Genomic DNA, 43,501 nt, shown 5'->3' with positions numbered 1-43,501 from the left:
AAGCCGAAGCCGAAGCCGAAGCTGTGCCTGTGCCTGTGCCTGTGCCTGTGCCTGTGGCTGTGGCTGTGGCTGTGGCTGTGGCTGTGGCTGTGACTGTGGCCAGTACCTCGCCCTGCGCACGCAGGGGCGATGGCGTTGCGGACGGGCGCGCGGCCAGTTCGGGAGGCTCGCTGGAGCCCGCCACCTTGCCGGCATGCGCCGAGTCCGCCGAGCCCGTGCCCAGCCGCGGCAACAGGCTGGTCGCCGCGATCGCCATCGCGAAGATGGACACGACGAACAGCAGGTTCAGCACCACGTTGATCAGGGCGTCGACATAGCCCGGCCAGAAGTCCGGGGCATCGCGGGACGAATCAGCGTGCATGGTCAGTCTCCTTGTCGGTGGCGAAGGACGCGAGCGAGACGACGACCACGCGACCGGGAACGTCCCGAGCGGCGGCGGCGGCGGGCAGGACGCGCGGCCGGATGCGGTCCCCCGCAATGCCGGCTGCCATCAACGCGTTGCGCACAGCCATGACCCGCACGAAAGCCGCCCGAGCGCTGCCTGGTGTTCGCGCATCCGTCGTGGCATCGACCGTCAGCGGCCTCTCGCCCAGATCGGCCACCGCGGCGCGCAACGCCGATTGGGTGGCCTCGTCCAGTTGATAAGCCTGGCTGTCGAAGCTGAGCGCGATGCGCCAGGCCGGTGTCGACGCCTCACCCGTGCGTGCCGCGGGTCGGCGGCCCGTGCCGGCGCCCGCGTCAGCCCCAGCACCAGCGCCGGGGTCGGGGTCGGGGTCGGCATCGGCGTCGGGCCCCGCGCCTGAAACGGAGGCGGTGGCCCCGCGAAGCTGGGCCTCGAGGACCGATGCGCCAGGGGCGCCGCCCCGGCCGCCGAGGCCGATCCGGCGATCGCCACCGGTGAGCGACGACGTCACCGCCGACGGCTCCTGCCGCGGACGCAGGCCGTCGGCGATCACCGCGGCCCGCTCCATCACTTCGCCCGTGTGCCCGCCCAGGACGAACAGGTTGGCACCGAGAAACCCGATCAGCAGCAGCAGGGTGATCGCGAGCGCCGCCGTGGCGCCGACGTAGCCGGGCCAGACGTTGGGAGCGGAAGAGGAGGTCTTCATGGCGGCCTCACAGCACGATGCCTTGCGCGATCAGCGCGTTGACGTCGGTGGTCGGCAGCGAGACCCCGGTGAGGAAGATCTGCTGCGTGACCCGGCCCGCGCCGGCACCGTCGATGTCGATGGTGATCAGCGTGCCGATCGCCCCCACGTCCGAGCCGGCGGCGCCGGCCGGCGCCTGGACCCGGTCCAGGATGCGGATCCAGGGCGAGAGATCGGTCTCCGAGCCGGTGCGCCCTTCCAGCAGGCTGAGGATCTGCAGACGGTCCCGATCACCCTCGGTGGTGCCGAAGTCGCGGATGACGTCGACCGCGCCCGACGGGCCGGCATCGTGGCGTTGCCAGACGAAGGTGTCGTTGTCCAGATCGTCGGGCCGGCGCGCCGAGCCACCTCGGCCATACAGCACGTCGTTGCCCGTGCCGCCGATGATCGTGTCGTCGCCCAGACCGCCCATGATCACGTCGTTGCCGGCGCCGCCATCGATGAAGTCGTCGCCCGCGCCCATGCGTTGCGTGAACATGCGGTTCTCGGCGTTCGCGTCGCCCGGCCCGTCCAGCACGGCGGCGCGGGCCGCGTCGATGGCGGTCTTCGCGGTACCGGTGTTGTCGAAGCGGTTCAGCGAGGGGTTGGCCGCGCCCTCGAACTCAGCGCTGTAGTCCGACCCGCTGCCGACCCCCGCGCCCCCGCCGCCGCTGCCGCGGCCGCTGGTCCAGATGCCCGAGAGGCCCGCCTTGACGCCGCCCAGGTTGGTGGCGTCGCCAGTGACCGTGCGGCCGTCGCCCAGTGGGCGCCCGCCCGCACCGGCCCCGACACCGCCCGTTCCCGGCGACCCATTGCCGCCGAACGTGTTGCCGCCGCCACCGCCGCCGCCGCCGTAGCCGCCCGCGCCACCGGCCGCGAGGCCGGTGTCGCCATCGAAGCCGTCGCCGAAGATCACGTCGTCCCCGTCGCCACCATGGAGGATGTCGTCCCCCGCTCCGGCGCTGCCCCCCGCGCCAGTGCCTCCGCCCGCACGGGCGCCGCCACCGCCGCCCGAGCCGTCCCCGAAGATCAGGTCCGCCTGGGCGGTGCCGAGGATCAGGTCGTCACTGCCGCCACCTGCGCCGCCCGAGCCGCCTGGCGCGCCCGACAGCGGCGTGGTCGAGCCGCCGTTGCCCGAGCCGTCCCCGAAGATCACCACCCCCTGCGTGTGCTGGACGGCGAGGTTGAGATAGCGGGTTTCCGTCGCCGCGGTGGCGCTCGGGTGGGCGATCGTGAACTCGGCGTCGGCGAAGGCGCCGCTCGCCTGCAGGGCCGCGGCGGACTGGTTGTAGCGCAGCGTGATGTGACCATCCAGCAGCTCCCGCAAGGTGAAGGCCTCGGCGTCCGCCAGGATCTGGCCGTCCCGGTAGACCGCCAGGTTCACCATCTGCGCGAAGGTGATGGTCACGTCCGCGGGGCTGGCGAAGTCGCCGATGCCCAGGTGGGCCGCGGTCAGACGTTCCCCATAGAGCGAACCGTTGGACAGCAGGCTGTCGTCCGGATCGGAGTCGTTCATCGAGCGAGCTTCCAACTGGAGCACCTGGGGTGCCAGGATGGGGGGGAGGCCCTCGACCACGCGCAGGTCGAAGGTCGTGGACGATCCGAGATTGCCCGCGGTATCTCGCGAGAGCGCGATGAACCTCGGCGAGCCCGGGGAGACGGCGATGTCGAGCGTCGCCAGTCCGGTGGCGTCGAAGACGCCGGTGCCCCGCAGTTCGCTGGCTTCCGTCGTGCCGTTGCCGTTCGCGTCCTCGTACAGCCAGTAGGTCGATCCGGCCTCGCCTCGCAGCTGCAGCTGGATGTCCCGCGCGGCGGTGATGCCGTCGCCCTTGACGCCGGTGTCGCTCGTGGACACGAGCTCGATGCCCGGCGCGACCGGGGCGGTGGCATCGACCGTGAGCGCCATGGCCGAGGACGATTCGCCCTTGCGGCCGTAGGCGTCGATCTGGTAGCCGAGCAGTTGGTGCGCGCCCTCGGCCAGCGTGACCGACACCGTCTGGCTGGTCTCGCCGGCGCGCGGGGGGACGGTGGTCAGGCGCTCGCCCTCGTCCTCGATGCCGTTGCCGTTCCGGTCGTCGAAGAGCACGACGCGCGCATCGGCCTGACCCGAGACCACGATCCGGACGGCCGTGCGCTGGGTCAGTCCGTCGGTGGCGCTGTCGCCGGTGTCGTCCTCGCCGAGCAGGCTGAGCTTGGGCGCGGTGACCGGCTGCGCGGCGATCGCGATCGTGCCGGGGGTCGCGCTGGCCTGGTTGCCCGCCGCGTCGGTCGCGACCGCGCCGATGGCGATCTTGCCGTCGCTCAAGGTCAGTCCGGTCTGCACCGTCTGCCGCGCCTCGGTCTGGCGATAGCGCGCCAGCACGCGGTCGGACGCGTCGTAGCGACCGTTGCCGTTGTCGTCGACGAACAGCGTGACGTCGCTGCCGACCTCGGCGCTCACCTGCAGCGTCGGGCTGCTCTCCAGCGCCAGCGGCGTGCCGTCGCTCGCGGTGGCCCGCAGGCCCGCGAGTCGCACTTGCGGCGTGTCGGTCGTGTTGTCGACCAGCAGGTCCTTGAGGCTAGAGGTCGGGCCGGTGCGTTCATCGCTGTCGGACTGGAACACGCCCAAGGCATGACGGCCCGGATCCAGCGCGACCGAGATCACGCCGGTGGTCCTGCCGTTGCGGATCACCGTCGAGCCGATCTCCTCCCCGAGGTCGACCACGCCGTTGCCATTCAGGTCCTCGAACAGGTGGACGGTGCGCCCCGCCTGGCCGGTGACCTCCAGCCGCAGGGTCGTCTTTTGCGTGACGCGATCCGCCGCGTCGCGGCCGGTGTCGTCCGCGCCGACCAGCGACCAGTCAGCGGCGCCAATGGGGACGCCGATGGTGATGCCGGCGCTCCCTTCCGACGTCGGCAGGTCCTGCGATGCCGCGGTGCCGGCCGCGGTGGCGAATCCGCCACCGTTCGTCGACTTGATGCCCGTCACCCGGATCTCGCCAGGCGCCGCGAAGTCTTCCTTCGCCACCGCGTACTCGAAGACCAGCGCGCCGTCGGACGTCGTGCCGACGAAGCGGGCCAGCACGCTGCGCTCGCCGAGCTGCAGGTCGAGCGTGGTGTCTCCCACCACGCACAGGCGCGCGTCGGCGGCCAGCACGACACGGACCTTGTCGCCGGCCCCCAGCGCGTCCTGCTTCGCCGCGCCCTGCGCGTCGACCGCGCTGAGGCTGACGTCGGTCAGGCGAGGTGCGGCGCTCGGGGCAAGCCCGAAGGCCTTGTTCATGAAGGCGAGCGTGGTGGCCGAGCGGTCGTTGGCGGACAAGGCGTTGAAGGCTTGCGTCAGCCGATCCGCGAGCACCGCGCCGTCGTCCGCCGTCGCTTTCCAGGTCGGAGCGCTCCCCGACCGGTCGATGAAGGGCGCCAGCAGGGCCAGCGCGCCACTGTCGCCGGGCGAGCCCGCGACGGTGTCCAGGCCTGACAGCAGCGCCAGCACACGACCGTAGTCGTTGGCCGAGGTCTTGCCTCCGTTGGCGTCGATGGTGGCCTGAGGAGTCAGCTGGGTCAGGTCCGTGTCGCCCAGCCCGAGCAGCTTGGCGAGCGCGACGTTGGCGCTGGTCAGCGCGGCGGGAGCCGGCAACTTGCCGTCGGCCAGGTTCAGGCCTTGCACGACGAGCTCGGTGAGCGGGGTGATGTTCGCCTTGAGCAGGGTCTCGCTGTCGCGCGAGACGACGGCGCGCCACTGGGTGCCGAGGTTGACCGGCGCGCCGGTGGCCTCGTCGCGGTAGTCGGGCGCCGTGCCGTCGCTGTTGACGGAGACCAGCAGGGCGCCACGGTAGGCGCCCGGCATCCCGGTGATCTGGTAGCGGCCGTTGCCGTCCACCAGGCCCGAGCCGAGCAGCCGGCCGGCGTCGTCGCGCACTTCCACGCGCAGGTCGTTGCCCGTCACCACCGGCCCGCCGGTGATCGAGCCGAACAGGGTGAAGGCCGCCGGCGGCTCCGTCGCCGGGGCCGGGGCCGGTGCGGGGGCTGGCGCGGGCGTCGGGGTCGTCGTCCCGCTGGACGACGCCGGCGAGACCGAGGCCGCGCTGCCGCCCGAGCCCTTGCCGGCGGCGGCGATCGCGACACCACCGAATGCGCCCGCCAGCGAGGCCCAGGGCGTCCATTGCTCGGCCCAGGACTTGGTGGCCGGCGCGGCCGCGGCGTGCGCGCCGGTCGGCGCCGCCGATTCAGCGCCCGTCGCCGAGTCGGCGACACCGGCTCGGGCGGTCGAGCCCTTCAACCACAGCGGATCGTCCTGGCGGGCGGGCGTGCTGACCGCCACCGACGACAGGTCGCCGATCTCCATGCGGCCGGCCTGGCGGAGCAGGGCGCTGCCGGCGACCTCGCTGTCGTCGAACTGCAGGACGAAGGCCGGATCGGTCATCGAGCGGATCGCGCCGTCGGGCACCACGGCGGTCTCGCCGGTGTCCATCGTGAGGACCAGATCGGTATCCAGGACGCGGATCTCGCGGACCTTGGACAGCTGGGCCGAGATCTTGGTGGCGGAGGGGCGCTTGCCGGTCGGTGCGGCGGACGCGGGCACGGACGGGGTGGAGGTGGACGAACTCATGACGGATCCAGGGATGAAAGAGAAGAGGGAGGCGACGGTCGACCGGGCGGTGCGAAGCGCGCCGCCGGCTCGGATCAGGCGCGGGCGGGCAGACCGGCGTCCAGGAGGACGGTGCGCAGTCGGCCGGAGATGTCGTCGAACGCGTCGCGGCAGTCCTGCAGCGATTGCTGGAGCGCGGCGTCGCGGTGATCACGGCGCGCGGCGGCAGCCTGGTCGGCTTCCTGGGACAGCACGCCCAGTTCGACCAGGCGTTGGCTCGCCTGCTGCTGGGACTGCAGGGCATGGACCAGCTCGCGCGAACCGGATTCCTGCAGGCTGCAGAGCCGGGCCATCAGCTCGCGCAGTTGCGCGCCCTGATCCAGGAAGACCGGCGCGCGATCGAGGGCGGCGGCCACGATCGCCGCCAGACGCGCGATCGAGGACTCGAGCTGGGCGATGGGCGCGAGCGCCTCGTCCAGCGCGCGGGCCTGGGCGTCGCGCAGCAGCTCGATGCCGCCCAGGACGGCCTGCCAGCGGGCGTGCTCGGCCTCGGACTCGCCGGGCAGGCGAGGCAGGGCCAGGGCGCCGCGGGCATCGCGGTCGAAGGCATCGATCAGCACGTCGTGGATCTGGCCCGCGACGCGATGACGGGTCTTCTGCACGGCCACCAGCGTCAGCCCCAGCAGCAGCGAGCCCAGCAGACCGTAGAGCGAGGCGATGAAGGCGGTGCCCATGCTTTTCATCGGCGCCTGCAGCTTGACCATCATCCCGCCCAGCATCGCGGCGGGGTCCGAGCCGCTGCCCGCGGTCATCCCGGTGAACAGCTGCGCCAGTTCGTTCAGGGCGCCGAGCAGGCCGATGAAGGTGCCGACCAGGCCCAGGCCCACGAGCGCGCCGGCGATGAAGCCAGGGAAAGCCAGGCGCTCGCCGTAGGTCCGTTCGCCGGCATGCAGGCGGCGCTCCAGCTCGCGACGGTCGTCGTCCGAGGAGCGACGGTCGCGCTTGGCGACCAGCGCATAGGCGTCGAGGAAGGGTGAACCGCGGTGGACGGCGCGCAGGGCGGACTCGAACGCCGGCGTGTCGAGGCGATCCCAGGCCTGGGCGCTGCGCTCGTCGCGATGGAGCTGGAACAGCACCGCCCACGCGCCGAGCACCGCGATGAGCAGGGTGCCGAAGATGACGTAGACGAGAGCCGGGTGCGGCGTGGACTGTATGGAATCGACGACGGCGCGGCCGAAGAAGAGCGCGCCACCGGCGGTGGTGAGGAGGACAGGGCAGGCGGCCAGGATCCAGTCGCGGGCCGGCGTGAATCGGTGTCGGAGTTGCATGGTCGTGAGGCGGTTGTGCTCGATGAGGCCGCGATTCTGGAAGTCCGTCTCCGCGCCTTGAATTGCCTCTTCTGACCAACCCATCTGCTTCAACTAGCAAGATCGAAGCGGTCTCTGACCTCTACGCGACAGCGCACCTCGCGGACCCTGTTGCACCATCGAGTCGCTCAACTGCCAACAAATGCATGATGCGGATCTTTGAACGACTGGAAGAACTCGAATCGCTGATCGGCCAGGAGATCGGCGTGTCCGACTGGATTGCCGTGGAGCAGCCCCGCATCCAGGCCTTCGCGGATGCGACCGAGGATCAGCAATGGATCCACACCGACCCCGCGCGCGCCGCGGCGGGGCCGTTCGGCGCGACGATCGCGCACGGCTTCCTGACCTTGAGCCTGCTGCCGCGCTTCTATCAAACGGCCTTCCGGGTCGAGGAAGTCCGCATGGGCCTGAACTACGGCCTGGACCGGGTGCGTTTCCCGGCGCCGGTGCCGGTGGGCAGCAAGCTGCGGGGGCGTTTCGTGCTCAGGAAACTGGAGGCCATCGACGGCGGCGTCCAGATGATGGTGGAGGTCACCGTCGAGCGAGAGGGCGGCAGCAAGCCGGTCTGCGTCGCCGAATCGCTGACGCGTCAGATGCGCTGAACACGCGCGGCGTGTCCGGTGTCTTGGGCGGATCCGGTCGGCAGACCCGGTCCGCGCGCCGATGCCTTGTCCCTGTTTCACCGTTCAGCCCGCCGCCAAGGCGGACCCAACGGTGAAGGTCTCTGTGCGATTCGCGCGACGTCGTATCCGTGCGGCCATCGCGCGGTGGTGTCATTTTCATCATTCGGCTTACCGGATTTATCGGCTGCAACACTCGGTAGAAGGCGGTCACGAGGGGATACCCGTGTGTGCGAAATTCCGTTGTAAAGATCGCTAATAGAACTTTCCAACGGTAGCGATGCCACCGTAAGGGGGAGTGCCGGTGCCGGGTCGCCCGCCTATGATCGGCGCCTTCCCTCTGGAGACTTGCCGAGGGACGCATCTGGAGGCGGTCCGACAGGGGCCGCCGGAAGTCCGAACAAACGAAGGAGACACACGCGTGAGGGTTTTGCTGATCGATGATCACCCCTTGATCCTGGCCGCGTTGCAGACCGTCATTCAGGGTCTGGGCGACGACGTGCAGGTGCTGGGTGCCGACAGCGCGGCTCAGGCGCGTGACACGCTGAAGTCGCGTCAGGATTTCGATCTGGTGCTGCTGGATCTGAACCTGGGCGATGCCAGCGGGTTCGACGTGCTGGAAGAGTTCCGTGCCCAATATCCGTCCCTGCCCGTGGTGGTCATCTCGGCCTCCGACCGCGCCAGCGACGTCATCCGCGCGATCGACCAGGGCGCGATGGGCTTCATCCCCAAGCGCACCAGCAATGAAGTGCTGGCGCAGGCCCTGAAGCTGGTGATGTCGGGCGGCATCTACGTGCCGCCGATGTCGCTGGGCTCGGAGCCCCCGATGGAGTCGCAGCCCATTCCGCTGTCGGACGGCCCGGGCCACTCGGTCGGGACCAAGCTGCAGCAGGTGCATGCGCTGGCCAGCCAGGCGGGCTACCAGACCACCGCCGGCCTCGAGAGCCTGCAGCTGACGCCCCGCCAGACCGACGTGCTCGCGCTGCTGCTGCAGGGCAAGCCCAACAAGATCATCGCCCGCGAGCTGGGCGTCTCGGTCGAGACCATCAAGGACCACGTGGCCGCCGTGCTGAAGGCGCTGGGCGTGAGCTCCCGGACCCAGGCCGTGCTGGCCGTGGGCCAGATGGTGCAACGGCAACCGAACGCCGCGTTCACAACCTTCCGCTGATCGCCGCGCGGGCCCGGCGCCCGGTCGAACGAAACGACCTCCCGAGTGGAGGTCGTTCTGCTTTTGGGGGGCGCCTGCGGAGGCTGGGGCGGTGATCCGGCGGCCGCGCGAGGGTCAGCTCGGGGAGTAGGCCAGCCGCACGTAGATCGGCGCGAAGGCTTCGGCCTGGGTGATCTCCACCAGGCGTTCGCGCGACAGCTCCAGCATCGCGATGAAGGACACCACGAGCACCTGCGGTCCGCGGTCCAGCTCGAACAGGTCCTCGAACTCCACGAAACGCTGACCCTGCAGCTTGCGCAGCAGGTGGCTCATGTACTCGCGCACCGACAGCTGCTCGCGCGAGATCTTGTGGTGCTGGTTGAGCTTGGCCCGGCGCATCAGATCGGCCCAGGCGGCGCGCAGGTCGTCGACGTGGACGTCCGGCAGGCGAGGGGCCAGCGATTGCTCGATGTGGATCTGCACCCGCAGGAAGTCGCGGCCCAGCACCGGCATCTGATCGAGCCTGACGGCAGCCTGCTTCATCTGCTCGTACTCGAGCAGACGTCGGACCAGCTCGGCGCGCGGGTCCTCGGGTTCCGCGCCGTCCTCGGACTTCTTGGGCGGCAGCAGCATCCGCGACTTGATCTCGATCAGCATCGCCGCCATCAGCAGGTACTCGCTCGCGAGTTCGAGGTTGTGCTTGCGCAGCTGCTCGACGTAGCTGAGGTACTGGCGCGTGACGTCGGCCAGCGGGATGTCGAGGATGTTGAAGTTCTGCTTGCGGATCAGGTACAGCAGCAGGTCCAGCGGCCCCTGGAAGGCGTCCAGGAAGACCTCCAGCGCATCCGGCGGGATGTACAGGTCCTGCGGGAGCGCGAACAGCGGCTCCCCGTACAGCCGCGCCACCGCGACGTTGTCGACGGTTTCGGGCGTGGAAGCGCCGCCGCCCTGATCCGCCGGGGTCTCCGGCAGCGTCAGGGCGGTGTCTGGCTTGTCGTCGGCGTTGCTCATCGCTCCGCGGCGACGCGCGTCGTCACTCGGACTTCGTCTGGTAGACGTAGGCCTGCTGCGGCACGCGGGCGTCGTTGTAGCCGGCTTGCGCCTGGCGGTCCTGCTCGCGGTCCCACAGCAAGGCGCGGCCGGCGCGCTGCTCGGCTTCCAGCGTGGGCTTCTTGGCCTTCAGCTCGTCGATGAAGTTGGTGATCTCGGACTTGTAGGGCTTCCAGAACAGCGGCATGGTCGTCTCGTGATGTCGTGAAGACAGGATTCGTTCAAAACTGGGGCGGATTCTAGGCGGTCGCCTCGGCCGCCCCCGTGGGGGCTCGTGATCAGCGCACGCGCATGCCCGGCTGCGCGCCGGGGAAGGGTTCCAGCACGAAGATGCCGGGGTGGGCCTTCTCGTCCGCGTGGCTGGCGGCCAGCACCATGCCCTCGGACACGCCGAACTTCATCTTGCGCGGCGCCAGGTTGGCCACCATCACCGTCAGCTTGCCTTCCAGCTGCTCGGGCTGATAGGCGCTGCGGATGCCGCTGAACACGTTGCGCAGCCGGCCTTCGCCAGCGTCCAGCGTCAGGCGCAGCAGCTTGTCGGAGCCTTCCACCAGTTCGGCCTTCACGATCTTGGCGATGCGCAGGTCGACCTTGGAGAAGTCGTCGATCTTGATTTCCGGAGCGAGCTCCTCGCCGCCGGGGATGACCTTGGGCGGGGCGGGCGGCTCGAACAGCGCCTCCAGCAGCTTGGGATCGACGCGCTGCATCAGGTGCTCGTAGCCGCCGATCTTGTGGCCGCCCAGCGCGCGGTCCGCGTCGTCGAAGCTCATCGGGGCGACCTGCAGGAAGGTCTCAACCTGGGCCACCAGCGCGGGGAGCACCGGCTTCAGGTAGATGGACAGCAGGCGGAAGGCCTCAATGCAGACGGTGCACACATCCTGCAGCACCTGATCCTTGCCCTCGAGCTTGGCCAGCTCCCAGGGCTTGTTCTGGTCGACGTACTCGTTGACGCGGTCGGCCAGCAACATGATCTCGCGCAGCGCCTTGCCGAACTCGCGGGTCTCGTAGAGCTCGACGATCGTCGCCTTGTGGGCGCGCAGCGCGTCCAGCAGCGTCCGGCCCTCGACGCCGACGTCCGACGACAGCTGGCCGCCGAAGCGCTTGGCCAGGAAGCCCGCGGCGCGGCTGGCGATGTTGATGTACTTGCCGACCAGGTCGGAATTGACGCGGGCGACGAAGTCGTCCGGGTTGAAATCCACGTCCTCGACCTTGCCGTTGAGCTTGGCGGCCAGGTAGTAGCGCAGCCACTCGGGGTTCATGCCCAGGGCCAGGTACTTCATCGGATCCAGGCCGGTGCCGCGGCTCTTGGACATCTTCTCGCCGCCGTTGACGGTCAGGAAGCCGTGCACGAACACGTGGTTGGGCGTCTTGCGGCCGCTGAACTGCAGCATCGCGGGCCAGAACAGCGTGTGGAAGTAGGTGATGTCCTTGCCGATGAAATGGATCTGCTCGGTGGACGGGTCCTTCACGAACGCGTCGAAGTCACGGCCGGTCTTGCCGAAGTAGTTCTTCAGCGAGGCCAGATAGCCGATGGGGGCGTCCAGCCAGACGTAGAAGTACTTGCCCGGCGCGTCGGGGATCTCGATGCCGAAGTAGGGGGCGTCACGGCTGATGTCCCAGTCGCCCAGGCCGCCGTTGCCGTCCTCGTCCTTGGTGAACCACTCCTTGATCTTGTTGAGCACCTCGGGTTGCAGCCGGCCGGGCGTCTGCGTCCATTGCTCGAGGAACTCCACGCAGCGCGGATCGGACAGCTTGAAGAAGTAGTGCTCGGAGCTCTTCATCACCGGCGTGGCGCCGGTCAGCACGGAGAAGGGGTTCTTCAGCTCGGTGGGCGTGTAGACCGCGCCGCAGACCTCGCAGGAATCGCCGTACTGATCCTTGGCGCCGCACTTCGGGCACTCGCCCTTGATGAAGCGGTCGGGCAGGAACATCGACTTCTGCGGATCGAAGAACTGCTCGATGGTCTTGACCGAGATCAGCTCGTTCGCGCGCAGCGCGCGGTAGATCTCCTTGGACAGCTCGTGGTTCTCGGCGCCGTCGGTCGAGTGCCAGTTGTCGAAGCTGATGTGGAAGCCGTCCAGGTACTGCTTGCGGCCCGACGCGATGTCGGACACGAACTGCTGCGGTGTCTTCCCGGCCTTCTCGGCCGCGATCATGATCGGGGCGCCGTGGGCGTCGTCGGCGCAGACGAAATGCACTTCGCTGCCCATCATCCGCTGGAAGCGCACCCAGATGTCGGCCTGGGTGTACTCCATGATGTGGCCAATGTGGAAGTTCGCATTGGCGTACGGGAGGGCGGTGGTGACGAAGAGCTTGCGTGTCATGGCGCGATAAGAGCCTGGCGAAAGGCTGCCGGTGCGTGCAGCGGTCCCGCGGCGCCGGCGTCCCGCGCGGGGACCCCGGCGACGGCGGAGGAACCGGCGATTTTAGGCGTCAGACGGACGCGCCGTTGGCGTTCTGCGCCCGGGGCGCGTCGACGGGCGCCGCGACCTGCAGCCGCGCGGCGTAGCGCTGGGCCAGCCAGGAGCACAGGATCAGCTGCAGCTGGTGATAGAACATGATGGGCAGCACGATCACGCCCACCGCCGGATGGGCCCCGAACAGCAGCTTGGCCATGGGCACGCCCGAGGCCAGCGTCTTCTTGGAGCCGCAGAACACCGCGGCGATCTCGTCCTCCACCGACAGCCCCATCGCGCGCGCCGCCAGGCGGCTCAGCACGATGACCACGGCCAGGAAGAAGGCGGCGCCCAGGGCGGCCTTGATCAGCAGCTCGGCGCCGTGGTCGCGCCACAGGCCCGAGGCGACCGAGTCGCTGAAGGCCGACAGCACCAGCAGCACGATGACCCAGCGGTCCACCAGCGCGATGCGCGCCTTGTGCCGCGCGTAGAAGCCCGCCAGCCAGGGGCGCAGCAACTGGCCGGCCACCAGGGGCAGGAGCAGCAGCTCGGTCAGCTTCCAGACCGCCTCGCCGAAGGGCAGGGTGGCGCCGTTGGCGCCCGACATCAGCGCCACCAGCGCCGGCGTCAGGACGATGCCGAGCAGGCTGGACGCGCTGGCGTTGAAGATCGCGGCCGGCACGTTGCCCTTGGCCAGCACCGTCATCGCGACGGAGGAGGAGATGGTGGAGGGCAGCGCGCACAGGTAGGCGAAGCCCAGCGCCAGGTCCTGCGGCAGCCAGCGTCCGAACAGCGCGGTGAAGCCCCACCACAGCAGCGGGAAGAGCACGAAGGTGCTGAGCTGCACCAGCACGTGGACGCGCCACTTGAGCGCGCCATCCTTGAGCGCCGCGGCGGACAGGCCCAGGCCGGTCAGGAAGAACACCAGCGCCACGCCCCAGTTGCTCACCGCCTGCAGTTGAAGCAGGCCGCCGCTGCGGCCCAGCTCCGGCCAGACGCTGGCCAGGCAGACCGCGCCGACCAGCGCCAGCAGAAACCATTCCTTCCGGATCCTGGAGAGCACGCCCATCGTTTCGCCTTTCGTGCGATCGACCAGGAGGCTCGCGCCGCCCGGTGGCGGGCCCGCCCCGCGCGTCGCGATCAAATGAGGGACTCTAGCGGGATCACCCCTTGCCCACCTGTCCCACGGCTTGCGGTCAGGGCATTGCTGCCGTCTTGCGAACGCTCTCCGCCCCCGGATGTCGGATTCGTGACCTTCGCCGGTGCATTCATGACGGCATTCGCCCCGGCGGCGCCCCCTCCGCACACCGGTCCGTGACCGGACTTGTAACGGTTCCGCCCCCTGTCGCGGGTCTCCGACACCCCCGGGAGGGCGTGAAAGGCGGGGGCCGACCTCGTCCGCCGGTTCAAGGGTGGGCGCTAAATCCTTGATTTCAAAGACCCTTGGAAACCATCCACAGAGGCTGTGGATAACTGTGTGGGAAACCTGCCCACGACCGCTCTAAGCCCTTGATTGCGCGACCCCTGAAGTTCCGTGCCACTTTTCCGGGCAAGGAAAATCTCGCCATACGAATCAATCACTTAGCGCGGTCTCGGGAAAACCAGCAGCTGCGATGCAGCATGTCGGGGCGGGGCAGGGGGAGATCGGCCCGATGGGGATAAGTCAAGCCCCGGATCCACGATTTTTAGGTTGACAGCGCGGGCCTGACCCTGGAAGAGGCGACCCGCTGGCGGACTCTCGCCTCCCCCGTCCGGCGGAACTGTCCCCCGCGCCTGTGGACAAGGATGTGTGTCACCTGGCGACGGCGATCGCAAGTGCTTGTCACCACCGGTATTTCGGTGGTTTGCCCTAATTTGTGGCAGTGGCGCGACCGACCCATGACAGCCGCGGCCGCGACACCACCAGGAAGGCCCCTAAAAGGAGGCCTCGCGGGGACCGATAGAATTCGCGCCTTTGCAATCGCATTCCCCATTTCTTTCATGACGCAGGCAGCGGCGGGTAGCAAGTCTCCGGACCTTTTTGAACTGAAGAGCGCTTCCCTGAGCCTGCTCTCCTGCGTCCTTCGGACGGCCGATCCGGCCGCCCTGGACCGCGAGCTCGCGACCAGGCTGGGCGAGACGCCGGACGCCTTCCATCACGATCCGCTGCTCATCGACCTGAGCCAGTTGCCTCCTCCCGAACCCGGCATCGCCGCCGAGCCGGCGAGCGCCGCGGTGGAAGCCGTGGCCGCCGCGGACGGCCAGGGCGAGCTGAGCCTCGAATCGGCATCCCCCGTCGAGATCCCCGACACCGCCGCGTCGCTCCCCCCCGGTCGCCCGCGTGGACCTGGCCGCGCTGCTGCCGCTGCTGCGCCGTCACCGGCTGCAGCCGGTGGGCGTGATCGGCGCCAACGCCGCCGAGCTGGCGCAGGCCGCCGAGCTCGGCCTGGCCGAGGCCCCGGACGAGCCGGTCCGCGCCGAGCCGCGCGTCGAGAAGGTCGTCCAGCAGGTCATCAAGGAAGTCGTCGTCGAGCGCCCGGTCGAGGTGCCGGTGGCGGCGGAAGCCAAGACGGTCTACGTCGACAAGCCGCTGCGCTCCGGCCAGCAGGTCTACGCCAAGGGCGCCGACCTGGTCGTGCTGGCGGCGGTGAACCACGGCGCCGAGGTGCTCGCCGACGGCAACATCCACGTCTACGCGCCGCTGCGCGGCAAGGCCATCGCCGGCGCGCGGGGCAACACGTCGGCGCGCATCTTCGCGCAGGTGCTGGAGGCGGAACTCATCGCCATCGCCGGCATCTACCGCACCAGTGAGAACCCGCTGCCGGACAACGTCCGGGGCAAGGCCGCGCAGGTCCGCCTGGACGGCGAGAAGCTGCTGATGGAGCCGCTGGGCATTTGAGGCCCGCGGACCATCCCTACCAGACACATTGAAAGAAGGACCTCGACCCATGACCAAGATCGTTGTGGTGACCTCCGGCAAGGGCGGCGTGGGCAAGACCACGACCAGCGCCAGCTTTGCCACCGGCCTCGCGATGCGCGGCTACAAGACCGCCGTCATCGACTTCGACGTCGGCCTGCGCAACCTGGACCTGATCATGGGTTGCGAGCGCCGCGTCGTGTACGACCTGATCAACGTCATCAACGACGAGGTCAAGCTGGGCCAGGCGCTGATCAAGGACAAGCAGCTGGACAAGCTGTACATCCTGGCCGCCTCGCAGACGCGCGACAAGGACGCGCTGAAGCAGGAGGGCGTCGAGCGCGTGCTGGACGAGCTCAAGTCCATGGAGTTCGACTACATCGTCTGCGATTCCCCCGCCGGCATCGAGACGGGCGCGCTGATGGCCATGCACTACGCCGACGAGGCGCTGGTGGTGACCAACCCCGAGGTCTCCTCGGTGCGCGACAGCGATCGCATCCTGGGCATGCTCAACAGCAAGACCAAGCGCGCGATCGAGGGCAAGGAGCCGGTCAAGGAGCATCTGCTCATCACCCGCTACAACCCCAACCGCGTCGAGGGCGGCCAGATGCTGTCGCTGGAGGACATCCACGAGATCCTGCGCACGCCGCTGATCGGCGTGATCCCCGAGAGCGAGAGCGTGCTGCAGGCCTCCAACCAGGGCCTGCCGGCGATCCACCTCAAGGGCACGGATGTTGCCGAGGCCTACACGGACGTCGTCGCCCGCTTCCTGGGCGAGGACAAGCCGATGCGTTTCGTCGAGGCCGTCAAGCCGGGCTTCTTCAAGCGCCTGTTCAGCCGCTGATAGAAAGAGGGAGACCCCATGGGATTCATGTCCTTCTTCCTGGGCGAGAAGAAAAGCACCGCGAGCGTCGCCAAGGAGCGTCTGCAGCTGATCCTCGCCCATGAACGCAATGGCCGGAGCACGAGCCCGGACTACCTGCCGCAACTGCAGCGCGAGCTGCTGGCGGTGATCTCCAAGTACGTGTCGATCAATCCCGACGACATCAAGGTGCACATGGAGCGGCAGGACGACCTCGAGGTGCTCGAGGTCAAGATCGAGCTGCCGGAGATCCGCAAGGCCTGACCCCGGGCCACGCAAGACCTGTCCCCCAATGACAAGCGCGGCCCTGGGCCGCGCTGGGGGAGGGCACCTTCCGGAGGCCGCGCAAACGGGGTGCCCCCGAGGGTTCGCGATGCCTGCGAGGAGGCGGTGCCCGGCTTGCGCAGCCGGGCGACCTCCCCGGTGGTCAGAGCCGGAAGCTCGCCACCGCGTCGACCAACTGAGCCGACTGGTCCTTGAGCGACTCGGCCGCCGCGGCCGATTCCTCGACCAGCGCCGCGTTCTGCTGCGTCATCTGATCGAGCTGCCGCACCGCCTGGCCGATCTCGCCCAGCGTCAGCGACTGCGCGGCGCTGGAGGCCGAGATCTCGCCGATGATGCGCGTCACGCGCTCCACGCTGGAGACGATCTCGCGCATCGTCGCGCCCGTTTCGCCGACCAGGCGCGAGCCGCCGTCCACGCGCTCGACCGAGGCCGAAATCAGCGTCTTGATCTCCTTGGCCGCCTCGGCGCTGCGCTGCGCCAGCGAGCGCACTTCGCCCGCCACCACCGCGAAGCCGCGGCCCTGCTCACCGGCCCGCGCGGCTTCCACCGCGGCGTTCAGCGCCAGGATGTTGGTCTGGAAGGCGATGCCGTCGATCACGCCGATGATGTCGGCGATCTTGTTGGACGACTGCTGGATCTCGTTCATCGTCGAGACCACCTGATCCACCATCGCGCCGCCGCGGCCGGCGACCTGCGAGGCGGTCTGCGCCAGCGTGTCGGCCTCGCGCGCGGAATCGGCGTTCAGCTTCACGCCCTCGGCCAGCGTGGCCATCGCGGCGCCGGTTTCCTCCAGGCTGCTCGCGGCCTGCTCGGTGCGGTTGGACAGGTCGGCGTTGCCGGTGGCGATCTCGGTCGACGCGTGGCGGACCTGATCGGCGGCGGTGCGCACGCCCGAGATGGTCGTCGCCAGCTTGGCCTGCATCTCGCGCAGCGAGCGGCGCAGCGCGGCGACCTCGTCGCCGCCGGTGCCGGCGACCTCACCGGAGTCGCGTCGGCTCAGGTCGCCGTCGGCGATGGCCTGGCTGAGGGCTTGAGCGTGCGACAGCGGCTCGGTCACCGAGCGCGTGATCACCAGCGCGATGCCCACGCCCAGCGCGATGGCCACGACCATCAGACCGATGACCAGCGTGCGGGTGCTCTCGGCCTCGGCCTGCGCCTCGGTGCGCGCGGTCTGCAGCAGATCGCGGGTGTGCTCGGCGAAGCGGTCGATGGCGGCGAGGTAGTCGTTCATCGCCGGTATCAGCTGCTTGGCGGCCAGCGGCTTGACGTCCTCGCCGGCGGACTTGGCCTTGAGCACGATCTCGCGGGCGTCCTGGTACTTCTTGCGGGCCGCGCCGATCTCGTCGATCAGCTTGGCGCCCTCGGGCTCCTTGATGCTGTCGTCGAGCTCCTTCTGGATCGCGTCGATGCGGGCCGACAGCTCCTTGGAGCGCGAGGTGAAGGCCTTCACGAAGTTCTCGTCGTCGACCACCATCTGCACGATGCGGCGCTGGATGTTGCCCTCGGTCAGACCGGCCCACTGGCGCGACAGCTCCAGCGTGCGCATGTCCACGTCGACCAGGTGCTCGATGCGCTGATGCAGCATCGACACGCGGACCACGCCCACCGCCGAGGCCACCGCCATCAGCACGATCACCAGCGCGAAGCCCGCCAGCACGCGGCTACGCAGCCGCCATTGATTCAGATTCAGCATCTCGACGTCCTTCTTGTCCTTCTCGTCCTCGGGGGAGCTCGCATGAGGTCGGGCCGGCCCGTCAACGGGTCGGCCCCGACATGTTTGTTGAACGGACAGAATGCTGCCTGCTCCGGGTTAATCCTGATCGAGGGAACAAGGGGGGAAGCTGTGAACTACGGCGCGGAAGGCGGGACCGCGTACCCGTAGCGACTCATCCGCCCCACGCTCGCGCCAGCGCGCGAAGACCCTCTCCCCAGCCCTCTCCCGCAAGCGGGCGAGGGGGCCGTCCAGCGCGATGCTTGTTCACTCCCTCTCCCGCAAGCGGGCGAGGGGGCCGTCCAGCGTGATGCTTGTTCACTCGCTCTCCTGCAAGCGGGCGAGGGAGTGACTCGGGGCGACGCGCGGCGCCGTATTACTCCCTCTCCCGCGGGGCGGGAGAGGGCAGGGGAGAGGGTGGGAGCGCGGCAGTACCCCCCACTGCGCCCGGCGGCACCGGGACCTCGAACAGATTGATCGCCTGCGGCTGATCCAGCACCAGGTCGGTGCGGGCGCATGCCACGCAGGGCAGGATCCAGCCCTCGTCCTTCTCCTCGCGGGACAGCCCCGGCCACTCGACCTGGTACTCGACGCGGCCCGACACCAGCCGGGCGATGCAGGCGCGGCAGGTGCCGTTGCGGCAGGAGTGCGGCAGGCGCAGGCCGTGGTCCAGCGCGGCCAGCAGCAGCGACTGGTCGACGGGCGCGTCGAAGCGCCAGCCCTGGGGCTGGAGCTCGACGATGAAACTGGGGCAGGGCGGGTCGCTGTCGTCACGCATGGCCGCCATGATGCCTGTGCGCTAAGCTCGCCCGATGGCTTCGACACCGATCTCCGCGGCATCCGCCCCGCTCGCCGCCGCGCGGGCCTTCTTCGACCGGCTGAATCACGACTACGTCACGGTCCACAAGCGCAAGGAGGACCTGTTCTGGGCCACCTACATGGCCACGAGCGAGGACCACGAGGGCTTCGGCCGCGCCGAGACCGACTACAAGGCCTTCATCTCCGACCCCGCGCGCCTGGCCGACACGCGCGCCCATCTCGCCGCGGTCATGGCCGCGCCGGCATCGAACGAGCGCGAGGCGCTGACCCACGGCCTGCGCGGCTGGCTGGGCGTGTTCGAGGCCAACATCATCGACAGCGACGAGGGCCGCCGCCTGATGGCCGATCTGATCGAGGCCGAGCGCCTCCTCTTCGCCAGGCGCAAGGACTACGCGCCGACGCACATCAACGATCGCGGCGAGCGGGAGCCCGCGACGCTGACCATGCTGTCGACCAACCTGGGCACCAATCCGGACGAGGCGCGCCGCCGCAGCTCCTACGAGGCCCTGCACGACCTGGAGCGCTGGGTGCTGGAGAACGGCTTCCTGGAGATCGTCGCGCTGCGCAACCGGCTGGCGCGGGCGCTGGGCTTCAGTGACTACTTCGAGATGAAGCTGCGCAAGAACGAGCGCATGAGCAGGCAGCAGCTCTTCGACATCCTCGACGACTTCACCGCCCGCACCGAGGCCGCGCAGCGTCGCGCGCACGACGCGCTCGTCGCGACGCACGGCGCCGACGCGCTCGAGCCCTGGAACCTGCGCTTCCACAGCGCCGGCGACGTGACGCGGCGCATGGATCCGTACATGCCCTTCGGCCCCGCGCTGCGCCGCTGGGTGAGCAGCTTCCGCCGACTGGGCATCCAGTACCGTGGCGCGACGCTGCGGCTGGACCTGCTGCAGCGGCCGGGCAAGTACCAGAACGGGTTCTGCCACGGGCCGCTGCCGACCTGGATCGACGAGCGCGGCCACTGGCATCCGGGCGAGATCAACTTCACCGCCGAGGCCAAGCCCGATCAGGTCGGCAGCGGCGCGCGCGCGATGCTGACGCTGTTCCACGAAGGTGGCCATGCGGCGCACTTCGCCAACGTGGCGCAGAACTCGCCCTGCTTCTCGCAGGAGTTCGCGCCGACCTCGATGGCCTATGCGGAGACGCAGTCCATGTTCTGCGACAGCCTGCTGGGCGATGCGGACTGGCTCAAGCGCTACGCCCGCACGGTCGATGGCGAGGCCATTCCGGATGCGCTGATCCGCGACCGCATCGCCGCGACGCAGCCGATGCGTGCGTTCGACGAGCGGGCCATCGCGGCGGTCCCCTACTTCGAGGCCGCGCTGTACGCGATGTCCGACGACGAGCGCACGCCCGAGGCGGTGCTGGCCCTGGCCCGCGCGACGGAGCGCCGCATCCTGGGCGTGGACCGCGCGCCGCGCCCCCTCCTGGCGATCCCGCATCTGTTGAATCAGGAGTCGGCGGCGTCGTACCAGGGCTACCTGCTGGCGCACATGGCGGTCTATCAGACGCGGGCCTTCTTCCTGCGGCGGGATGGCTACCTCACCGACAACCCCGCCATCGGGCCGGCGCTGGCGGAGCACTACTGGGCGCCGGGCAACAGCATCGATCACGACGCGACGCTGCGTCGCCTCACGGGCGAGGGCTTCAGCGCGCGATATCTGGCCGAGGCCTGCGACGAGACCGTCGAGCAGTGCTGGGCCGCGGCGCGGGATCTGCTGGAGGCGTCGGCGCGACGCGGCGAGCGGACCGATGACGGCTTGCCGCTGGACGCGCGCGTGCTGGTGGTCCATGGGGACGAGGTGCTGGCCGACAACGAGGGCGGCGGCGAGGACGCGATGTTCGCGCGCTTCGAGGGATGGGTCGCGCGACACTACCCAGCACCGGCCATGGCCGCGGGCTGAGCGCTGCGACGGCCCTCACCCCCGCCCTCTCCCGCGCAGCGGGAGAGGGGGCTGCCACCGCGCAGGCGTTCTCGTTGAGGGGCCGTTCTTGATGTCCCAATGTCCCAATGTCTCGATGTCTCGATGTCTCGATGTCTCGATGTCTCGATGTCTTGATGTCTTGATGTCTTGATGGAGATCGGGGCCCTGTTGTCGAAGTTGTTCCCATGAAGTATCTCCAGGGCTATTCGCCCGCGCTCATCGAGCAGGCGCAGCGGCTGCTCGACGACGGCGAGCTCGGCCCGCTGATCGCGCGCAAGTATCCCGAGGCGCACGAGGTCCGCAGCGACAAGGCGCTGTTCGACTACACCCAGGAGCTCAAGCAGCGCTTCATGCGCAACGCCGGTCCGCTCGCGCTGGTCCGTTACGACGCCAAGCTCAAGGTGATCCAGCACGCGCTGGGCACGAACACCCGCCAGACGGTGGTCCACGGCAACAAGCTCAAGTCGCGCCGCGAGATCCGCGTCGCCACGCTGTTCCGCGAGGCGCCCGAGGCCTTCCTGCGCATGATCGTGGTGCATGAGCTCGCGCATCTCAAGGAGATGGACCACGACAAGGCCTTCTATGCGCTGTGCCATCACATGGAGCCGTCCTATGGCCAGCTCGAGTTCGACTTGAGGCTGTGGCTCAGCGTGCGCGACGCCGAGGAGAAGCGGCTCAAGCGGGAAGGCGACGCCCCCGCGAGCACCGACGACGGCGGCCCGCCTGAAGGCGCCCGCTGATCCGACGCGTCAGCGAAACAACCCGGGCGCTGAGCGCCCGATTCATGACCTTGCCACTTTTTTGAGCACGGTAGAGGATCTCCTTTGAGATCAACGGCTTGCGCGATTCCTGCGCAGGCTGTGCACGCGCTTATCCACAGTCGGTGTGGACGATCCGCTATGCTCTCGCGTTTCCCGCCGCCGCTTGTTCACAGGCCGCGCGCCACGAGCGCCGCGATCCTGGGACGCGCCCCTCGCTCACCTTGCCTCCGATGATTCTTCTGGCGCCCATGGAGGGCCTGCTGGACCACATGCTGCGCGACACGCTCACCCGTGTCGGCGGCGTGGACCGCTGCGTCTCCGAGTTCATCCGCGTCACCGACCAGCTGCTGCCGGCCCGCGTGTTCAAACGCATCGTGCCGGAGCTGCTCAACGGCAGCCGCACGCACGCCGGCGTGCCGGTGCGGGCGCAGCTGCTGGGCTCGGACCCACCGTGCCTGGCCGAGAACGCCGCGCGCCTGGCCGAGCTCGGCCCGGAGGGCATCGACCTCAATTTCGGCTGCCCGGCCAAGACGGTGAACCGCCATCGCGGCGGCGCCGTGCTGCTCGACGAACCCGAGCTGGTCGGCGAGATCGTCGGCGCCGTGCGCCGCGCGGTGCCCGCCCACGTACCGGTGTCCGCCAAGATGCGGCTGGGCAACGAGGACCGCGAGCGCATGCTCGATTGCGCGCGCGCCATCGAGGCCGCGGGCGCGTCGGAACTGGTCGTGCACGGCCGCACCAAGCGCGACGGCTACAAGCCGCCGGCCTTCTGGGACCAGATCGCCGTGATCCGCGAGGCCGTGGGCGTCGAGGTGGTCGCCAACGGCGAGGTGTGGACCGTCGAGGACGCGCTGCGATGCCTGCGCGAGTCGGGCTGCCGCTCGCTGATGCTGGGGCGCGGCATGGTCGCGAATCCGGGACTGGCGCTCGCGGTGCGCGCCGCGCTGGGCCGGGACGTGCCGGGGCAGGGCGCGACGCCGCTGCCCTGGAGCGACGTGATCCCGCTCATGGAGCGCTTCTTCGCGCAAGTGCGCCGCAAGGTCGCGACCAAGCACCAGGCCGGCCGGCTCAAGCAATGGCTCCACTACCTGCGCCGCCACTATCCCGAGGCCGAGGAGACCTACCAGCGCGTGCGCACGATCAATGCGCCGGACCTGCTGGCGATGACCCTCTTCGGCCAGACGCTGGATCCGACACTCGACGCCGCAAGGACCACCGGCGAGGCCGATGACATCGAGGATCACGCCGATCACGCCGACCACGCCGATGTCGCGCCCGTCGACGCCTTCAACGCCTGCGAGAGCGACCTCGACACCGATCCTTCCGCCGATGCCGATGCCGATGCCGGGGGCGCAGTCCCGACCGCGCCCGGTGCCCCTGCCCCTTCACGACAAGACAGCGACACGCTGATCGCCGCATGACCGCTTACCGATTGACCCCGCGCCTGGTGACCCTCGCCGCCGCGCTGGCCCCGCTGTTCCCGATGGCCGCGACCGTGGCCATGAAGTCGCCCAAGCCGACGCCGCTGGTCGCCACGACCGCCGCTGCCCATGGCGCGGGCGCCGGCGACGTGACGCCGCTGTCGCTGGAGCGCGTCTTCGCCGATCCACCGCTGCAAGGCCGCTTGACCCGCCAGGCGGAGATCTCGCCCGATGGCGCCTGGGTCAGCTACCTCCGTCCGTCGGCCTCCGACAGCGATCAGCTCGAGCTGTGGGCCCAGCCCGCGGCCGGCGGCGCGCCACGCAAGCTGGTGTCGGCGCCCGACGTGCTGGGCGGCCGCAGCCAGCAGCTGACCGAGGCCGAGCGCATGGCGCTGGAGCGCAAGCGCATCTCGCAGGGCGGCATCACCAGCTATCAGTGGTGCGGTCCCTCCGGCAAGACGCTGCTGTTCCCGCTGTCGGGCGATCTCTACCTGGTCCGTCTGACCGAGCAGGGCCCCAAGGCCCAGCGCCTCACGAACGACGAGCAGGTGCCCGAGCAGGACCCGAGCTGCTCGCCCGACGGCAGCCGCATCGCCTACGTCAAGGGCGGCGAGCTGTGGGTGCAGCCGCTCGACGCCTCGGGCTCGCCGCGCGTGCTGACCAAGGGCGCGAGCGACACCGTGAGCTGGGGCCTGGCCGAGTTCATCGCCGCCGAGGAACTCAGCCGTCAGCGCGGCTACTGGTGGTCGCCGGACGGCCGGCAGCTGCTGGCGCTGCGCGTCGACGAGAGCGAGGTCCCGGTCAAGACGCGCGCGCAGATCTTCTCGGACCGCACGACGATGACGCAGCAGCGCTATCCGGGGGCCGGCGAGAAGAACGCCCGCGTGAGCGCCTGGACGCTGCAGGTCGACGACGGCCGCGCGACGCCGCTGCCGCTGGCCGCCGATGCCGAATACGTCGCGCGCGCCGGCTGGTTCGGCGACGGCACGCCCTGGCTGCAGACCTTGACGCGCGACCAGCGCCAGCTGACCCTGACCGAGTACGCCAACGGCCTGGGCCGCACGGTGACCGAGGAGCGCGATGCCGCCTGGGTCGAGGTGCATGACGACCTGATGGAGATCGACGGCCTGCAACTGTCCGGGCAGCCGGCGCTGCTGTGGTCGAGCGAGGCCTCGGGCCGCCGCCAGCTGCTGCTGCTGGACCGCCGCACCGGCGCGCGCCGCCCGCTGACGAACGAGCCGGAGCCGGTCGCCCATCGCATCTGCACCGACGGCAAGACCGTGGTCTACGCGGCGGCCCGCGATCGCGGCCGCTCGCGCGAGCTCTTCGCCATCGACCTGGCCGGCAACAGCCGCGCGCTCGACGGCGCCCAGGCGCGCCAATGGCGCGACGCCCGCGGCGACGGCGACTGCGGCCAGCTGCTGGTCACGCGCGGCGCCTGGGGCGAGCCACCGGCGCTGTCGCTGCAGTCGGTGAAGGCGGGGGCTCAGCCCGTGGCGCTGCCGGGTGACGCGCCGGACGCGCTGCTCGCGCGCATCCTGCCGACCCCGCAGGTGGTGGACATCACCGCCGCCGACGGCCGCACGCCGCTGAACGCGCTGTACTTCGCGCCGCTGGACGGCAAGGCCGGTCCGCACCCCGTGATCACCATGGCCTACGGCGGCCCGGGCACGTCGACGACCAACTGGAACTGGAACCGCGACACCGCGCTGATCGCCTACTGGCAGCGTCGCGGCTATGGCGTGTTCACGCTGGACACGCGCGGCATGCAGAACCGCGATCGCGCCTTCACGCGCGCGCACCACGAGGCCTTCGGCGTCGTGGACGTGGGCGATCTCTTCGCCGCGGTGCGTCAGCTGCCCAAGCAGGTCGCGGGCGTGGATCCCAAGCGCATCGGCTTCTTCGGCTGGTCCTACGGCGGCTTCCTGGCCGAGCGCGCGATGCTGGACGCGGACACGCCGCTGGCCGCCGCGGTCGCCGTCGCGCCGCCCACGGACTGGACGCTCTACGACACCGCCTACACCGAGCGCTATCTGGGCCTGCCGCAGGACGGCAAGGGCGGCCAGACGCTGGCCTATCGCCAGGCCAACCTGGTGGCGCGCGCGGCGCAATTGGAGAAGCCGCTGCTGATCGTGCACGGCACGGCCGACGACAACGTGCTGTTCGAGCACACGCTGCGCATGACCGAGGCGCTGCAGAACGTCTCCAAGCCCTTCGACCTGATGATCTATCCTGGCAAGGCGCACGGCATCGCCGGCCGTGGCGCCAAGCTGCACCTGTATCGCACCATCGACGCGTTCTTCGCGCGTGAACTGAGGCCCTGAACGCCATGGCACTGGTCTATTCCACGGAGGGCGGCCGCACCTGCCCGAAATGCCGTCAGGCGCAGGCGGACTGCCGTTGCGCGGCGCAGGCCGCGTCGGCGGTGCTGGGCGACGGCAAGGTGCGCGTGCGGCGCGAGACGGCCGGCCGCAAGGGCAAGGGCGTGACGGTGGTGCTGGGCCTGCCGCTGACGCTGGCCGAGCTGACCGAGACGGGCAAGAAGCTCAAGGCCGCCTGCGGCACCGGCGGGACCGTCAAGGACGGCACCATCGAGATCCAGGGCGATCATCTGGAGAAGGTGATGGCCTGGCTGACGCAGGCGGGCTACGCGCCGAAGAAGGCGGGCGGCTGAGGCCCGGGCCGCGCGGGCCGTCGGGAGACGGCGCGCCGCGGCGGGTTCGCGCGCGGGCGGGCCGGGACGGGCCCGGACAGGTCAGGCCGACTCGGCGGTCGTCGGGTCGATGACCCGGTGGATGCGGGAGATCCGGTCCGCCGGGAAGCCGCCGATCCTGGCGTGCTCGCGGATCAGCGCCTCGCTGGGGGCGATGTAGACGCAGTAGAGCTTGTCGTCGGTGACGTAGCTCTGCAGCCACTGGATGGACGGACCGAGGTCGGTCAGCACGCCGCAGGACTTCTGCGACACCGCTTGCAGGTCGGCGGCGGAGAGCGCGCCGGCACCGGGGATGTCGCGCTCGATGACGTATTTGGGCATGATCGGCTCCTTGTTGATCGGTTGTCGCGGACCGGTCCGCGGTGGTGGACCGGCCTGACGTCATGCTCGCCGCAGCGCCCGCGGCCGTCCTTTAATCCGCATGAAATCGGCCTGAAATCGGCTCGGGCCGCGTGCCCACGCCCATGCCCGATCCACGCGCCAGCGGTCTGTCCGCCCCCGGCTCCGCCGGCGGAGCGCCCGTGGAGGCGTCGCGCGGGAGCGCCGGGAACGCCGGGAACGCCGGGAACGCGCCGCGCGCCTCGACGGCCCTCCGCGAGGGCGACCCGCTTCCCGACGTCCAGTACCGCTTCGGCGAGTTCAAGCTGCTCCCCGCGGAGCGCCTGCTGTTCCGGCACGGCGCCACGGTCGCGCTGACGGCGCGCGCGTTCCGGCTGCTGGTGGCGCTCGTCGCGCACGGCGGCCGGTTGCTGTCCAAGGACGAGCTGATGCGGCGTGTCTGGCCTGGGGTCGTGGTCGAGGAGAACAACCTCGCGGTGCAGATCGCCGCGCTGCGCAAGGCGCTCGGGTCGCGGGCCATCGTGACGATCGCGGGCTGCGGCTATCGCTTCGCGCTGCCGGTGGCGGAGGTCGCCGACCCGGCCGCGCCCGGCGGGGTGCGCGCGGGCAACCTGCCGGTGCGTCTGCCGCCGCTGATCGGTCGCGTCGAGGAACTGGCCGAGCTCACCCGCCTGCACGCCGAGGCGCCGCTGGTGACGCTGTGCGGCGAGGCCGGCGTCGGCAAGACGCGACTGGCGCAGGCCATGGCGACGGCGGTGCGGGACCGGCATCCCGACGGCGTCTGGTGGGTGGACCTGGCCGCGCTGCCGCCGCGCAGCGACGTGACCGCGGCAGTCGCCCGGACGCTGGGCCTGAGCCTGGGCGAGGACCCGGCGAAGGGTGCGGCCCCTCCGGCGACGCACAGCGCCGCGAATGGCGAGGTCGATGGCGATGCCGCGACCCCCAGGAACGGCACGACCCTGGACGCGCTGATCGCGCGCCTGGCGCCGGCGGCGCTGCTGCTGGTGCTGGACAACGCCGAGCACCTCGTCGACGAGACCGGTCCGGTCGCCGATGCCCTGGTGCGGGCGACGCCGCGCGTGACGGTGCTGGTCACGAGCCAGCTGCCGCTGCACGTGGACGGGGAGCGGCTGATGCGGCTCGCGCCGCTGCCGGTCGAGGACGCGATGAGCCTGCTGGCCGAGCGCGCCGGCCTGAGCCCACGGGACGAGGGCGCCGCCGAACACACCAGCCTGGGCGACCGGGGCGATGCCGTCGCCGGGCGCACCGGTTCACGCGATTGGGAGGATGCCGTCGCCGGGCGCGCCGGCTCACGCGATTGGGACGATGCCGCCGCCGAGCGCATCTGCCGCCGGCTGGACGGCAATCCGCTCGCGATCCAGCTGGCGGCCGCGCGGGTGCACGCGCTGGGCCTGGACGGGCTGGAGGCTCGCCTCCCGCAGCGGCTGACGCTGCTGGCCCCCGGCGATCCGCAGCGCGCGACGCGGCGCAACGCGCTGGCGGCGGCGCTGGCCTGGTCCTGCGACCTGCTGTCGGAGCGCGAGCGGCTGGTACTGCGGCGCCTGGGCGTCTTCCCGGCGAGCTTCTCGCTGGAGGGCGCGGCGCTGGTGCTGGCCGACGACCTGCTGCCGGCGGCCCGCGTGATCGAGACGGTGCTGGCGCTGGACGATCGCTCGCTGGTCAGCGTGGAGCCGGTGACGCCGCGACGCCTGCGCCTGCTGGAGACGATGAGGATCTTCGCGCGCGAGCAGATGGACGCCGCCGGCGAGACCGAGGCGATGCGGGCGCGCTGGTGCCGCGGCCTGCGCTGGCTCTTCGACGAGGCCTACGGCGAGCACTGGCGCCTGCCGCAGGCCGCCTGGCGGGCCCGCTACGAGCCGGAGCTCGTCGCCCTGTGGCCCGCGCTGGAGACGGCGCTGGACCTCGCGCCGATGGAGGCGGTGGCGCTGTTCGCGTCGTCCTGGCCGGCCTGGGTGCTGGGCGAGGCCCAGGACCGCGCGCGGGCGATCGCGCCGAAGCTGGTCGCGCTGGTCGACGAGCATCCGGAGCCGGCGGTGCGGGCGCGCTTCTGGGAGGCGATGGCGCGCGGGCACGCGGTCGACCATCCGGCGACGGCGCGCGACGCCGCGACGCGGGCGGCGGCGCTGCACCGCGAGCTCGGCGACCGACGCGGCGAGTATCTGGCGCTGGTCGAGCTGGCCTTCAACTGGCGGGTCGACGGCGACGTGGCGCGCGAGGCCCTGGACCGGGCGCGCGCGCTGGAGGAGGCGGACTGGCCGGCGGCGGTGCTGGAGCGCGGCTGGTCCACCGAGGCGACGCTCAGCACCAGCGGTGGCGATCCGGACGGCGCGCGCCGCGCCTTCGAGGCCGCGGTGGCGGTGAGCCGGCGCGACGGGCACGACACCGGCATTGATCGCGGCCTGGCCAACCTGGCCGACCTCGCGCGCGTGGACGGCCGGGTCGACGATGCGATCCGCGAGGGCGAGGCCCTGCGGGCCCGGATGGCGCGCGCGGCGCCGACGGCGCTCAACGCGGTGGTGCTGACCAACCTGATCGGCGCGCTGCTGGAGCGCGGCGACGCGGCCCGGGCGCGCGAGGTCGCCGACGAATGCGCGCGGCGGCTGGGTCCGCTGCTCTTCGACACCTGCGTCTGGACGGCGCTCGACACGCTGGGGCGCCTGCATCTGAGCGAAGGCGCGATCGAGACCGCGGCCCGCCTGGCCGGCGCCTCGGACCGAGCGTTCCGCGAGCACGGCCAAGCGCGGCGCCAGCCCAACGAGGCCCGCGACCGGGCGGTGATCGACGCGACCCTGGCCGACCTCGACCCGGCGCGGCGCGCGGTGCTTCTGGAGGAGGGCGGCCGCCTGGACGAGATCGCCGCGCTGCGGCTCGCGTTCGGCCTGACGCCGGGCTTGACCCGGCCCCAGGGGCCGGCCGGAACATGAGGACTTCGCGCACTGAGAATCTCCCGACCATGTCCCATCCGAACGATCCCCGCGAGCCCGACGAATCCAAGGAACCCGACGGGTTCCTGCGAGCTGCTGGAGCGGCCAGACGCCTGGGCGTCTCGGTCAAGGCGCTGCGGTTGTACGAAGCGCATGGCCTGCTGCGCCCGGCGCGATCGCAAGCCGGGTATCGACTCTATGGACCCGAGGACCTGCGCCGTGCGCGCGACATCGTCGGCTTGCGCGCGCTCGGCCTGGGCCTGGCGCAGGTGGGGCGCGCGATCGCCGGCGATGCCGATGCACTCGATGCGGCGCTGGCGCGGCGCGAGGCCGAGCTCGGGACCGAGTTTCACGGGCTGCGGACGTCGGTCGAGCGCCTGCGCGCCTTGCGCGAGAGGCTCGCCCGGGGTCACGTCCTGCCCGACGGCGAGCTGCAGCGGGCGCTCGGCGCCGAGACAGCCGCGGCGACGGTGACCTTCGATCTCCCATGGCCCTGGGCCGGCGAGCGCTTCGAGCTGATGGACATCGGCCAGCTGATGTATCTGGTGGGGCCCTTGGGCAGCGGCAAGACGCGGCTGGCGCATCGGCTCGCCCAGCGCCTCCCGGAAGCGATGCTGCTGGGTCCGGAGCGATTCGAGGGCGACGCCTTGGATCGGGCGTGGTCGGGCCTCGCCGACGAGGAGCGCCAGGCGGTGCAATCGCATCGGGGCTGGCTGGTGGAGGAGGGCGCGACGGACAGCGTGGCGCTGCGCCTGCTGCTGATCGCCCTCGAGGCCTCCGGTGGCCGACGGTCGCTGGTGATCGACATGATCGAGGATGGCCTGGACCGTGCCACGCAGGAGACGCTGATGCCTTGGCTGCGCCGCCGCGTCCGCGCCCGCGCGGCGCCCGTGGTCGCGATGACGCGCTCGTCGTCGATCCTGGACCTGTCGCGGGTCGGACCTGGCGAGACCATCCTGCTGTGCCCCGCCAACCACGCGATGCCGCGGCTGGTCGCGCCCCACGCCGCCGCGCCGGGTTACGAAACGCTCTGCTCGTGCCTGGCGACGCCGGAAGCGCGGGCTCGCCTGGTTCGGGCGCCTGCCTGAAGGGCGGCCGAGCCAGGCCCCCTCGCGTCCGCGCACCATGACGCAGGTGAGGGGGATCCGTCGAAACAGCGGGCGAAATCGAGACGTATGCACGCATGGCGGGGGGGACCGAGGTCTAAGGTGGATTCATCGGGTCCGACCTCCCCACGGGCCCGCGGAGTCCCTCCATGAGCCCCTCTCAATTCAGCGCGCTCCAGGGCGCCTCACCGGTGCGCGTCAGCCTGTGCCGCGACCGCTTCCTGCTGCGCTTCGAGTCCCTGTTCCATCCCGGACGCGGACTGTCCTTCCCCTGCGACGAGTTCGGTCACGTCGCACTGGATCAGCTCAGCGATCACGCGCGGGAGAACTACCTGTTCGCCCGCGCCGTCGTCGGCCACGAGTACGCGACGCCGGTGGTCCAGCGCTGCGACGAGTGAGCGCCTCGTCCCCGCGGTCGAGGCCCGGTCCAGGCCTCCTCAGCGCGGGATCGCGGCGGCGTCGTGCCGCCCCAGCACCCACTGCAGCCCCGCGAGGTGCTGCTGGTCGTGGCTGCACAGGTAGTGCACCAGCGCCTTGAAGGTCAGCGGGCCGTAGCCCTCGAAGCGCGCCCGGCGCTGGAGCTGCGCCGGCGTGACCGTCGCGAGCATCGCCAGCGTCTCGCGCCGCGCGGCCGCGAAGGCGGCCAGCGCGCGCGCGGGATCGTCCTCGCCGTAGCGGCGGTCGCGCGCCAGCTGGTCCGTGTCCAGCGACACCAGCAGCGGATCCTCCTCGGTCAGCGTGCGCCGGATGCGCCGCTGATAGCCGTCGATCTCGATGTCCCGCACGTGGCACAGCTGCTCGATGGCGGTCAGCGGCTCGCTGGGCACGCCGTCCCAGGAGGCCGGTGCCCAGTGACGGGCGTCGACCGGGAACAGCGCGAAATGCGCCGCCAGCAGGCGCGGGAAGGCGGCCAGCGCCTCCAGCGTCACGGGATCGACGGCGGAACCCGAGGGCGCGGTGAGCGGATCGGCGCTCAGCTCGGCCAGCACGCGGGCGAAGGAATCGGCGGCGGCATCGGCGGCGGCCGTTGAATCAGCGATGGCGTTCATGCGGCGCATGTTAGGCCGCGCGAGTGCGGGACAATGCGCGTTTTCCGAATTACCCCAGCGTGACCCGTCCATGAGCGACTCCACCCGCCCCGAACTCCCCGACCACCTGTCCGTCGACCCGCGCAGCCCGCATCACGTGGCCGCCGTGTTCGAGCACGACATCGGCATCCTCTTCAACGGCAAGGAACGCCGCGACGTCGAGGAATACTGCATCTCCGAAGGCTGGATCAAGGTGCCGGCCGGCCGCACGCTGGACCGCAAGGGCCAGCCGATGATGATCAAGCTCAAGGGCAAGGTCGAGGCCTTCTACAAGTGAGGCCCGGGCCGCGGCTCAGCCCCGCGGCCAGCTGATGGCGACCCACAGGCCGCCCCCCTCGCGATTGCCCATCGCGATGCGGCCCCCATGCTTCTCGACGATCTCGCGCGCCAGCGCCAGGCCCAGGCCGGTGCCGCTGCGCTTGGTCGAGTAGAACGGCAGCAGCGCCTGCGACAGCTGCGTCTCGGTCATCCCCGGCCCCCGGTCGGCGACCTCGATCCGCCAGTCCTCGCGCGGCGCGCTGACCGTCAGCGTCACGTCCTCCTCGGCCCCGCCGGACTCGTGCGCGTTCTTCAGCAGGTTGATCAGCGCCTGCTCCATCTGCGCCGCGTCGAACTGCCCGGGCGAGGCCGGCAGCTCGCCCACCAGCCGGAAGCGCTGGTGCGCGCCCAGCGTCTCGACGAAGGGCCGCCAGTCGACGCGCGCCGGCACCGGGGCCGGCAGCTTGGCGAAGCGCGCATACCCCGACAGGAACTCATGCAGATGCCGCGCGCGGTCGCCGATGCTGGCGAACACGCCGGGCACGCGCTCGTGCTGGCCGCGCCGCGCCAGCTCCGCGCCGCTGTGCGCCAGCGACGAGATCGGCGCCAGCGAGTTGTTGAGCTCATGGCTGATCACGCGGATCACGCGCTTCCAACTGGCGACCTCCTGCCGTGACAGCTCGCGCGTCATGCGCCGCAGCAGCCGCAGCCGGTGCGGCTGCCCCTGCAGGCGGAAGTCCCGCATCGACAGGTGGTAGCGCTCCTCCTGCCCGTCCAGCATCACGCTGAACAGCCCGTCCTGCGCGCCGGCGAAGGCCTGGCGCAGGTCGTCCGGCGCGTCGCGCAGCACCTCGTCGAGCGATCTGCCGGCCAGGCTGCGGCCCTGGTCCATCAGCTGCCGCGCGGCGATGTTGGCGTAGGCGATGCGCTCCTGCGCGTCGGTCAGCACCAGCGCCACGGGGGTGTTCTGCACCACGGTGTCGAGCAGCAGCTCGCGCTGGGCCAGGTGACGGCGCTGCTCGCGCAGGGCCAGGCCCAGCTCGCTGTGCAGCCGCATCAGGGTGGACAGCTCCGACAACCCGCCCGGGGCCTCGCCGACGATGGCGCTGCCGAACTCGCCGTCGCGATAGCTCAGGACCGTGCTCTCCAGCGCGCGCAGCAGCCGCATCAGCGGGGCGAGCAGGGCGCTCGCCAGCGCCCAGGCGATCGGCAGCAGCAGCGCGAAGGTCAGCGCCAGCGCGGCCAGGCTCCAGTGCTCCGGCGCGGCCAGCCCCAGGGACTGCAGCAGCGCCGGGATGGGCCACACCGTCAGCCAGGCATGGATGAGCAGCCCCAGCGCCGCCGCGGCCACCAGGAAGAGCGCCAACCGCAGCCGCAGCGATCGGCGCCAGCCCGCGTGCCCCGGCAGCGCGCCCATCAGGCGTCCAGCCCGTAGCGTTCCATGCGCCGGTACAGCGCCTGACGCGACAGCCCCAGCGATTGCGCCGCGCGGCTGACCACGCCCGACGCGGCCTCCAGCGCGGCCAGCACCACCTCGCGGCTGGGCTCGTCCAGGTTGCGCGTGCCCGCGCCGCCGTGCATCGCGTGCGCGGCCGGCAGCGCGAGGTCGGCCTCGCTGATCAGGCGCGCCGGCGCGAGCAGCGCGGCGCGTTCGATCGCGTTCTTGAGCTCGCGCACGTTGCCGGGCCAGGGATAGGCCAGCAGCGCCTCGCGGGCGTCGTCGCTCAGCGTCGCGCGGCCGGCCAGGAAGAACTCGGCCAGCGGCAGGATGTCCTGCGGCCGCTCGGCCAGTCCGGGCAGCGCCACCTCGATGACGTTGAGGCGGTAGTACAGGTCCTCGCGGAAGGTCCCGGCGCGCACCATGGCGCGCAGGTCCGCGTTGGTCGCGGAGATCACCCGCACCGTCGTCTGCCGCGTGCGGCTCGAGCCCAGCCGCTCGAAGCGGCCCGTCTCCAGCACCCGCAGCAGCTTGACCTGACCGGCCAGCGGCAGGTTGCCGATCTCGTCCAGGAACAGGGTGCCGCCGTCGGCCGTCTCGAAGCGGCCCTCGCGCGCCCGCGCCGCGCCGGTGTAGGCGCCGCTGTCGGCGCCGAAGAGCTCGGCCTCGATCAGGTCGCCCGGCAACGCGCCGCAGTTGACCGCGACGAAGGCGCCGTCGGCGACGGCGGAGTTCTCGTGCACGATGGCCGCGATGCGCTCCTTGCCGCTCCCGTTGGGCCCGGTGATCAGCACCGGCGCCGACGAGCGCGCGACCTGGCAGGCCAGCTCCACGCAGCGCAGCAGGGCGGGGGACTCGGCGACCAGACCGTCGAGGCGGTAGCGGCGGCGCAGATCGTCGCGGCGCTGGCGATGCTCGTGGCGGGCCTGGCGCAGCTCGCGGTTGTTCTCGCCCAGCTCCAGCAGGTTCTCGACCGTCGCCAGCAGCTTGGTGTCGTCCCAGGGCTTGGCCAGGTAGTCGGCCGCGCCGGCCTTGACCAGCGCCACGGCCTGCTCCAACTGCGTCCATGCGGTGAGCAGGATGATGGGCAGGTCGGGGTGGCGGCCGCGGAGCTGGTGGAAGAGCGCGCGGCCTTCCGCGCCGGAGGTCGTGTCCGCGCTGAAGTTCATGTCCTGGATCACCAGGTCCACGCGGCGCTCGGCCAGCCTCGCCAGGCCTTCCTCGGGCGAGGCCGCGACCAGCGGCTCGATGTCGTGCAGCGAGAGCAGCAGCGACAGCGCCTCGCCGACGCCGGCGTGGTCATCGATGATCAGGACGGTTCTCATGGGCAGCGCAGCATAGCAAGGGCGTGACGCCCGGCCGGGCGTCATGTCGGGACATGCGCGCGGACCGGGCGCCGGAGGGAGAGGCGCGGCATCCGCCGCGCCGGTTCAGCCGCCGCGCAGGGCGGCCACCGGGGGCAGCGCCGCGGCGCGCCGCGCCGGGGCGAAGACCGCGATCTGGCCCAGCGTCCACAGCACGAGGGCGCCCACCGGCAGGTAGACGAAGGGCAGGCGCGGCAGCTCGTAATGCGACATCAGCAGCAGGCTGATCCCGTACGCGCCGATCATCCCCAGCGCGATGCCGGCGGTGGACAGCAGCAGGTTCTCGGTCTGGAAGTAGCGCAGGATCTGGCCGCGCGTGGCGCCCAGCGCGCGCCGCGTGCCGATCATCCGCGTGCGCTGCTGCACCCAGAAGCTGGCCAAGCCGACGATGCCGAAGGCCGTCACGATCAGCAGGCCCACGCACACGCCCGCCAGCAGCAGCACCATGGAGCGGTCCTGGCGGTAGTAGCCCTCGCGCAGCTGCAGCAGGGTGTCCTGGTCGCGGGCCACGCGGCGCAGGCCGGGGCTGTTGGCCAGCAGCTTGGCGACCGCGGCCTTGAGCACCCCCTCCGTGTTCGCGCCCGGCGCGACGCGGATCAGGAAGGTGCCGCCGCGGAAGCTGGGCTGCACCGGCATCAGCATGGTGTGCAGCGTGTTCTCGTCCTGCGAGCCCGGGTTGGGCGAGGGCAGCTCGGCCAGCACGCCGACGACGCGTTGCGGCTGGTCGCCGTAGACGTAGATGCCCTTGCCCAGGGCCGATTCACCGGGCCACAGCCGATCCGCCATGCGCTTGTTGATGATCACCGCCGGCACGCGCGGGTTGGGGTTGTTGTCCAGGCTGGAGCCCGGCACGAACTCCTCGGGCAGGAAGTCGCGCCCCTCGATCAGCTTGAGCCCCATGGTCTTGATCAGGCCCGGGCCGGCCGTGTAGTGGCCCGCCACCACGCGGCTGCGGGCCTGCTCGCCGGGCTCGATGCGCACGCCGGAGTTGTTTGAGTTGCGCCCGTACGGGTACTGGTTGGTCAGCGTCGCCGAGGCCACGCCCGGCACCTGCATCAGCGCGGCCAGGTCGGCCTGGGTCTGCGGCTCGGGGTTCTCGACCCGGGCCATGCTCGACAGCGACAGCGAGATCAGCTCCGACTCGGCCATGCCGGTGTCGGCGCTGATGCGCTCGATCCGCTGGAAGATCAGGAACAGCGCGTTGCAGACGATGGCGCAGGTCAGCGCGATCTGCAGCACGATCAGGCCGGCCGCGGTCTTGTGACGCTTGAGCGTCGAGAGGATAGGGAGGATGTCCATCGATGTCTCCTTGCGCTCACTGCGTCTTGAGCTGGATGGCGGGCGTGATCTGGCAGGCGCGCCAGGCGGGCAGCAGCCCCGCGAGCACGCTGGCCAGCAAGGACACGCCCAGCGTGGTGCCCAGCATGGTCCAGTCCAGTTGCGCCAGCTGCGCGTAGTCGGACGGGTTGCGGCGCACGACCCACAGGCCGACCCAGGTCAGCGCCAGCCCCAGCAAGCCGCCGGCCACGCCCAGGCTGCCGGCCTCCACCAGGAACTGCAGGAAGATCTGCGAGCGCGGCGCGCCCAGCGCGCGCCGCACGCCGATCTCGCCGCTGCGGCGCAGGCACTTGGCCAGCAGCAGGCCGACGGTGTTGGTCAGGCAGACCACCAGGAAGCCGAACGCCAGCCAGACCTGCAGCTTGATGTCGCTGGGCACGACCTTGCGCAGGCTCAGCCAGTCCATGACCGCGGTCAGCTTGGGGTTGGGCGGGCGCTCGAAGCGGCCGGCCTGGCGCTGCTGCTCGGAGTACTGCACCAGGTAGTTGCGGTAGTCCGCCACCTGCTGCGGCGTGTCCAGCTGCACCCAGTACTGGAGCCAGGCGCAGGGCGTGTTGAGCGCGCGCGGATCCTGGCCGTCCGACCGGCCCCAGCAGTTCATGTTGCCGGAGGCGCCGAAGCGCAGGCCCAGCGAGGTCGCCAGCGGCAGGTAGACGTCCGCGGCCTTGGCGTAGGAGCCAAGCGTCAGGTCGAAGTAGTGCGGGGCGGGGCGCCAGGGCTTGAGCACGCCGATCACGGTGAAGTCCTTGTCGCGCAGGCGCAGCGTCTTGCCGCGGCTGTCCTGGCCGCCGAAGAGCTTGTCGTTGAGCTCGCTGGAGATCACCGCCACGCGCGCCTCCGAGGTGTCGTCGGCGGCGGTCCAGCCCTGGCCGAAGCGGAAGCCGGGCTCGAACATCGCGAAGAAGTCGGCCGAGGCGTAGCGCGCGCCAGTGAAGAAGGGGGGCTGCGCCGCGTCGCCCGATCCGGCCGGATCGACCGCGATGAAGGAGCCCGTCATCGCCACCTGGTGCACGGCGCGCTTGGCGCGCAGCAGCGTCTCGGCGTCGAAGCGCGTGAGCTGCAGCTCGGGCTCGTCGCCCGGCTTCCATTCGCGCGCGGATTCCGCGTCCAGCTGCACGTTGAAGAGCCGGCCGCTCTTGTGCGGGATCGGGTCGCCGGACATGACGTGGAACAGCGTCAGCGTCGTCATGCAGGCGGCCACGCCCATCGCGATGGACAGCAGCATCAGCACCGTCAGCCCGCGGTGCGCGCGGAAGGCCCGGAAGCCCAGTTCGAGGTAGTAGGTCAGCATGTCAGGTCCTCCGGGCTCAGCGAGCGAGACGGGCGGTGGTGAGGGCAGGGGCCAGGGCCGCGGACGACGTCGACGGCGCGGTCGAGGCCGACGTGGACGTCGGGAGCGAGGCCGATGACGACATCGGCGGCGCCGTCGGCGGCGCGGCGGGCGGCGCCACCAGCAGCGTGTTCACGGCCGCGAGTTGCGGCTCGGCCAGCGCGCCGGCGGCCTGCTGCAGCAGCAGCTTGGACAGCACGTAGCGGTGGCGCGCCTGTTCCCAGGCGTTGCGGGCATTGCTCTGCGTCTGGATGGCCAGCAGCAGGTCGGTCATCGTGCGCGCGCCCAGGTCCAGGCCGCTGCGGGTGGAGGTCAGGGCCTTCTCCGCCGCCTGCACCGCGGCGCCGGCCGTGCGCATCTGGCTGAGCGCCGACAGCACCGACTGGTACTGCGCCTGCGTCTCGCGGGTCATCGCGCGGCGCGCGCCCTCGAGGTCGTCGCGCAGTTGCTCGCGCTGGTAGATGGCCTGGCGCTTCTGCGACTCGACCGCGCCGCCCGCGAAGATCGGGATGGTCAGCTTCAGGCCGATGGTCGAGTTGTAGCGGCCCGCGTCCTGCGGCGCGACCGCGTTGCCCGCCAAGCGCTGGCCGTCGAGGCCCAGGCTCAGCGTCGGCAGGTGCGCCGCGCGCGCGGCGGCGACGCGCTGGTCGCTCGCCGTCACGCCCAGCGCCGCGGCCTGCAGCGAGGGGTTGTCGCGCAGCGCCTGCGTGACCCAGGCCTCGGGATCGGCGGGATCGGGCATCAGCATGGCCAGCTCGGGCGCGAGGGGCTTGAGCTCGCCCGGCATGCGGCCGGTGATCTGCGCCAGCGCCTGACGCGCGTCGGCCAGGTCCTCGCGGACGGCCGCGGTGTTGCCGCGGGCCAGCTCGTAGTAGGCGCGGGCCTGCTCGACGTCCAGGGAGGCCGACAGCTGCGCCTCGAAGCGCGACTGCGCCTGCGCGACCTGCTGGCCGTACACGTCCTCGATGGCCTGCGCCGTCTGCAGCGTTGCCTGCGCGGTCAGCACGCCGAAGTAGGCGCGCGCGACGCGGGCGCAGAGATCGGCCTCGGCGGCGCGCACGCGCGCGTCCTCGGCGTCGACCAGCGTGCGCGCGGCATCCCAGCCGCGCAGCTTGCTCAGGTCCACCAGCACTTGGCTGAGGCTGTGCGTGAGCTGGTGCTGACGCGTGCCGTCGTCCTGGTTGCGCAGCTCAGAGAGCTGGGCGCTCCACTGCGGCAGCAGCGCCGCGCGCGCCTGCACGGCGAGCTCGCCCTGCTGACCGCGCACGGCGCGCGCGCCGGCCAGCACGGGATCGGCCGAGCGGGCCAGGTCGTAGATCTCGAGCAGGTCCTCGGCCTGCGCCGCGGCCGGGAAGCAGCAGCCCGCGCACACCAGCGCGACGGCGGCGATCAGCGACAGCGACGGCAGCCGCGAGCGGCGCCGCGACGCGGACGGCGCGCCCGCGGGCATCGCGCTCGCCGAGGTCGAGTCCGCCGTCGAGGCGCCGCCTGGACGGGCGGCGCCGGCCGATCGCGAGGAAGGGAAGGGCACTCTCATGATGTCCTTGTGGGGCGCGCGATCAGACCGCGGCGGGCGAGGCGGCGCGCAGCATCGCGGCGTCCATGTGCAGCTCGGCGGCGATGTCGACGACCTGGCCGTCGATCACGTGCACGTTGCGCTGCGCGCGCGCGGCCAGCTGCGGATCGTGGGTGACCATCACGATGGTGGCGCCGTCGCGGTGCAGCTCCTCCAGCAGGTCCATCACGCTGCGCGCCATCGCGCTGTCCAGGTTGCCGGTCGGCTCGTCGGCGAGCAGCAGGCGCGGCTCCCCGGCCAGCGCGCGGGCGATGGCCACGCGCTGCTGCTGGCCGCCCGACAGCTCGGCCGGGTAGTGGCGCTCGCGCGCCGACAGGCCGACGCGGGCCAGCGCCTCGCGGGCGCGGCGCTGGCGCTCGGCGGCCTTCATGCCCCGGTAGCGCAGCGGCACCTCGATGTTGTCCAGGACGTTCAGGTCCGGGATCAGGTTGAAGGCCTGGAAGATGAAGCCGATCTTCTCGTTGCGCATGCGCGAGCGCTGCGTGTCGTTCATCCCGCTGACATCGACGCCGTCGAGCTCGTAGCGGCCGCCGGTGAAGGCTTCCAGCAGACCGGCGATGGTCAGGAAGGTGGTCTTGCCCGAGCCCGAGGGGCCGGTCACGGCGACGAACTCGCCCTCGCGCACCTCGAGGTTGAACTCGCGCAGGGCGTAGGTCTCGATCATCTCGGTGCGATAGACCTTGGACAGCGATTGCATCTTGAGCATGGGTTTCCTCGCGGCGTCGGTGGAGGGGACGGGGTGGATGGGGGAGTCGGTGGATCCGGAAGGGTCAGGTCTTGCCATGGCGCGGCGTCACGGGCTGAGCGTCACGCGCTCGGCGCCGTCGAAGGCCTGACCGCCGGAGACGACGACCTTGTCGCCCGGCTTCAGGCCCTCCAGCACCTCGACCTTGGACAGGCTCTGCGCGCCCAGGCGGATGGGGCGCCTGACCGCCTGGCCGTCCTCGACGACGTAGGCGAAACGGCCGCCGCCTTCCTCGACGAAGCTGCCGCGCGCGACGGTCAGCACCTTGTCGCGCTTGTCCAGCAGCACGCGCACGGACAGGCGCTGGTTCTGGCGCAGCTGGTCGGGCGTGGCGCCGTCGAAGCGGATGCGGGCGGCGACCTCGTTGTTCACGACCTCCGGCGAGACGGTGCTCACCAGGCCGCGCCACTGGCGGCCGTTGCCGGAGATCTCGCCGGGCATGCCGATGGCGAGGTCGCGGGCGAAGCTCTCGGGGACCTGCATCTGGACTTCCAGCGCCGTCAGGTCGACGACGGTCAGCAGCCCGGCGCCGGCGGCGACGTTGGCGCGCTCGGCCACCAGCAGCTGGCCGACCTGGCCGTCCACCGGCGAGCGCAGTTCCAGCTCGGCGACCTGGCGCTCCAGGTCCTGCACCAGCAGTTGCTGACGCTGCAGCGCCTGCTGCTTGGCCTGCAGCTCGAACTTGAGGCTGTCGTCCTTCAGGCCCAGGCCGGCCTCGGCGTGGGCGGCGGTGATGCGGGCCTTCTCCAGCGCGTCGCGCGCCTTCTCGACCTGCATGCCGGCGACGGCGCCGGCCTCGAAGGCCTTGGTCTGGCGGGCCAGGTCGTTGCGGGCGGTCTGCAGGTCGATGCCGGCGTTCTCGTAGGTGGAGCGCAGGGCGGCGCGTTGCTCGCGGCCGTCGACCTCGGCGCGCAGGGCTTCGGTGCGCAGCGCGTCGGCGTTGCTGCGTTCCTGGGCGAGCTTGGCGCGCAGGTCGGGGCTGTCGATCTCGCCCAGCAGCTGGTTCTTGGTGACCTTGTCGCCGGCCTTGACGCGCAGCACGAGGTTGCCGCCGTGCAGCGCGTAGACGGTGGGGCTCATCGCGGCGACGACCTTGCCCTCGCCGGCGACATCGCGCACCAGCGGGCCGATCTCGACGGCGGCGACGCCCAGGCGCGACAGGCTGACGGAGTTGCCGCTGCCCATCATCCGCTGCACGGCGGGCGCGGCGGCGAAGGCGGCGACCAGCAGCCCGGCGCCGGCCAGCGCCAGCCACAGGCGGCGGCGTCCATGCGAGCGTTCGAGCGGGCGGTCCTGGCCGGAGGTGTCGCGAATCATGAGGTGTCCGTGGGTGGTCGGAGTGGCGTCGGCTTCCAGGATCGCAAGCGCCGTGCCAGCCCGTGGAGGAGGGGATTTCCTTTTGAAATCAATGGCTTGATTGAAGGTTGGTGGCGCGGACGAGTGTCCGCGGACAGTCGGTCGGACAGACGCGGACAGCCCCGGACAAGCGCGGACGAACGCGGACGCCCCACGGATCTCCGTGGACAAGTCGGTCCCCCACTGGAACCCGTGTGTCGATCGCGCTTCGCTACTGGTCGAGGCAGATGCGCCGCCAAGCGGTCGGCGGAACACTGGCCGCTCGGTTTTCTCCCCCCTCAGCTTCAACTGGAGTTCTCGACATGGCTGGTTCCCGATTCCCGATGGCCCCCCGCGCGATCCGCGCGGCGGCGATGAACGCAAGGACGGTGCCGCTGCGCGATGGCGTCGCGGCGGCGATGCCCGAGGCGATGCTTCTCGCGGGCCCTGATGCGGTGCCTGATGCGCTGCCTGATGCGATGCAAGACCTGCCGCGCGAAGGGGCCGGCCTGCCGGACGCGGTCACCCTTGAAGATGCCCTCGGCGGTACGAGCCCGGCGGTCGACGCGGAAGCCTTCGACGATCCAGCCGCCACGGCGTCGGCCCCTGCGACGCCCGGCGGTGGATGGGTGGGCGCGGCGCTGGGCGGAGCAGCGGCCCTCGGGCTGCTGCTCGCGGGCGGCGGCGGCGGTGCCCGAAGCGGCGCCCTCGGTGTCGGGACGGATCCGCGTCCGTCCCCGACGCCTGTCGATCCCGGCGCATCCGGTGGCAGCGGGCCGCAGCCCGGCGCCGAAGGCGGGCAGGGCGCCCGGCCCGGTGACTCGGGCGAAGGCACGAGCGGCAGCGCTGGCGGCGGGGCCGGCGCAGGGAGCGTAGTCGGCACCGGCACCGGCACCGGCACCGGCATCGGTACCGGCACCGGTACTGGCACTGGTACCGGCACAGGCACAGGCACAGGCGGCGACCATCAGTCGGGCGCCTCGGGCGGCACGACGGGATCGAGCGGCTCGCACGGATCGAGCGGGTCGGGCGATGCCCCTGCCGCCAGCGGAGGCGGATCCGGCGGATCGCGCCCGCCCGCCGATGGGTCAGGGCCGGACGCGGGACCGCCGGGGGGGCTCGACGGTGAGGCCGCGGGATCGCCGCGCGTGTCGCTGATGGCCGCCGTGATCGCGCCGGACGATGGCCGCGTCCTGACCCGGGACGCGACGGTGGCGGTCAGCGGCATCGCGCCGGGCGCCTCCTGGTGGTACAGCCTGGACGACGGCGCGAGCTGGGTCCGCGGGCGTGGCGACCGCCTGCCCGCCAGCGTCTTTGGCGAGGACGGCGACAAGCATCTGCAGGTGCGTCAGGTCGACCAGGCCGGCACGCCCGGGGAGATCGCGGCGCTGAAGTTCACCCTCGACACCACGGCGCCGCAGCTGCCCTCGGTGCGCCTGACCCAGGACACCGGCATCGCGGGGGATCAACTGACCCACGACTGGGGTTTCACCGTCGGCGGCCTGGAGCCCGGAGGCCGCTGGCGTTTCAGTGTCGATGGCGGGGACTGGCAGGACGGCGTCGGCGATCGCTTCGACGCCATCGACGCGCAGGGCCAGCGGATGGCACTGCCGGACGGCACGCACACGGTGCGCGTGGAGGTCCGCGACGCGGTGGGCAACACGACCCTCGGCACGCTCGACTTCCAGACCGACATGACGCCGCCGCTGGACGCGCTGAGCCTCGCGCTGGAGAACGACACCGGCGCCGACGACACGGACGGCATCACCAACGATCCCTTGCTGTCCGTCATCGGTCTGCAGGCGGGTGACCTGTGGGCGGTGAGCGTCGACCAGGGCGCGAGCTGGACGGCGCCGCTGCCAGGCGAGTCCAGCGGTGAGTTCTTCCAGCAGTTGCTGAGGACCGATGGCGCCTGGCAGGTGCTGGTCCGTCGCGAGGATGCGGCGGGCAACGCGGGGCCCGTAGGTCCGGCCCTGGACCTGACGCTCGACCGCGTCGGTCCGACGACGCCGGCCACGGTGAAGCTGCGCAACGACACGGGCGTCGACAAGACCGACGGGATCACCGCGGACGCGACCATCCAGGTCACGCTCGCCGCCGACGCCGTGCGCGGGGCCTACCGGCTGGGCCCCACGGAGTCCTGGACGGCCATCGGTCCTGGCGGGCTGATCGACGACACGCAGTTCTCCCGGAGCGACAGTGCCCGCACCGTCGAGGTCGGCCAATGGGACCTGGCGGGCAATCGCGGCGTCAGCGGCTGGCTGACCTTCACCAAGCCCCTGGTGCTGAACGCGCCGCACCTGGACCTGCCCCATGCCGCGCTCCTGCAGCAAGGCGTGGGGTTGCCGATCTGATCCGGACGACGCCATGAAGAAGGGGCGCCCGAGGCGCCCCTTGATTCGCTGGTCGACGGTCCTTGGCCGACGGCCGTCAACCGGCGTTCATCGGCCGGCGATCACCGGCCAACGCTCATGTGTCGACGCTCACTTGCCGAAGCTGTCGCGCAGTCCGGTGATCTTGTTGAACACCGGCGCGTCGGCCCGGTGATCGACGCGATCGGAGACGAAGTAGCCATGACGCTCGAACTGCACCTTGGTGTCCGGCGCCGCGTGCTTCAGCGAGGGCTCCAGGTAGCCGCGCACGACGCGCTTGGAATCGGGATTGAGCAGCTCCAGGAAGTTGCGCTCGCCGGCGTCCGGCTGGGCCTCGGTGAACAGGCGGTCGTACAGGCGCAGCTCGGTGGCCACGGCCTCGTGCGCGCCCACCCAGGTGATCACGCCCTTGACCTTGACCGCGTCGGCGCCCGGCGTGCCGCTCTTGGTGTCGGGGACCAGGTCCGCGAGGACCGCGGTGATCTGGCCGTCGGCATCCTTCTCGCAGCCGACGCACTCGATCACGTAGCCGTACTTCAGGCGCGCCTTGTTGCCGGGGAACAGACGGTGGTAGCCCTTGACCGGGACCTCCAT

At 71.1% G+C, this 43,501-nt stretch carries 33 protein-coding genes and 2 pseudogenes (1 of these 35 only partly in view); 15 read left to right on the top strand and 20 right to left on the bottom strand.

Annotation, left to right across the window (positions count from 1 at the left end; all coding sequences use genetic code 11):
* Window positions 1-350: 350 nt before the first annotated feature.
* The 3 genes from MCHT01_RS20550 to MCHT01_RS20540 all read right to left on the bottom strand — a co-directional run bounded on the left by MCHT01_RS20550 (window position 351) and on the right by MCHT01_RS20540 (window position 7,022).
* Window positions 351-1,109: an OmpA family protein gene (locus MCHT01_RS20550; protein ID WP_067068028.1), complete on the bottom strand. Its 759-nt coding sequence runs from the start codon at window positions 1,107-1,109 to the stop codon at window positions 351-353.
* A 7-nt stretch (window positions 1,110-1,116) separates the two neighbouring features.
* Entirely contained in the window at window positions 1,117-5,715 is a 4,599-nt protein-coding gene (locus tag MCHT01_RS27760; RefSeq protein ID WP_067068026.1) for an Ig-like domain-containing protein, read from the bottom strand.
* Between the two features lie 74 nt (window positions 5,716-5,789).
* The gene (locus MCHT01_RS20540; RefSeq protein WP_169806177.1) at window positions 5,790-7,022 is read right to left on the bottom strand and encodes a MotA/TolQ/ExbB proton channel family protein; all 1,233 of its coding nucleotides are present in this window, start codon (window positions 7,020-7,022) and stop codon (window positions 5,790-5,792) included.
* A gap of 188 nt (window positions 7,023-7,210) precedes the next feature.
* Here MCHT01_RS20540 and MCHT01_RS20535 point away from each other — a divergent pair, with 188 nt between their 5' ends.
* Both MCHT01_RS20535 and MCHT01_RS20530 read left to right on the top strand, forming a co-directional pair.
* The gene (locus tag MCHT01_RS20535) at window positions 7,211-7,663 is read left to right on the top strand and encodes a MaoC family dehydratase (RefSeq protein WP_067068113.1); all 453 of its coding nucleotides are present in this window, start codon (window positions 7,211-7,213) and stop codon (window positions 7,661-7,663) included.
* Window positions 7,664-8,102: 439 nt separating this feature from the next.
* The gene (locus tag MCHT01_RS20530) at window positions 8,103-8,849 is read left to right on the top strand and encodes a response regulator (protein ID WP_067068023.1); all 747 of its coding nucleotides are present in this window, start codon (window positions 8,103-8,105) and stop codon (window positions 8,847-8,849) included.
* A 114-nt stretch (window positions 8,850-8,963) separates the two neighbouring features.
* Here MCHT01_RS20530 and MCHT01_RS20525 read toward each other — a convergent pair whose 3' ends face one another.
* The 4 genes from MCHT01_RS20525 to MCHT01_RS20510 all read right to left on the bottom strand — a co-directional run bounded on the left by MCHT01_RS20525 (window position 8,964) and on the right by MCHT01_RS20510 (window position 13,343).
* Window positions 8,964-9,839: a segregation and condensation protein A gene (locus tag MCHT01_RS20525; protein WP_084453086.1), complete on the bottom strand. Its 876-nt coding sequence runs from the start codon at window positions 9,837-9,839 to the stop codon at window positions 8,964-8,966.
* A 22-nt stretch (window positions 9,840-9,861) separates the two neighbouring features.
* A complete protein-coding gene (locus tag MCHT01_RS20520) occupies window positions 9,862-10,065 on the bottom strand; it encodes a DUF3460 family protein (RefSeq protein ID WP_067068021.1) in 204 nt (67 codons plus the stop codon).
* Window positions 10,066-10,156: 91 nt separating this feature from the next.
* Window positions 10,157-12,202, bottom strand: a complete 2,046-nt coding sequence (gene metG / locus MCHT01_RS20515) for a methionine--tRNA ligase (protein ID WP_067068019.1) — start codon at window positions 12,200-12,202, stop codon at window positions 10,157-10,159.
* A 109-nt stretch (window positions 12,203-12,311) separates the two neighbouring features.
* Entirely contained in the window at window positions 12,312-13,343 is a 1,032-nt protein-coding gene (locus MCHT01_RS20510; protein WP_067068018.1) for a bile acid:sodium symporter family protein, read from the bottom strand.
* 911 nt (window positions 13,344-14,254) lie between these two features.
* Between MCHT01_RS20510 and minC the strand changes: the two are divergent.
* The 3 genes and pseudogenes from minC (at window position 14,255) to minE (ending at window position 16,296) form a co-directional block, all read left to right on the top strand.
* Window positions 14,255-15,152 (top strand): annotated as a pseudogene (gene minC / locus MCHT01_RS27995) (septum site-determining protein MinC).
* Between the two features lie 49 nt (window positions 15,153-15,201).
* Window positions 15,202-16,014, top strand: coding sequence for a septum site-determining protein MinD (minD, locus tag MCHT01_RS20500; protein ID WP_067068015.1), 813 nt, complete (start codon window positions 15,202-15,204; stop codon window positions 16,012-16,014).
* Window positions 16,015-16,032: 18 nt separating this feature from the next.
* Window positions 16,033-16,296 carry a cell division topological specificity factor MinE gene (minE, locus tag MCHT01_RS20495; protein ID WP_067068013.1) on the top strand — a complete coding sequence of 88 codons (264 nt, stop codon included), beginning with the start codon at window positions 16,033-16,035 and terminating at the stop codon, window positions 16,294-16,296.
* Between the two features lie 163 nt (window positions 16,297-16,459).
* On the opposite strand, the gene MCHT01_RS27860 is transcribed toward minE, so the two are convergent.
* Both MCHT01_RS27860 and MCHT01_RS20485 read right to left on the bottom strand, forming a co-directional pair.
* A complete protein-coding gene (locus MCHT01_RS27860) occupies window positions 16,460-18,010 on the bottom strand; it encodes a methyl-accepting chemotaxis protein (RefSeq protein WP_067068011.1) in 1,551 nt (516 codons plus the stop codon).
* 394 nt (window positions 18,011-18,404) lie between these two features.
* Entirely contained in the window at window positions 18,405-18,806 is a 402-nt protein-coding gene (locus MCHT01_RS20485; protein ID WP_084453107.1) for a 2Fe-2S iron-sulfur cluster-binding protein, read from the bottom strand.
* A gap of 34 nt (window positions 18,807-18,840) precedes the next feature.
* Between MCHT01_RS20485 and MCHT01_RS20480 the strand changes: the two genes are divergently transcribed.
* From MCHT01_RS20480 to MCHT01_RS20460, 5 genes and pseudogenes are all read left to right on the top strand, one after another.
* A complete protein-coding gene (locus tag MCHT01_RS20480; protein WP_067068009.1) occupies window positions 18,841-20,757 on the top strand; it encodes a M3 family metallopeptidase in 1,917 nt (638 codons plus the stop codon).
* Between the two features lie 206 nt (window positions 20,758-20,963).
* A complete protein-coding gene (locus tag MCHT01_RS20475) occupies window positions 20,964-21,518 on the top strand; it encodes a M48 family metallopeptidase (protein ID WP_067068007.1) in 555 nt (184 codons plus the stop codon).
* Window positions 21,519-21,769: 251 nt separating this feature from the next.
* Window positions 21,770-22,720 (top strand): annotated as a pseudogene (locus tag MCHT01_RS20470) (tRNA dihydrouridine synthase); the annotation flags it as partial.
* A gap of 236 nt (window positions 22,721-22,956) precedes the next feature.
* Window positions 22,957-25,284, top strand: a complete 2,328-nt coding sequence (locus tag MCHT01_RS20465) for an alpha/beta fold hydrolase (protein ID WP_067068004.1) — start codon at window positions 22,957-22,959, stop codon at window positions 25,282-25,284.
* A gap of 5 nt (window positions 25,285-25,289) precedes the next feature.
* Complete coding sequence (locus tag MCHT01_RS20460) at window positions 25,290-25,634, top strand: translation initiation factor Sui1 (protein ID WP_067068002.1); 345 nt, start codon at window positions 25,290-25,292, stop codon at window positions 25,632-25,634.
* An 81-nt stretch (window positions 25,635-25,715) separates the two neighbouring features.
* Here MCHT01_RS20460 and MCHT01_RS20455 read toward each other — a convergent pair whose 3' ends face one another.
* On the bottom strand, window positions 25,716-25,994 hold the full coding sequence (locus MCHT01_RS20455; protein WP_067067999.1) for a DUF4242 domain-containing protein: 279 nt from the start codon (window positions 25,992-25,994) through the stop codon (window positions 25,716-25,718).
* 143 nt (window positions 25,995-26,137) lie between these two features.
* Here MCHT01_RS20455 and MCHT01_RS20450 point away from each other — a divergent pair, with 143 nt between their 5' ends.
* From MCHT01_RS20450 to MCHT01_RS20440, 3 genes are all read left to right on the top strand, one after another.
* Window positions 26,138-28,957, top strand: a complete 2,820-nt coding sequence (locus MCHT01_RS20450; protein ID WP_067067997.1) for an ATP-binding protein — start codon at window positions 26,138-26,140, stop codon at window positions 28,955-28,957.
* A 29-nt stretch (window positions 28,958-28,986) separates the two neighbouring features.
* Window positions 28,987-30,045, top strand: coding sequence for a MerR family transcriptional regulator (locus MCHT01_RS20445; RefSeq protein WP_067067995.1), 1,059 nt, complete (start codon window positions 28,987-28,989; stop codon window positions 30,043-30,045).
* 167 nt (window positions 30,046-30,212) lie between these two features.
* A complete protein-coding gene (locus MCHT01_RS20440; protein WP_245643475.1) occupies window positions 30,213-30,461 on the top strand; it encodes a hypothetical protein in 249 nt (82 codons plus the stop codon).
* 39 nt (window positions 30,462-30,500) lie between these two features.
* On the opposite strand, the gene MCHT01_RS20435 is transcribed toward MCHT01_RS20440, so the two are convergent.
* A complete protein-coding gene (locus MCHT01_RS20435) occupies window positions 30,501-31,112 on the bottom strand; it encodes a DinB family protein (protein WP_084453101.1) in 612 nt (203 codons plus the stop codon).
* A gap of 70 nt (window positions 31,113-31,182) precedes the next feature.
* On the opposite strand from MCHT01_RS20435, the gene MCHT01_RS20430 reads away from it, so the two are divergent.
* Window positions 31,183-31,428, top strand: coding sequence for a DUF3297 family protein (locus MCHT01_RS20430; protein ID WP_067067993.1), 246 nt, complete (start codon window positions 31,183-31,185; stop codon window positions 31,426-31,428).
* A 15-nt stretch (window positions 31,429-31,443) separates the two neighbouring features.
* On the opposite strand, the gene MCHT01_RS20425 is transcribed toward MCHT01_RS20430, so the two are convergent.
* The 8 genes from MCHT01_RS20425 to MCHT01_RS26430 form a co-directional block, all read right to left on the bottom strand.
* A complete protein-coding gene (locus MCHT01_RS20425) occupies window positions 31,444-32,826 on the bottom strand; it encodes a sensor histidine kinase (protein WP_067067990.1) in 1,383 nt (460 codons plus the stop codon).
* Complete coding sequence (locus tag MCHT01_RS20420; RefSeq protein ID WP_067067988.1) at window positions 32,826-34,172, bottom strand: sigma-54-dependent transcriptional regulator; 1,347 nt, start codon at window positions 34,170-34,172, stop codon at window positions 32,826-32,828. The genes MCHT01_RS20425 and MCHT01_RS20420 overlap by 1 nt, the downstream gene beginning before the upstream one ends.
* 105 nt (window positions 34,173-34,277) lie before the next feature.
* Window positions 34,278-35,510 carry an ABC transporter permease gene (locus MCHT01_RS20415; protein WP_067067985.1) on the bottom strand — a complete coding sequence of 411 codons (1,233 nt, stop codon included), beginning with the start codon at window positions 35,508-35,510 and terminating at the stop codon, window positions 34,278-34,280.
* A 16-nt stretch (window positions 35,511-35,526) separates the two neighbouring features.
* Window positions 35,527-36,840 carry an ABC transporter permease gene (locus MCHT01_RS20410; protein WP_067067984.1) on the bottom strand — a complete coding sequence of 438 codons (1,314 nt, stop codon included), beginning with the start codon at window positions 36,838-36,840 and terminating at the stop codon, window positions 35,527-35,529.
* Window positions 36,841-36,856: 16 nt separating this feature from the next.
* Window positions 36,857-38,416, bottom strand: coding sequence for a TolC family outer membrane protein (locus tag MCHT01_RS20405; RefSeq protein WP_084453082.1), 1,560 nt, complete (start codon window positions 38,414-38,416; stop codon window positions 36,857-36,859).
* A gap of 22 nt (window positions 38,417-38,438) precedes the next feature.
* Window positions 38,439-39,161: an ABC transporter ATP-binding protein gene (locus MCHT01_RS20400; protein WP_067067973.1), complete on the bottom strand. Its 723-nt coding sequence runs from the start codon at window positions 39,159-39,161 to the stop codon at window positions 38,439-38,441.
* A gap of 87 nt (window positions 39,162-39,248) precedes the next feature.
* On the bottom strand, window positions 39,249-40,517 hold the full coding sequence (locus tag MCHT01_RS20395; protein ID WP_067067970.1) for an efflux RND transporter periplasmic adaptor subunit: 1,269 nt from the start codon (window positions 40,515-40,517) through the stop codon (window positions 39,249-39,251).
* A gap of 323 nt (window positions 40,518-40,840) precedes the next feature.
* Window positions 40,841-41,503, bottom strand: coding sequence for a hypothetical protein (locus tag MCHT01_RS26430; RefSeq protein WP_148661635.1), 663 nt, complete (start codon window positions 41,501-41,503; stop codon window positions 40,841-40,843).
* A 189-nt stretch (window positions 41,504-41,692) separates the two neighbouring features.
* Here MCHT01_RS26430 and MCHT01_RS20390 point away from each other — a divergent pair, with 189 nt between their 5' ends.
* Complete coding sequence (locus MCHT01_RS20390) at window positions 41,693-42,889, top strand: Ig-like domain-containing protein (protein ID WP_245643479.1); 1,197 nt, start codon at window positions 41,693-41,695, stop codon at window positions 42,887-42,889.
* 129 nt (window positions 42,890-43,018) lie between these two features.
* Here MCHT01_RS20390 and MCHT01_RS20385 read toward each other — a convergent pair whose 3' ends face one another.
* Window positions 43,019-43,501, bottom strand: the final stretch of a protein-coding gene (locus MCHT01_RS20385; RefSeq protein WP_067067967.1) for a glutamine--tRNA ligase/YqeY domain fusion protein. 1,350 nt of this gene lie beyond the right edge of the window; 483 of the gene's 1,833 nt are visible here — the last part of the coding sequence; its start codon lies off the right edge, out of view — the gene reads right to left on this strand; its stop codon occupies window positions 43,019-43,021.

It is taken from the genome of Mitsuaria chitosanitabida ATCC BAA-476 = NBRC 102408 (genome assembly GCF_001598255.1).
Lineage (GTDB): Bacteria > Pseudomonadota > Gammaproteobacteria > Burkholderiales > Burkholderiaceae_C > Roseateles > Roseateles chitosanitabidus.
This window is presented reverse-complemented; position numbering and strand designations above follow the sequence as displayed.

Bases quoted from the DNA above. Each gene is read 5' to 3' on its own strand.
- MCHT01_RS20550 (WP_067068028.1), bottom strand. From the start codon at position 1,109: ATGAAGACCTCCTCTTCCGCTCCCAACGTCTGGCCCGGCTACGTCGGC.
- MCHT01_RS27760 (WP_067068026.1), bottom strand. From the start codon at position 5,715: ATGAGTTCGTCCACCTCCACCCCGTCCGTGCCCGCGTCCGCCGCACCG.
- MCHT01_RS20540 (WP_169806177.1), bottom strand. From the start codon at position 7,022: ATGCAACTCCGACACCGATTCACGCCGGCCCGCGACTGGATCCTGGCC.
- MCHT01_RS20535 (WP_067068113.1), top strand. From the start codon at position 7,211: ATGCGGATCTTTGAACGACTGGAAGAACTCGAATCGCTGATCGGCCAG.
- MCHT01_RS20525 (WP_084453086.1), bottom strand. From the start codon at position 9,839: ATGAGCAACGCCGACGACAAGCCAGACACCGCCCTGACGCTGCCGGAG.
- MCHT01_RS20520 (WP_067068021.1), bottom strand. From the start codon at position 10,065: ATGCCGCTGTTCTGGAAGCCCTACAAGTCCGAGATCACCAACTTCATC.
- metG (WP_067068019.1), bottom strand. From the start codon at position 12,202: ATGACACGCAAGCTCTTCGTCACCACCGCCCTCCCGTACGCCAATGCG.
- MCHT01_RS20510 (WP_067068018.1), bottom strand. From the start codon at position 13,343: ATGGGCGTGCTCTCCAGGATCCGGAAGGAATGGTTTCTGCTGGCGCTG.
- minD (WP_067068015.1), top strand. From the start codon at position 15,202: ATGACCAAGATCGTTGTGGTGACCTCCGGCAAGGGCGGCGTGGGCAAG.
- minE (WP_067068013.1), top strand. From the start codon at position 16,033: ATGGGATTCATGTCCTTCTTCCTGGGCGAGAAGAAAAGCACCGCGAGC.
- MCHT01_RS27860 (WP_067068011.1), bottom strand. From the start codon at position 18,010: ATGCTGAATCTGAATCAATGGCGGCTGCGTAGCCGCGTGCTGGCGGGC.
- MCHT01_RS20485 (WP_084453107.1), bottom strand. From the start codon at position 18,806: ATGCGTGACGACAGCGACCCGCCCTGCCCCAGTTTCATCGTCGAGCTC.
- MCHT01_RS20480 (WP_067068009.1), top strand. From the start codon at position 18,841: ATGGCTTCGACACCGATCTCCGCGGCATCCGCCCCGCTCGCCGCCGCG.
- MCHT01_RS20475 (WP_067068007.1), top strand. From the start codon at position 20,964: ATGAAGTATCTCCAGGGCTATTCGCCCGCGCTCATCGAGCAGGCGCAG.
- MCHT01_RS20465 (WP_067068004.1), top strand. From the start codon at position 22,957: ATGACCGCTTACCGATTGACCCCGCGCCTGGTGACCCTCGCCGCCGCG.
- MCHT01_RS20460 (WP_067068002.1), top strand. From the start codon at position 25,290: ATGGCACTGGTCTATTCCACGGAGGGCGGCCGCACCTGCCCGAAATGC.
- MCHT01_RS20455 (WP_067067999.1), bottom strand. From the start codon at position 25,994: ATGCCCAAATACGTCATCGAGCGCGACATCCCCGGTGCCGGCGCGCTC.
- MCHT01_RS20450 (WP_067067997.1), top strand. From the start codon at position 26,138: ATGCCCGATCCACGCGCCAGCGGTCTGTCCGCCCCCGGCTCCGCCGGC.
- MCHT01_RS20445 (WP_067067995.1), top strand. From the start codon at position 28,987: ATGTCCCATCCGAACGATCCCCGCGAGCCCGACGAATCCAAGGAACCC.
- MCHT01_RS20440 (WP_245643475.1), top strand. From the start codon at position 30,213: ATGAGCCCCTCTCAATTCAGCGCGCTCCAGGGCGCCTCACCGGTGCGC.
- MCHT01_RS20435 (WP_084453101.1), bottom strand. From the start codon at position 31,112: ATGAACGCCATCGCTGATTCAACGGCCGCCGCCGATGCCGCCGCCGAT.
- MCHT01_RS20430 (WP_067067993.1), top strand. From the start codon at position 31,183: ATGAGCGACTCCACCCGCCCCGAACTCCCCGACCACCTGTCCGTCGAC.
- MCHT01_RS20425 (WP_067067990.1), bottom strand. From the start codon at position 32,826: ATGGGCGCGCTGCCGGGGCACGCGGGCTGGCGCCGATCGCTGCGGCTG.
- MCHT01_RS20420 (WP_067067988.1), bottom strand. From the start codon at position 34,172: ATGAGAACCGTCCTGATCATCGATGACCACGCCGGCGTCGGCGAGGCG.
- MCHT01_RS20415 (WP_067067985.1), bottom strand. From the start codon at position 35,510: ATGGACATCCTCCCTATCCTCTCGACGCTCAAGCGTCACAAGACCGCG.
- MCHT01_RS20410 (WP_067067984.1), bottom strand. From the start codon at position 36,840: ATGCTGACCTACTACCTCGAACTGGGCTTCCGGGCCTTCCGCGCGCAC.
- MCHT01_RS20405 (WP_084453082.1), bottom strand. From the start codon at position 38,416: ATGAGAGTGCCCTTCCCTTCCTCGCGATCGGCCGGCGCCGCCCGTCCA.
- MCHT01_RS20400 (WP_067067973.1), bottom strand. From the start codon at position 39,161: ATGCTCAAGATGCAATCGCTGTCCAAGGTCTATCGCACCGAGATGATC.
- MCHT01_RS20395 (WP_067067970.1), bottom strand. From the start codon at position 40,517: ATGATTCGCGACACCTCCGGCCAGGACCGCCCGCTCGAACGCTCGCAT.
- MCHT01_RS26430 (WP_148661635.1), bottom strand. From the start codon at position 41,503: ATGGTCGCCGCCTGTGCCTGTGCCTGTGCCGGTACCAGTGCCAGTACC.
- MCHT01_RS20390 (WP_245643479.1), top strand. From the start codon at position 41,693: ATGGCCGCCGTGATCGCGCCGGACGATGGCCGCGTCCTGACCCGGGAC.